The sequence below is a fragment of the Emticicia sp. W12TSBA100-4 genome, assembly GCF_040253585.1.
Lineage (GTDB): Bacteria > Bacteroidota > Bacteroidia > Cytophagales > Spirosomataceae > Emticicia.
Window position 1 is genome coordinate 57,672 of sequence record NZ_JBELAU010000002.1, and the last position, 57,671, is coordinate 115,342.

Annotated in this window: 61 protein-coding genes and 1 tRNA gene (2 of these 62 cut by a window edge); 41 read left to right on the forward strand and 21 right to left on the reverse strand. The window is 37.9% G+C overall.

Annotated elements, in window-relative coordinates:
- The 5 genes from ABR854_RS02410 to ABR854_RS02430 form a co-directional block, all read left to right on the forward strand.
- Positions 1-377, forward strand: the 3' portion of a protein-coding gene (locus ABR854_RS02410; protein ID WP_350263752.1) for a SusC/RagA family TonB-linked outer membrane protein. 2,818 nt of this gene lie to the left of the window's left edge; only the last 377 of its 3,195 coding nucleotides appear in the window; its start codon lies beyond the left edge, outside the window; the stop codon is at positions 375-377.
- A 35-nt stretch (positions 378-412) separates the two neighbouring features.
- Positions 413-2,206, forward strand: coding sequence for a RagB/SusD family nutrient uptake outer membrane protein (locus ABR854_RS02415; protein ID WP_350263753.1), 1,794 nt, complete (start codon positions 413-415; stop codon positions 2,204-2,206).
- Positions 2,207-2,368: 162 nt separating this feature from the next.
- A complete protein-coding gene (gene pelA / locus ABR854_RS02420; protein WP_350263754.1) occupies positions 2,369-3,445 on the forward strand; it encodes a pectate lyase in 1,077 nt (358 codons plus the stop codon).
- Positions 3,446-3,496: 51 nt separating this feature from the next.
- A complete protein-coding gene (locus ABR854_RS02425) occupies positions 3,497-4,567 on the forward strand; it encodes a pectinesterase family protein (protein WP_350263755.1) in 1,071 nt (356 codons plus the stop codon).
- A gap of 18 nt (positions 4,568-4,585) precedes the next feature.
- The gene (locus ABR854_RS02430) at positions 4,586-6,946 is read left to right on the forward strand and encodes a glycosyl hydrolase family 28 protein (RefSeq protein WP_350263756.1); all 2,361 of its coding nucleotides are present in this window, start codon (positions 4,586-4,588) and stop codon (positions 6,944-6,946) included.
- Positions 6,947-7,091: 145 nt separating this feature from the next.
- Here the strand turns inward: ABR854_RS02430 and lolA1 are convergent, their stop codons facing one another.
- Positions 7,092-7,739: an outer membrane lipoprotein periplasmic chaperone LolA1 gene (gene lolA1 / locus ABR854_RS02435; RefSeq protein WP_350263757.1), complete on the reverse strand. Its 648-nt coding sequence runs from the start codon at positions 7,737-7,739 to the stop codon at positions 7,092-7,094.
- 119 nt (positions 7,740-7,858) lie between these two features.
- Complete coding sequence (locus ABR854_RS02440) at positions 7,859-10,408, reverse strand: FtsK/SpoIIIE family DNA translocase (RefSeq protein ID WP_350263758.1); 2,550 nt, start codon at positions 10,406-10,408, stop codon at positions 7,859-7,861.
- Positions 10,409-10,653: 245 nt separating this feature from the next.
- On the opposite strand from ABR854_RS02440, the gene ABR854_RS02445 reads away from it, so the two are divergent.
- The 7 genes from ABR854_RS02445 to ABR854_RS02475 all read left to right on the forward strand — a co-directional run bounded on the left by ABR854_RS02445 (position 10,654) and on the right by ABR854_RS02475 (position 16,746).
- Complete coding sequence (locus ABR854_RS02445; protein ID WP_350263759.1) at positions 10,654-11,805, forward strand: parallel beta-helix domain-containing protein; 1,152 nt, start codon at positions 10,654-10,656, stop codon at positions 11,803-11,805.
- A 96-nt stretch (positions 11,806-11,901) separates the two neighbouring features.
- Complete coding sequence (locus tag ABR854_RS02450; RefSeq protein ID WP_350263760.1) at positions 11,902-12,972, forward strand: SO2930 family diheme c-type cytochrome; 1,071 nt, start codon at positions 11,902-11,904, stop codon at positions 12,970-12,972.
- 114 nt (positions 12,973-13,086) lie between these two features.
- A complete protein-coding gene (locus tag ABR854_RS02455; protein ID WP_350263761.1) occupies positions 13,087-13,932 on the forward strand; it encodes an NHL repeat-containing protein in 846 nt (281 codons plus the stop codon).
- A 28-nt stretch (positions 13,933-13,960) separates the two neighbouring features.
- Positions 13,961-14,314: a hypothetical protein gene (locus tag ABR854_RS02460; protein WP_350263762.1), complete on the forward strand. Its 354-nt coding sequence runs from the start codon at positions 13,961-13,963 to the stop codon at positions 14,312-14,314.
- Positions 14,311-15,381 (forward strand): sensor histidine kinase, encoded by a 1,071-nt coding sequence (locus ABR854_RS02465; RefSeq protein WP_350263763.1) that lies wholly within the window; start codon positions 14,311-14,313, stop codon positions 15,379-15,381. Before ABR854_RS02460 ends, ABR854_RS02465 begins: the two co-directional genes overlap by 4 nt.
- Positions 15,378-16,133, forward strand: a complete 756-nt coding sequence (locus ABR854_RS02470; protein ID WP_350263764.1) for a LytR/AlgR family response regulator transcription factor — start codon at positions 15,378-15,380, stop codon at positions 16,131-16,133. The genes ABR854_RS02465 and ABR854_RS02470 overlap by 4 nt, the downstream gene beginning before the upstream one ends.
- Before the next feature lie 13 nt (positions 16,134-16,146).
- The gene (locus ABR854_RS02475) at positions 16,147-16,746 is read left to right on the forward strand and encodes a dioxygenase family protein (protein ID WP_350263765.1); all 600 of its coding nucleotides are present in this window, start codon (positions 16,147-16,149) and stop codon (positions 16,744-16,746) included.
- A 4-nt stretch (positions 16,747-16,750) separates the two neighbouring features.
- Here ABR854_RS02475 and ABR854_RS02480 read toward each other — a convergent pair whose 3' ends face one another.
- Positions 16,751-17,029 (reverse strand): Rdx family protein, encoded by a 279-nt coding sequence (locus tag ABR854_RS02480; protein ID WP_350263766.1) that lies wholly within the window; start codon positions 17,027-17,029, stop codon positions 16,751-16,753.
- Between the two features lie 178 nt (positions 17,030-17,207).
- Between ABR854_RS02480 and ABR854_RS02485 the strand changes: the two genes are divergently transcribed.
- Together ABR854_RS02485 and ABR854_RS02490 are read left to right on the forward strand one after the other, a co-directional pair.
- The gene (locus ABR854_RS02485; RefSeq protein ID WP_350263767.1) at positions 17,208-19,232 is read left to right on the forward strand and encodes a glycoside hydrolase family 127 protein; all 2,025 of its coding nucleotides are present in this window, start codon (positions 17,208-17,210) and stop codon (positions 19,230-19,232) included.
- A gap of 122 nt (positions 19,233-19,354) precedes the next feature.
- Positions 19,355-19,933: a methyltransferase family protein gene (locus ABR854_RS02490; protein WP_350263768.1), complete on the forward strand. Its 579-nt coding sequence runs from the start codon at positions 19,355-19,357 to the stop codon at positions 19,931-19,933.
- Between the two features lie 45 nt (positions 19,934-19,978).
- Here ABR854_RS02490 and ABR854_RS02495 read toward each other — a convergent pair whose 3' ends face one another.
- Positions 19,979-20,710 (reverse strand): hypothetical protein, encoded by a 732-nt coding sequence (locus tag ABR854_RS02495; protein ID WP_350263769.1) that lies wholly within the window; start codon positions 20,708-20,710, stop codon positions 19,979-19,981.
- Positions 20,711-20,878: 168 nt separating this feature from the next.
- Between ABR854_RS02495 and ABR854_RS02500 the strand changes: the two genes are divergently transcribed.
- Positions 20,879-21,481 (forward strand): 3-keto-disaccharide hydrolase, encoded by a 603-nt coding sequence (locus tag ABR854_RS02500; RefSeq protein ID WP_350263770.1) that lies wholly within the window; start codon positions 20,879-20,881, stop codon positions 21,479-21,481.
- A 96-nt stretch (positions 21,482-21,577) separates the two neighbouring features.
- Entirely contained in the window at positions 21,578-22,837 is a 1,260-nt protein-coding gene (locus ABR854_RS02505) for an MFS transporter (protein ID WP_350263771.1), read from the forward strand.
- 56 nt (positions 22,838-22,893) lie between these two features.
- Here ABR854_RS02505 and ABR854_RS02510 read toward each other — a convergent pair whose 3' ends face one another.
- The 3 genes from ABR854_RS02510 to ABR854_RS02520 all read right to left on the reverse strand — a co-directional run bounded on the left by ABR854_RS02510 (position 22,894) and on the right by ABR854_RS02520 (position 25,859).
- Positions 22,894-23,268 (reverse strand): co-chaperone GroES, encoded by a 375-nt coding sequence (locus tag ABR854_RS02510; protein ID WP_350263772.1) that lies wholly within the window; start codon positions 23,266-23,268, stop codon positions 22,894-22,896.
- A 156-nt stretch (positions 23,269-23,424) separates the two neighbouring features.
- Positions 23,425-25,533, reverse strand: a complete 2,109-nt coding sequence (gene feoB, locus ABR854_RS02515) for a ferrous iron transport protein B (RefSeq protein WP_350263773.1) — start codon at positions 25,531-25,533, stop codon at positions 23,425-23,427.
- Positions 25,534-25,631: 98 nt separating this feature from the next.
- Positions 25,632-25,859, reverse strand: coding sequence for a FeoA family protein (locus ABR854_RS02520; RefSeq protein ID WP_350263774.1), 228 nt, complete (start codon positions 25,857-25,859; stop codon positions 25,632-25,634).
- Between the two features lie 217 nt (positions 25,860-26,076).
- Here ABR854_RS02520 and ABR854_RS02525 point away from each other — a divergent pair, with 217 nt between their 5' ends.
- The 5 genes from ABR854_RS02525 (at position 26,077) to ABR854_RS02545 (ending at position 28,724) form a co-directional block, all read left to right on the forward strand.
- Entirely contained in the window at positions 26,077-26,739 is a 663-nt protein-coding gene (locus ABR854_RS02525) for a heme exporter protein CcmB (protein ID WP_350263775.1), read from the forward strand.
- Between the two features lie 82 nt (positions 26,740-26,821).
- Entirely contained in the window at positions 26,822-27,481 is a 660-nt protein-coding gene (gene ccsA / locus ABR854_RS02530) for a cytochrome c biogenesis protein CcsA (RefSeq protein ID WP_350263776.1), read from the forward strand.
- A gap of 31 nt (positions 27,482-27,512) precedes the next feature.
- Positions 27,513-27,716 carry a CcmD family protein gene (locus ABR854_RS02535; RefSeq protein WP_350263777.1) on the forward strand — a complete coding sequence of 68 codons (204 nt, stop codon included), beginning with the start codon at positions 27,513-27,515 and terminating at the stop codon, positions 27,714-27,716.
- 97 nt (positions 27,717-27,813) lie between these two features.
- Positions 27,814-28,263: a cytochrome c maturation protein CcmE domain-containing protein gene (locus ABR854_RS02540; protein ID WP_350263778.1), complete on the forward strand. Its 450-nt coding sequence runs from the start codon at positions 27,814-27,816 to the stop codon at positions 28,261-28,263.
- 59 nt (positions 28,264-28,322) lie between these two features.
- The gene (locus ABR854_RS02545; protein WP_350263779.1) at positions 28,323-28,724 is read left to right on the forward strand and encodes a thiol-disulfide oxidoreductase DCC family protein; all 402 of its coding nucleotides are present in this window, start codon (positions 28,323-28,325) and stop codon (positions 28,722-28,724) included.
- Between the two features lie 45 nt (positions 28,725-28,769).
- Here ABR854_RS02545 and ABR854_RS02550 read toward each other — a convergent pair whose 3' ends face one another.
- Positions 28,770-29,048 (reverse strand): type II toxin-antitoxin system RelE family toxin, encoded by a 279-nt coding sequence (locus ABR854_RS02550; protein ID WP_350263780.1) that lies wholly within the window; start codon positions 29,046-29,048, stop codon positions 28,770-28,772.
- The gene (locus ABR854_RS02555; protein ID WP_350263781.1) at positions 29,045-29,257 is read right to left on the reverse strand and encodes a hypothetical protein; all 213 of its coding nucleotides are present in this window, start codon (positions 29,255-29,257) and stop codon (positions 29,045-29,047) included. The genes ABR854_RS02550 and ABR854_RS02555 overlap by 4 nt, the downstream gene beginning before the upstream one ends.
- 143 nt (positions 29,258-29,400) lie before the next feature.
- Between ABR854_RS02555 and ABR854_RS02560 the strand changes: the two genes are divergently transcribed.
- Both ABR854_RS02560 and ABR854_RS02565 read left to right on the forward strand, forming a co-directional pair.
- A complete protein-coding gene (locus ABR854_RS02560; RefSeq protein ID WP_350263782.1) occupies positions 29,401-29,847 on the forward strand; it encodes a LexA family protein in 447 nt (148 codons plus the stop codon).
- Positions 29,847-31,106: a Y-family DNA polymerase gene (locus tag ABR854_RS02565; protein ID WP_350263783.1), complete on the forward strand. Its 1,260-nt coding sequence runs from the start codon at positions 29,847-29,849 to the stop codon at positions 31,104-31,106. Before ABR854_RS02560 ends, ABR854_RS02565 begins: the two co-directional genes overlap by 1 nt.
- 4 nt (positions 31,107-31,110) lie before the next feature.
- Here the strand turns inward: ABR854_RS02565 and ABR854_RS02570 are convergent, their stop codons facing one another.
- Complete coding sequence (locus tag ABR854_RS02570) at positions 31,111-33,408, reverse strand: ATP-dependent helicase (protein WP_350263784.1); 2,298 nt, start codon at positions 33,406-33,408, stop codon at positions 31,111-31,113.
- 244 nt (positions 33,409-33,652) lie between these two features.
- Between ABR854_RS02570 and ABR854_RS02575 the strand changes: the two genes are divergently transcribed.
- The 4 genes from ABR854_RS02575 to ABR854_RS02590 all read left to right on the forward strand — a co-directional run bounded on the left by ABR854_RS02575 (position 33,653) and on the right by ABR854_RS02590 (position 37,635).
- A complete protein-coding gene (locus tag ABR854_RS02575) occupies positions 33,653-35,989 on the forward strand; it encodes a glycoside hydrolase family 20 protein (protein ID WP_350263785.1) in 2,337 nt (778 codons plus the stop codon).
- Positions 35,990-36,065: 76 nt separating this feature from the next.
- A tRNA-Arg gene (locus ABR854_RS02580) sits at positions 36,066-36,137 on the forward strand.
- An 80-nt stretch (positions 36,138-36,217) separates the two neighbouring features.
- Complete coding sequence (locus ABR854_RS02585) at positions 36,218-36,766, forward strand: DNA-3-methyladenine glycosylase I (protein WP_350263786.1); 549 nt, start codon at positions 36,218-36,220, stop codon at positions 36,764-36,766.
- A gap of 71 nt (positions 36,767-36,837) precedes the next feature.
- Positions 36,838-37,635 carry a glycerophosphodiester phosphodiesterase gene (locus ABR854_RS02590; RefSeq protein ID WP_350263787.1) on the forward strand — a complete coding sequence of 266 codons (798 nt, stop codon included), beginning with the start codon at positions 36,838-36,840 and terminating at the stop codon, positions 37,633-37,635.
- A gap of 1 nt (position 37,636) precedes the next feature.
- Here ABR854_RS02590 and ABR854_RS02595 read toward each other — a convergent pair whose 3' ends face one another.
- Positions 37,637-38,275 (reverse strand): DUF4230 domain-containing protein, encoded by a 639-nt coding sequence (locus ABR854_RS02595; RefSeq protein WP_350263788.1) that lies wholly within the window; start codon positions 38,273-38,275, stop codon positions 37,637-37,639.
- Between the two features lie 130 nt (positions 38,276-38,405).
- Here ABR854_RS02595 and miaA (ABR854_RS02600) point away from each other — a divergent pair, with 130 nt between their 5' ends.
- Positions 38,406-39,326: a tRNA (adenosine(37)-N6)-dimethylallyltransferase MiaA gene (miaA, locus tag ABR854_RS02600; protein ID WP_350263789.1), complete on the forward strand. Its 921-nt coding sequence runs from the start codon at positions 38,406-38,408 to the stop codon at positions 39,324-39,326.
- 68 nt (positions 39,327-39,394) lie between these two features.
- The gene (locus ABR854_RS02605) at positions 39,395-40,102 is read left to right on the forward strand and encodes a hypothetical protein (protein ID WP_350263790.1); all 708 of its coding nucleotides are present in this window, start codon (positions 39,395-39,397) and stop codon (positions 40,100-40,102) included.
- Between the two features lie 61 nt (positions 40,103-40,163).
- On the opposite strand, the gene ABR854_RS02610 is transcribed toward ABR854_RS02605, so the two are convergent.
- Genes ABR854_RS02610 through ABR854_RS02620 form a run of 3 tightly spaced genes read right to left on the reverse strand, consistent with a single transcriptional unit; the run spans position 40,164 to position 42,656 of the window.
- Positions 40,164-40,772: a DJ-1/PfpI family protein gene (locus ABR854_RS02610; RefSeq protein ID WP_350263791.1), complete on the reverse strand. Its 609-nt coding sequence runs from the start codon at positions 40,770-40,772 to the stop codon at positions 40,164-40,166.
- Positions 40,773-40,810: 38 nt separating this feature from the next.
- Positions 40,811-41,809 (reverse strand): tRNA (adenosine(37)-N6)-dimethylallyltransferase MiaA, encoded by a 999-nt coding sequence (gene miaA, locus ABR854_RS02615; RefSeq protein ID WP_350263792.1) that lies wholly within the window; start codon positions 41,807-41,809, stop codon positions 40,811-40,813.
- Positions 41,790-42,656: a PDDEXK family nuclease gene (locus ABR854_RS02620; protein WP_350263793.1), complete on the reverse strand. Its 867-nt coding sequence runs from the start codon at positions 42,654-42,656 to the stop codon at positions 41,790-41,792. Before ABR854_RS02620 ends, miaA (ABR854_RS02615) begins: the two co-directional genes overlap by 20 nt.
- A gap of 163 nt (positions 42,657-42,819) precedes the next feature.
- On the opposite strand from ABR854_RS02620, the gene ABR854_RS02625 reads away from it, so the two are divergent.
- The 8 genes from ABR854_RS02625 (at position 42,820) to ABR854_RS02660 (ending at position 48,778) form a co-directional block, all read left to right on the forward strand.
- On the forward strand, positions 42,820-43,482 hold the full coding sequence (locus ABR854_RS02625; protein ID WP_350263794.1) for a hypothetical protein: 663 nt from the start codon (positions 42,820-42,822) through the stop codon (positions 43,480-43,482).
- A gap of 244 nt (positions 43,483-43,726) precedes the next feature.
- Complete coding sequence (locus ABR854_RS02630) at positions 43,727-44,530, forward strand: mechanosensitive ion channel family protein (RefSeq protein WP_350263795.1); 804 nt, start codon at positions 43,727-43,729, stop codon at positions 44,528-44,530.
- A 138-nt stretch (positions 44,531-44,668) separates the two neighbouring features.
- Complete coding sequence (locus ABR854_RS02635; RefSeq protein WP_188764685.1) at positions 44,669-45,076, forward strand: MaoC family dehydratase; 408 nt, start codon at positions 44,669-44,671, stop codon at positions 45,074-45,076.
- Positions 45,077-45,270: 194 nt separating this feature from the next.
- Complete coding sequence (locus ABR854_RS02640; RefSeq protein ID WP_350263796.1) at positions 45,271-46,029, forward strand: hypothetical protein; 759 nt, start codon at positions 45,271-45,273, stop codon at positions 46,027-46,029.
- A 219-nt stretch (positions 46,030-46,248) separates the two neighbouring features.
- Positions 46,249-47,625, forward strand: a complete 1,377-nt coding sequence (locus ABR854_RS02645; protein ID WP_350263797.1) for a glycoside hydrolase family 30 protein — start codon at positions 46,249-46,251, stop codon at positions 47,623-47,625.
- A 47-nt stretch (positions 47,626-47,672) separates the two neighbouring features.
- The gene (locus tag ABR854_RS02650) at positions 47,673-47,846 is read left to right on the forward strand and encodes a hypothetical protein (RefSeq protein WP_350263798.1); all 174 of its coding nucleotides are present in this window, start codon (positions 47,673-47,675) and stop codon (positions 47,844-47,846) included.
- 4 nt (positions 47,847-47,850) lie between these two features.
- Entirely contained in the window at positions 47,851-48,084 is a 234-nt protein-coding gene (locus ABR854_RS02655) for a hypothetical protein (protein ID WP_350263799.1), read from the forward strand.
- A 25-nt stretch (positions 48,085-48,109) separates the two neighbouring features.
- Complete coding sequence (locus ABR854_RS02660; protein ID WP_350263800.1) at positions 48,110-48,778, forward strand: carbohydrate-binding family 9-like protein; 669 nt, start codon at positions 48,110-48,112, stop codon at positions 48,776-48,778.
- Between the two features lie 151 nt (positions 48,779-48,929).
- On the opposite strand, the gene ABR854_RS02665 is transcribed toward ABR854_RS02660, so the two are convergent.
- Positions 48,930-49,397 carry a CYTH domain-containing protein gene (locus ABR854_RS02665; RefSeq protein ID WP_350263801.1) on the reverse strand — a complete coding sequence of 156 codons (468 nt, stop codon included), beginning with the start codon at positions 49,395-49,397 and terminating at the stop codon, positions 48,930-48,932.
- A gap of 267 nt (positions 49,398-49,664) precedes the next feature.
- Between ABR854_RS02665 and ABR854_RS02670 the strand changes: the two genes are divergently transcribed.
- The 3 genes from ABR854_RS02670 to ABR854_RS02680 all read left to right on the forward strand — a co-directional run bounded on the left by ABR854_RS02670 (position 49,665) and on the right by ABR854_RS02680 (position 52,354).
- Positions 49,665-50,354 (forward strand): response regulator transcription factor, encoded by a 690-nt coding sequence (locus ABR854_RS02670; protein WP_350263802.1) that lies wholly within the window; start codon positions 49,665-49,667, stop codon positions 50,352-50,354.
- A gap of 66 nt (positions 50,355-50,420) precedes the next feature.
- Positions 50,421-51,488 (forward strand): sensor histidine kinase, encoded by a 1,068-nt coding sequence (locus tag ABR854_RS02675; RefSeq protein WP_350263803.1) that lies wholly within the window; start codon positions 50,421-50,423, stop codon positions 51,486-51,488.
- Between the two features lie 77 nt (positions 51,489-51,565).
- Positions 51,566-52,354, forward strand: coding sequence for an RluA family pseudouridine synthase (locus tag ABR854_RS02680; protein ID WP_350263804.1), 789 nt, complete (start codon positions 51,566-51,568; stop codon positions 52,352-52,354).
- A 132-nt stretch (positions 52,355-52,486) separates the two neighbouring features.
- Here ABR854_RS02680 and ABR854_RS02685 read toward each other — a convergent pair whose 3' ends face one another.
- The 5 genes from ABR854_RS02685 to ABR854_RS02705 form a co-directional block, all read right to left on the reverse strand.
- Positions 52,487-52,834: an ArsC family reductase gene (locus tag ABR854_RS02685; RefSeq protein ID WP_350263805.1), complete on the reverse strand. Its 348-nt coding sequence runs from the start codon at positions 52,832-52,834 to the stop codon at positions 52,487-52,489.
- Between the two features lie 38 nt (positions 52,835-52,872).
- Entirely contained in the window at positions 52,873-53,424 is a 552-nt protein-coding gene (locus ABR854_RS02690) for a DUF4136 domain-containing protein (protein ID WP_350263806.1), read from the reverse strand.
- A gap of 126 nt (positions 53,425-53,550) precedes the next feature.
- Positions 53,551-54,120 carry a DUF4136 domain-containing protein gene (locus ABR854_RS02695; protein ID WP_350263807.1) on the reverse strand — a complete coding sequence of 190 codons (570 nt, stop codon included), beginning with the start codon at positions 54,118-54,120 and terminating at the stop codon, positions 53,551-53,553.
- Between the two features lie 232 nt (positions 54,121-54,352).
- Positions 54,353-55,378, reverse strand: a complete 1,026-nt coding sequence (aroB, locus tag ABR854_RS02700; RefSeq protein WP_350263808.1) for a 3-dehydroquinate synthase — start codon at positions 55,376-55,378, stop codon at positions 54,353-54,355.
- An 89-nt stretch (positions 55,379-55,467) separates the two neighbouring features.
- Positions 55,468-56,208, reverse strand: a complete 741-nt coding sequence (locus ABR854_RS02705; RefSeq protein WP_350263809.1) for a glycosyltransferase family 2 protein — start codon at positions 56,206-56,208, stop codon at positions 55,468-55,470.
- Between the two features lie 177 nt (positions 56,209-56,385).
- Between ABR854_RS02705 and ABR854_RS02710 the strand changes: the two genes are divergently transcribed.
- A complete protein-coding gene (locus ABR854_RS02710; protein ID WP_350263810.1) occupies positions 56,386-57,453 on the forward strand; it encodes a TerC/Alx family metal homeostasis membrane protein in 1,068 nt (355 codons plus the stop codon).
- Positions 57,454-57,514: 61 nt separating this feature from the next.
- On the opposite strand, the gene ABR854_RS02715 is transcribed toward ABR854_RS02710, so the two are convergent.
- Positions 57,515-57,671, reverse strand: partial view of an AAA domain-containing protein gene (locus ABR854_RS02715; RefSeq protein ID WP_350263811.1) — the end only. Its footprint extends 3,827 nt past the window's final position; only the last 157 of its 3,984 coding nucleotides appear in the window; the start codon falls outside the window, past its right edge — the gene reads right to left on this strand; its stop codon occupies positions 57,515-57,517.

The window sequence follows — 57,671 nt, forward strand, 5'->3', positions numbered from 1 at the left end:
GGACAAACATCAATGATAAAGGTACAGTCGTTACTGACCCAACTGAATTGGCAGCCATCAATGCCAACGCAACCATCTGGTCGCCTGTGCGTGTGCAACGCTACTGGTTACACTCATGGGCGGTTGAAGATGGTTCGTTTTTGAGAATCAATAATATTACTTTGGGCTATTCTTTGCCAAATACATTATTGAAAAAAATCAAGGTTTCAAAATTGAGAGCTTTCGCAACGGTTAATAACTTAGCGACATTTACTAAGTATTCGGGCTATGACCCTGAAGTAAATACTCGTCGCTCTGACCCACTTACGCAAGGTGTTGATTTTGCGGGTTATCCTCGTGCAAAAACTTGGGTAGCAGGTATTAATTTAACATTCTAAAAGCCTCAAGAAGTATTTTAAAATAGATTTAAGAAATGAAAAATATATTCAAAAAAATAACCATTCTGAGTTTATCGTTATCCCTCACAGGCGTGGCAATAAGCGGTTGTAAAGACTTCTTAGAAGTGCAGCCAAAATCTCAGATTAGCATTTCAGATGCTTTCTCAAACGTTCCCAACGCCACCAATGCTGTAATCGGTGTTTATGACGAACTCATGGGCGATAATGGCTATGGAATTCGTATCAATATGTATTATCCGTATGATTCTGATGAAATCATTGTTTCGGGAAACATCGACAATGGTCGTCGTGGCATTGGTCGTTATCAATTATTATTGACAAATGCTGAGCTCCGTAACCCATTTTTGCAACTTTACCGTGGTATCGAAAAAGCCAATCTTTGCATTGAGCAGATTCCACTCATGGCTGCTTATACCAACGGAAGCGATGCTGATAAAAAAGAATTACGTCGTTTGCACGGCGAAGCCTTGACGCTCAGAGCTCAATTCATGTTTGAGTTAATCAGAAACTGGGGCGATGTGCCTGCTCCGTTCACGCCTGCTTACAAACAAACTGATTTGTTTATTCCGCAAGCAAACCGTGACGAAACTTATGCAAAAATCATCGAAGACCTAAAAATTGCAACCGACCTCGTGCCGTGGAGAACCGAAGCTGGCGTAAGAAACGAGCGTATTACAAAAGGTGCAGTGAAGGCTTTGCGTGCAAAATTGGCGATGTTTAGAGGTGGTTATGCACTCAGAAGTAATGGAAAAATGGAGCGTAACGCTGACTATTTAACTTACATAAAAATAGCTCGTGACGAGTGTGCCGACTTAATGGCCAAAAGAGGTGAACACACCCTCAACCCAAGCTATGAAGATATTTGGAGAAAACTCACTTCATTTCAGTACGACCCACAAGGCGAAATTATTTTTGAAGTAGGTGCAGGTGGCTCAAATTCAAACTCTGATAGCCGTATGGGAAATTACAATGGCCCATCAGTAAATGCAGCTTCTCGTTACGGAACTGGAGGTGGTGGTTTACTGGCTTTGCCAAACTACTTCTATGCCTTCGACTCAACCGATACTCGTCGTGATGTAACCGTAACCAACTATGCGATTGCAGCAACCAACATCAAATCTCCAAGAAGATTAGGCGAATTGACCGACGGAAAATTCAGAAAAGACTGGCGTGTGCCTTTGTTACCAGGAACAGCTCTAAACCCAGGTTATAACTGGCCAATGATTCGTTTTTCGGATGTATTATTGATGTTTGCTGAGGCTGAAAACGAACTCAACGGCAGCCCATCAGCCGCAGCAATTGCAGCTTTTGAAGAAGTTCGTAAAAGAGCGTTCACCAATAAAAACAACCCTGCGATTGGTAAAACTCCAACCACAAAAGCAGAGTTTTTTAATGCTATCGTCAATGAGCGTTATTTAGAGTTTGGTAGTGAGGGTATCCGTAAGTTTGACTTGATTCGTTGGAATCTCTTAGCAACAAAAATTGCCGAAACTCGTGCAAAAATCGCAGATATGAAGGCAAGAAGAGGTGCTTTTGCAAATGTCCCGCAATATCTTTTCTGGAGAAATAATGGAGAAGAAATACAATTCTTAAATTCATTTTATAAAGCAAATACAACAACAACAGCTCCAACAGGCTGGACAAGACTCGACTGGACTCAACACTTAACTGGAAACTTGATTGATGGTTTGCCACTCGACCAAGGTATTGCAAGATTCTTTGTAACTGGTAAAAGTGAGCTTTTCCCATTCGACCAAGCAACGGTTGATGCGTACCAAGGAAAATTGAAGCAAAACGCTGGGTATTAAATTTAATGAAGAATTAAGAATGTAGAATTAGAAAACTTATTCTACATTCTTTTTCATTCATCGCTTTTAGAAAAAACACCGAATTTATTCGGATACTTTGACATAGCAATCCTTTGATTATTATAGTAGCCGAATTTATTCGGTTTAATCTAAAAATCACCAATGCCTTTAAAATTCTTCACTCTAATCGCCTTTTTGGCAAGTTTGGCTTTTGGTTGTCAAGCAAAAAAAGTAACTCCAACGGTTACGCCAACAAATACACCCTCGGTTGTAATTACAAAAGATTCGGTAGCCGAGCGAATGTTGCTTTACCAACGCAACAACGGTGGCTGGCCACAACCTGGTGGTAATGCCATTGATTATTCAAAAACACTTTCTGAAACATTAAAAGCCACACTAAAATCAGAAAAAAACAAACTCGATGCCTGCATCGACGACCGAGCTACTACTACCGAAATTAAAACGTTGTTTTCGACTTATAAGAAAACCAACAACCCCGAATACTTAAAAGCTGCCGAAAATGGCGTAAAATATTTACTGACGGCACAAAATCCTGCGGGTGGTTGGGGACAATTTTTTCCAGATACGAGCAGTTATCGCAAGCACATTACCTACAACGATAACGCCATGATTGATGTGATGTGGGTAATGAAATACGCTTCGGAAGGCACAAACGATTTTGAAACGATTGATAAAACGCTCGTTTCACAGGCCAAAATGGCAGTTGAAAAAGGTGTAAATTGTATCTTGAAAACACAATTTGTACAAAATGGCAAACTCACCGCTTGGTGTGCCCAACACGACCGAGTAACGCTCAAACCTGCCAAAGCTCGTGCATTTGAGTTGCCATCAATCAGTGGAAACGAAAGCGTAGGAATTTGTACTTTTCTGATGAGCATCAACAATCCTTCGGCTGAAATCAAGAAGGCAGTCAATGCAGCAGCAGATTGGATGGAATCAGTGAAAATTGTAGGTATTAAAGTAGAAAATATAACTGACCCAAATCAGCCATCGGGTAAAGACAGAGTTGTGGTTTCAGACCCAAATTCTACACTTTGGGCGAGATTCTACGACCTCGAAACCAATAAACCCTTTTTTGTTGGTAGAGATAGCATCGCAAAACCAACTTTAGCCGAAATCGAAAACGAACGTCGTGTTGGCTATGCCTACTATGGTACTTGGCCAGCTAAATTTCTTTCAACCGATTATCCTGCGTGGGTATCAAAATGGGGAAAGTAACACAAGTTTCCAACTTGTGTATGACAGAAAATATTTTTATAAAGAAAATTTATGACACATAGTATCTCGACACAAGTTAGAAACTTGTGCTACAAACGAAGCCTCTTTTACTTCTTTTTATTGATAAGTAATGCTCTTTTCGCACAAAAAATAACAGTTGCACAAAATGGTTCTGGGAAATACAAAACCATTCAAGAAGCTATCAATAGTTTAGATACAAATTCAACTAAACAAAGGATTATTTTCATAAAAAATGGCGTTTATCGTGAGAAACTCATGATTACAAAATCTTTTTTGAAGCTACAAGGAGAATCAGAAGATGGCGTAATTATCATCACAACACTCCCAAGAGATGTGTGGCGTTGTGAAAATAAAGATGATTTTGGTGCAGCTACCATCAACGTAAAAGCCCATGATTTGGTTTTCGAGAAACTTTCGGTAATCAATGATTATGGTTTCAATGCGAAGAAAGATACAACCATCGTTTGCACCAACGAAGCAGGCAATAGCCAAAGCACCTTACCGAGAGAAGAAGGTGAAAAGGCTGGTAAAAAAATCGTCAGAAAAGATGGGCATCAGTTTGCGTTTCGTTCGTTTCCAGAAGCAACTCGACTTAGTTTCATTAATTGTACTTTCAGAGCGGGTGGTGGCGATACAGTTAGTCCGTGGGACGTAGAAGGAGGCTTGTATTATTTCAAGAATTGTACGATGGAAGGCCACGTTGACCTCTACTGCCCCAGAGGTTGGGCTTATGCCGAAAACTGTAAATTTGTTTGCCACAACATGAATGCCGCCATTTGGCACGATGGGTCAAATTACGAATCTTCAAAAACTGTGTTGAAAAACTGTACTTTTGAAGGCGATAAAGGCTACAAGCTGGGGCGTTTTCATCGAGAAGCACAATTTTATCTAATTAATTGTAGGTTTGATGAAAAGATGGCCGATGCCGAAATTTACCAATCATCAACCACACAACTCAAATGGGGAAAACGTGTTTATTATTATAACTGCCACCGCAAAGGAAACGACTTTGCTTGGTATGCTAACAACCTAAAAATAGACCCAAAAGCAATTACGATTGATTGGACTTTTGATGGAAAATGGAATCCTGTAAATAAATAATATATCTGATTTTTTCGCATGAAAAATAAAACCCTATACCGCTTATTGCTATTCACTGCCTTGTTTTGGGCAAACTCGGCTTTTAGTCCAACCGAAGAAAAACCACGTATTTTCTTGATTGGCGACTCCACTTGTGCCAATAAAAACCCTTATGATGCTCCCGAAACGGGTTGGGGACAAGTACTTCCCGAATTATTTACGAATGCCGTAGAGATTCAGAACCACGCAGTAAATGGCCGCAGTACCAAAAGTTTCCGTAATCAAGGACTTTGGAAAAAAGTACATGACCAACTGCACAAAGGCGACTACGTTTTCATCCAATTTGGGCATAACGACCAAAAAGAATCGGACACAACTCGCTACGCAGCCGCCCAAACCGATTACCGCAAAAACCTGATTCGCTACATCGAAGAAACGCAAGCCAAAGGAGCAACGCCAGTGATTCTTACGCCTGTGATGCGTAGAAAATTTGATGAGTCAGGAAAGTTCGTTGACCAGCACGGCGAATATCCAGTTGTGGTGCGTGAAATAGCCAAACAATACAACATTGCGTTGATTGATATGCATGCTGCGAGCCAAAAAGTGATTGAACAACATGGCGTTGAAGGTTCAAAGAAAATTTTCATGAATATCGCTGCTGGTATTTATCCAAAATTCCCGAAAGGCCTTGAAGACAATACACATTTTACTTATTATGGGGCAAAATTAATGGCTGGATTGGTAGCCGAAGGCCTTGTGGCAAATGGGCATCCATTAAGAAACTTCTTGAAAAAGACAGAATTTAATGATAAATACGCCTACGAATTACCGCTTACTTATCGTCCAGTTTTCAGAAAAGATACATTCAATATTGCCAGCTATGGAGCAAAAGCAGATGGTTTGACAGTGAATACAAAAGCTATCAACCAAGCAATTGAGCTTTGTAATGCCGCAGGTGGCGGAACAGTCTTTGTACCAAAAGGGCTTTGGGTTACTGGCCCAATTGTATTGAAAAACAATGTAAATCTTCACCTCGAAAAAGGAGCTTTGCTTCAATTCAGTAAAAATTATGATGATTATCCAATCGTGCTGACTACTTGGGAAGGGCAAGATTCTTACCGTTGTCAAGCACCTATTTGGGGCGTTGATTTAGAGAACATTGCCATTACGGGCGAAGGAGTACTTGATGGTGGTGGTGATGTTTGGCGTGCCATCAAACGAGAAAAACAAACGGCTGGGCAATGGGCAAATTTGCTAAAATCAGGTGGTGTGACAGACGAAAAACAAAATAACTGGTATCCATCAGAAAAATCGTTGAAAGGAAACATGATTCCAAATGCAGGTAGAATATTGAACGGCGTAAAACCTACGCCTGAAGAGTTGGCCTCGTACAAAGATTTTCTTCGTCCGAATATGTTGAGTCTGACACGCTGCAAAAATATCATTATTGAAGGCGTAACTTTCCAAAATTCACCTGCTTGGACCATGCACCCCCTACTCTGCGAACACATTTCGGTAAAGAACGTAACCGTAAAGAATTATTGGTATGCTCAAAACAGCGATGCCATTGATTTAGAATCGTGCAGAAATGGTATTTTGGAAGGCTGTACTTTCGATACGGGCGATGATGGAATTACAATAAAATCGGGCCGTGATGAGCAAGGACGCAAACGTGGTGTTCCGACCGAAAACTTTATCATCAAAGATTGTATTGTTTATCATGCACATGGTGGTTTTGTGATTGGCTCGGAAATGTCGGGCGGTGTACGAAATATGTTCATTTCAGACTGTACTTTCATGGGTTCGGATGTGGGTTTGCGTTTCAAAACTGCCCGTGGCCGTGGTGGTGTGGTTGAAAATATTTATGTGAATAACATCAACATGACCGAGATCCCAGGTGAAGCCATTCTTTTTGATATGTATTATGCCGCAAAAGACCCCGTGCGTGCCGATGGCAAAGAAAACGAATTACCAACCATCAAAGCTGAGCCCTTGAACGAAGGCACGCCACAATTCAAGGATTTCTATATCAAAAATATCGTGTGTAAAGGTGCTGAAACTGCTATTTTGATAAGAGGTTTACCAGAAATGGCCATCAAAAATATCAATATCGAAAATGCTATGATTGAAGCCAACAAAGGCTTAGTCTGCGTCGAAGCTGAAAATATTTCTCTGAAAAACGTTACGCTTTTGACCAACGACAAAACAGTTATGCAAGTGCAAAACAGCAAAAACGTTGTGTTGAATAATATTCAATACGGTGCGGATAAAGATGTATTACTGAAAGTAATGGGTGATAAATCAGATGGTATTAAATTACTAAACACCGACACGAAAAAAGTAAAAAAAGATGTTGAGTTGGGGGTTGGTGTAAAAAGTAAGGTTGTGAGCAAGAAATAAATTAATTACTACTTTCTTTATAATTAACAATGGCTGCCCAAAAGCAGCCATTTCGTTTTTATAACATATGAAATATTTTTTGAGCTCTTGATTTAAAAATCAGACTTCCAAATCAATATTACTCTCAAATATTACACGTAAATTATTATCGTAAATCAACAACTTCTACACCTGGGTATTTCTTTTTATCGAATGTAAAGATTTTATCGTCAGCAGGGGCGTTTGGCATAAATTTATCAACACGAAAAACTGTGCGTTTGCCATTTTTGTCCCATACTTTCCAAGATTTTACTGACTTATCTTTTTTATCAACCTTGATTTGTACCTTCGCTACTTTGCTTCCTTTGTCTTCTGGCGAAAGCTCAATTACTTCATACAGTTGGCTACCCTCTTTAACCTCTTCTACAAATACATATTTATAACCTTTTTTGTAAATGCTATAAATTTTTGTCGGCGAAAGTGCGTCCATTTCAGCAGGATTAAACTCCGAAACTTGGCATTCGTTGGTTTCTTTTGTATAACTGTAAAGTTCTTTACCGTTCGTAAAAACTTCTTGACCTAACATTTTTAAGCGAAACTTTGCACCTTTTACGGTTACATCACCTTTGTATGATTCGGTCAATTTTGCGTTTGTTCCTTCAACTCCGTAAGTGAAAGCCGCACTAAACGACTTCATTGTTTGGTATTTTTTGCTCATTTCATCCAAAATAGCAGTTGCTTTTTTGTCTTTCTGAGCCATTACCAAATTACTAACAATCAATAAACTCGCAGTTAAAACAAGTATTTTTTTCATCTTTATAATGGTTAATTTTCTTCTAATGATAGTATTAGATGTATTTTTTAGGAAATGGATTAAAGTATTACGTACTTCTTAAAACAATTTAGACGCAAAATTAATTCAATTGGTTGTTTTTAACGCAATTTTCTTAAAATTTCCTCCAAATGCTCCATATCTTTTACCAAAACTTCACGAGCCTTGCTGCCTTCAAATGGCCCAACGATTCCTGCCCCTTCGAGTTGGTCAATAATACGACCAGCACGGTTATAGCCGAGTTTCATTTTTCGTTGAATAAGCGATGTACTTCCTTGTTGGTGTGCAACCAATAATCGAGCGGCATCATCAAACATTGGGTCAAGTTCAGAAGCATCAAATTCTGTGGCTTCTCCTTCGTCATCGCCATAAAATTCTGGTAATAAATAAGCAGACTCGTAAGCTCTCTGAGAACCAATAAATTCACAAATATCTTCGACCTCTGGAGTATCGACAAACGGACATTGTAAACGTATCATATCAGACCCCATTGAAAGTAACATATCTCCGTTTCCTACCAATTGCTCAGAGCCGCCAGTGTCCAAAATTGTACGAGAGTCGATTTTTGAAGTAACTTTAAACGACAAACGAGCAGGGAAATTGGCCTTTATCAAACCCGTAATTACATTGACCGAAGGGCGTTGAGTAGCCACAATCAAGTGAATACCAATCGCACGAGCCAACTGAGCTAAACGAGCAATTGGCTGTTCAACTTCTTTGCCAGCGGTCATCATCAAATCGGCCAACTCGTCAATTACCAGCACTATATATGGTAAATAACGGTGTCCTTTTTCTGGATTTAATCTTCGTTGAATAAACTTGGCGTTGTATTCTTTCAAATTTCGTACACCTGCATCTTTCAGCAAATTATAGCGATTATCCATTTCAATACAAAGCGAGTTGAGGGTGTAAACAACCTTTTTCGTGTCGGTAATGATGGCCTCTTCTGCATTTGGAAGCATCGCCAAGAAGTGTCGCTCGATTTTGTTATAAAGTGTAAGCTCTACTTTTTTAGGGTCAACCAACACAAATTTGATTTGAGCAGGATGTTTTTTATAAAGTAACGAAGCCAAAATAACATTCAAACCAACTGACTTACCTTGACCAGTCGCACCCGCCATGAGTAAGTGAGGCATTTTGGCTAAGTCTGTCACGAAAATTTCGTTTGAAATCGTTTTTCCGAGAATAATCGGCAAATCGAAGTTCGATTTTTGGAACTTATCGCTCGCAATGACCGATTTCATCGTCACCATTTCACGGTTCTTGTTCGGAACTTCAATACCAATCGTTCCTTTTCCTGGCATCGGAGCAATGATACGAATGCCCAAAGCCGCCAAATTTAAGGCAATATCATCTTCCAAATTCTTGATTTTCGAAATACGAATACCTGCTTCGGGGACGATTTCGTAGAGCGTAACAGTTGGTCCAATCGTAGCCTTGATGCTCGCAATTCCGATTTGGAAGTTTCGCATCGTTTCTACAATATTGTTTTTATTAGCTTCGAGTTCTTCTTCGGTTACTTTCGTGCCAGTATTACCATATTCGCTCAGAAGCGTAATTGGCGGATATTGATAATTACCCAAATCAAGCGTTGGGTCGAAAAGTCCAAAGTCTTTCAACACTTTTTCGTTTACATCATCTGTGTCTAAATCGTCTTCAAAAACATCTTCTTCTTCCTGATTTGTTTCAATGATGAGCGTTGGACTGCCCTTAAATGGCTCATTCGGTAAAGTATTTTTGGGTTTTTCTTCAACTTCGAGCGAAAGATTCTTTTCTTCAAAAGGTTTTGGTACGTCAATATCTTCTCGGCTGATTTTCAAGAAATCAATTTTTGCTTCTTCTTTCTGTACAACTGGCTGAGGAACAGGCGTATGTCTGAAAGAGTTATCTTTAGGGTTTTCTTCTTCAAAAACTTCATCATCTTCAACCTGTACAGCCTTGCGGATGCGTTCGGTGGCTACATCTTCACGAGGGTCACGTTTGAAATATTTGGCAAAAAACCAATCGTCAATTTCGGTATAGCCGTGAAAGAAAATCAACCAACCCGCCAAAAGTAAAATAATGATAAAAATACCACCCCAGCCCATTGCTTGCTGGAAGAATTGATTGACAGCATAGCCCAAACCACCGCAGATTGTACCACCTGAGGCATCAAAAACTGTAATAAAATACCCTAAAAATATACTTGTCCAGACTATATAAAAAATACTCGAAAACGTAAAACGATTGAAACTGTATGGTAATAAATCTTTTTTTGTTACTAACCAATAACCCGCCCAAGTTGTGACAGGAATCCAGCCAAATGCCGAAAGCCCGAACCACTCAAAGATGAAAAAATGAGAGAGTTTTGCTCCCAGTAAACCAATAAGATTAGCGGCTTTTTTGTCGCCTTGCTTGATGGAAGTCCAGAAAGTACGTTGAACCACATCTTGGTCGGCATCGCCAGTAAAGAGATAAGAGACAAACGAAAGCAGTAAAATCAAAGAAAAAAGCAGCAAAAAAATGCCCAAAGCAAGTTGATAACTTTCTTTACTAACATTAAAATTAAGCGAAGCTTGTGTACCACCGCTTTTACTACTCGAAGGATTTCGGGGAGCATTGGGGTTTTTGGGTGGCTGTTTTTTGCGAAAAGTATTGTTATTGTCGGGCATCGTTATATGTAGAAAAGCAATGTATTTTAGAGACAAATATAAGAAATTTGCACAAAATATAGCTTAAAAAAGCGGAATTTTGTATTTTTTGAGGATAATCTAATAACTAAGAACATCTTTACCGAAGAATAATTCAACAAAAAGTTTTTGAAACACAAAAAACAACAATTTGACATTTATCAAATACTTATCTCAAGAAAATAATGCTATTTTGAAACTCAAAACTCTTCAACCTCTTTAACAATATGAAAAAAACGCTTTCTCTTTGTAGTTTTATCTTAGTTTCTACGGCAGTTTTTGCCCAAAAAGATATTCAGAAAAAGGTACAAACGCAGCTCATCATGGCCGAAAATGGCTCTACTATTATGCTTGATGAAGGCTCGTTTACGTTTACGGCAAGCCTTTCGCTCGAAGGCAAAAAGAATATCATCATTAAAGGAAAAGGCAAAGACAAAACGATTTTATCTTTCAAAGGCCAAACCGATGGTGCAGAAGGAATCAGAGTTTCAAATGCCGAAAATATTACGATTGAAGACCTAACGGTGCAGGATAGCAAAGGCGATGCCGTGAAAACGATGAACGTAACGGGCATCACTTTCCGTAATGTAAAAACCGAATGGCTCGGCGAACCTAAAGCCACTAACGGTGCGTATGGACTTTACCCAGTGCAGTGCGAAAAAGTACTGATTGAAGGTTGTGAAGCCATTGGTGCATCTGATGCAGGTATTTATGTAGGGCAATCGAAAGATATAATCGTCAGAAAATCAAGGGCTTATCATAATGTGGCGGGAATTGAAATCGAAAACTCGCTGAATGCCGAAGTATATGAAAACGAGGCTACCGAAAACACAGGCGGAATTTTGGTATTCGATTTGCCCGATTTAATTCTGAAAAAAGGAGGCAATACGAAGGTTTATAAAAACAATATTCACCATAATAACTTCCCAAATTTTGCTCCAAAAGGCAATATTGTTGCGAAAGTTCCCGACGGAACAGGCATGTTGATTTTGGCGGCAAACCATGTGGATATATTTGATAATCAGATAATTAATAACAAATCGATGGGTGTGGGAGTGATAAGTTATTTCACAACCGAAAACCCAATCAAAGACAAAGAATATTATCCGTATTCGGAAGCAGTTTCGATTCGTGATAATAATTTTGAGCGTGAAAAAGTAAAAGCAACTGGCAGAGGAAGGTTTGGTCAAATTTACCGATTCAAGTTGCGTTTCGGCAAAAACGTACCGCATATTCTGTGGGATGGAATCGTAGATGATAAAAACCCAAACCCTGTAATTTGCATCAAAAATAATAAAAACGAATCATTTGCCAACATGGATGTTGAGCATAATTTCAAGAATATTTCACGTGATACGAGTAAAGTTATTTGTAAGTAGAACAATTTTCTAAATTGTTCCTCGTGAAATATTGCTTTTGCAACAATTTATAAATTAAGCTCGCCAATTGTGCTATAAAAAAATATCTTAAAAAAATTGAAACGATTACTATTATTAATAAGCTCAATCAGCATTTTTGTGTTATCAGCTTTTTATCAAAAGTCTGATAGTGAGGCGAGTATGCCCAAAGAAAAACTATCTGATTATCAGTTCTTTGAGGGTAATGGTTCGGAACAAAAACCTGCAAAGGGCGTATTGCCTTATTCCTTAAATACGCCTTTGTTTACTGATTATGCCGAAAAACTTCGCTTTGTAAAACTACCTGAAAATCAAACGGTTACATATAATGCAACTGAAGTTTTGGAGTTTCCTGTTGGCTCAACCATCATCAAAACTTTTTATTATCCGAATGATTTTCGCAAGCCAGAATTGGGCAGAAAACTCATCGAAACCCGTTTGCTAATTCACGAAGAAGATGGCTGGAAAGCTTTGGACTACGTTTGGAATGATGAACAAACAGAAGCATTTTTGGAAGTGGCAGGCGATACAAAAGAGGTGAGTTATATTGATGCCAACGGCAAAAAGAAAAAGCATGAGTATGCAATTCCGAACATCAATCAATGTAAAGGTTGCCATAATAGAAACGAAAAAATGTCGCCAATTGGGCCTTCGGCTCGACAACTAAATGGAGAATATTCTGCTTGGAATATGCCGAAATCAAATGTGGGCGGCGTTCCGCAGAATCAATTACTTAACTGGCAAAAAATGGGAGTTTTAACAAACTTACCAGCCATCGAAACTGTGCCAAAAGCCGCAGTTTGGAATAAACCAGAAACTGGAAGCCTTGATGAGCGAGCCAGAATTTGGTTGGATATTAACTGTGCTCACTGCCACCGAAAAGGAGGTCCAGCTCAAACTTCGGGTTTGAATTTGAGTATCCACGAAACCGACCCGATTGCTTACGGAATCCTGAAAACCCCCGTAGCGGCAGGGCGTGGCTCGGGCAATAAAAAATATGATATTGTACCAGGAAAACCCGACGAATCAATCATTGTTTATCGTATGGAATCAACCGACCCAGGAATCATGATGCCCGAAGTTGGACGAAAAACTACTCATAAAGAAGGTGTAGAACTCATCAAAGAATGGATTAAGGCAATGAAGTAGGTTTGTTTAAAAATAGCCTTTTCATCGTTTCGCCTCACTTATTTCGCTTCTTATCAAAATCAACTATTGTAGCTTTTTCATAATCATTAGGTTTGTACATCAAATTTAATTATTATGAAAAAGCTATTTATTTTATTGACTATCAGCTTATTACTGAATCTACCTGTAACTGCACACCCTGGTACTGGCATCGTGAAAAACTCAAAAGGAGAAATATTTTACTCTGATTTAGCACGAGTTTGGAAAGTATCCCCCAATGGAAAAACCAAAACGATTGTTGTGCCAGATGTGCATACGCACGAGTTGCACGTAGATAAGTATGATAATCTCTATGGCGAGCATTTATGGTACGAAGGCGAAGCAAGCGATAAATGGAAGCATTTTGTGTGGAAATATGATGCCAATGGAAAATATACAAAAGAGATACCCAATTCAGATGGTTTCCTGAACAATTATAGCTTTAATCGTGATTCGGCTGGGAATATGTATTGGATAGAACGAGGGAAAACTGAAAGTTTATTCATGAAAAAAGCTAAAAATAATGTGGTTGAAGTCATGCAAACTATCAAAACTACTGATGTTCGGTGGCAATTTTGCCGAAAAGATGGCATATTTTATTACATTGATGATAATGATTTGTTTCAGATAAAAAACAAAAAAGTAGAGTTATTAATAGAAAATATTGACCATAAAAAGATATCGGCAATACGACCTAATCATAGTGTTTATGGTATTTGGGACGATAAAATAGGAAATTTGTATGTTGCTCTGCTTGAAAAACGAGAAATTCGTAAAGTTACACCCAATAGAAAAGTGACTACGATTTATAAAAGTCCAGTCTCTTGGAGTCCAACTGGTGGGCTTATTGATGAGAATGGTAATCTATGGGTTTTAGAAAATAATGCAGCAAATCAAGTTCGAGTCGTATTAATCAACAGTAAAACTTTACTAAATAAATAAGATTTTATACATTTAATACTCAAAAATTATGAAAAATCAGCGATTCACGATTCTTTTAGGTTTGTTTAATTTGGTCTTGATATTATTTATTGCAGCCAGCCCACACCAACAAGATTTTGATAAAATCAGAGTGAAAGAATTTGAAGTAATTGACTCGAAAGGAGTAGTTAGGGCAGCAATCAAAACAGAATCCGATGGAGAAGTAATGCTCCGTTTGAGAGATAAAACAGGTACGATTAGAGTAAAATTAGGTGCAACTGGGCAAGGTTCGAGCCTTGTATTGCTCAATGATGCTACGGAGGTAGGCGTACACGCAGTGGTAAAAAATAAAGAAACTAAGTTTATGGTAGTGAGTAAGGACGGCAAAAAACGAGAATTATGAAACTCGAAAAACTAAAATATTGGCTGATTCCAGCTTTTTGGATAGTCGTTACTTGCTTAATGATTGGACAAGATTTGCTGGTTTATAGCTTAGATGCAAAACCCATTAATTGGTCGCACATTTTGATAATGAAAACCAAATGGCTTTTGTATATTCCACTTACTTTTATTGTGTTTTGGTTGAGTAAAAAAATACCATTAGAGCAACCAAATCTTTTCAAAAAACTATTTTATCATTTATGTATATCTCTGATAGTAAGCATATTAGCTGTTTTTATAAACTCCATCATTGTTGCATTTCTGACAAACTTTTTGCTTAGACAAAATGTTGGATTTTTGTTTTTTATGAAAAGAGTTTTTGCATTATCCTTTTTCAATGAATACATCAATTACTGGTTAATTTTGGCTACAAACAAGGCTATCAGTTTTTACCAAGATTATCAAAAATCAATCATCGAAAAAGCAAGACTCGAAAAACAACTTTCGGAAACCAAATTGAGTGCCTTGAAGATTCAGTTACAGCCACATTTTTTGTTTAATACGCACCATAATATCATTGGTTTGATGCAAAAAGGCGATACCGAAAAAGCCACAAAAATGCTCATCAAACTAAGCGATTTACTACGGCTAAGCCTAAAAGAAAACAACGAAGATTTGGTGAAACTAAAAAATGAAATTCATCTTTTGGACCTATATTTAGATATTTTGAAAATACGTTTTGAAGATAGATTATCTTGTAAAATATTGATAGGTAACAACTTACAAGAAGTATTTGTACCACCAATGCTTTTACAGCCAATCGTAGAAAACGCCATCAAATACGGCGTAGAGCCATTTGCCAAACAAGGAGAGATTGAGATTTCGGCAAAAAATACCGAAACCCGACTCATGCTTTCGGTGAAAGATAACGGCATCGAAACTTTCTCAGATTTTAAGTTTGGAATTGGGTTAATGAATACCCAAGAACGTTTGAAAAATCTTTTTGGAGAAGAAACAAGTATCAATATTTTGAGCAACGCCCCCGAGAGAGGTGTGTGCGTAACGATAACCTTACCGCTACTGAAATGACCTATAAAGTTTTGATAGCCGACGATGAATTGATTGCGAGAGAAATCTTGCAAAACCAACTTAAACGCTACTCAGAAATTGAGCTGCTGGAAACTTGTAGTGATGGAAAAACAGCCTTGAAAGCTATCGAAAAATACGAGCCTGATATAGTTTTTTTGGATATTCAGATGCCCGAAATGAATGGTATTGACTTGGCTAAATCACTGAAAGTGAGCAGGTTACCGTTGATTGTATTCGTAACGGCATTCGATAATTATGCGATTCAAGCATTCGAGACAAACGCCATTGATTATCTGCTAAAACCTTTCGATGATGAGCGTTTCGACCGAATGTTTCAGAAGGTGCTAAAGCAATTGGAATTGACCAATAAACAAGAAATTTCGGCAGTTTTTGAGAAATACGGACAGTTTTTTCAGCAAATAGCACAACCAACTTATGCCGAAATAGTGACCGTAAAAGATGGCGGTAGAATCCAATTAATAAAAATTGCCGACTTGATTTATGTAGAAGCCGAAGGCAATTATATCTCACTTCACACCGAAAAAACAAAGCATTTACTCTACGAAACGCTCACGCATTTTGAGACAAAACTAAATCCCAAAAATTTTGTCAGAATTCACCGTTCGACCATCGTAAACCTGCATTTTATCAAAGAAATTCAATCGCATTTCAATGGTGATTATTCGGTGATTCTGAAAAATGAAAAAGTGCTTCGGATGAGCCGTAATTATAAAGAAAATCTAATAAGTTAATTATCAGACGATTATGAAAAAGCTACTTCTAATTCTTTTTATTCCAGTTTATGTTTTTTCTCAAAAAAATGTAGGTGATGCTTGCGAAGACTGTGAACTAATTTATGCAGGAATGCCTAAAAAATTGTCGTGGCAGGCTTCGATTTGCAGTGAAAATGAAGCGGGCGAAAAACTCGAAATAAATGGCAAGATTTACAAAAAAAATGGTAAAACACCCGCTTCTGGCGTGATTTTGTACGTTTATCATACAGATATCAAGGGTTATTATTCACCTGCTCCTAATCAGAAATTAGCACGTAAGCACGGGCATCTTCGTGCTTGGATAAAAACCGATGTCAATGGGCAATATAAATTCTACACGATTCGTCCAGCAGCCTATCCAAATCAAAAATTTCCCGCTCATATTCACCCCATTATCAAAGAACCCAATAAAAATGAATATTGGATTGATGATTTTCATTTTGAAGGAGACCCACTACTGACTGCCAGTGAAAGAGCCAATTTTCAAAATCGTGGAGGGTCTGGAATTATGAAAATCAGCAAAAACGAAAAAGGTATTTGGGTGGGTAAAAGAGATATAATTTTAGGGGAAAATATCCCAAATTATGACTAAAACCTCATTTCCTATCGCTATGCCCCAACGATTTCTCAGGAGCAATCAAATCTCTTACCAACTGCTTCAATTCTTTTATTTCGGGAAAATGCCCTTCACGTTTGCGGTCGAAAATTATTTCTTCGTTGAGCAAAACCTTGAAACTTCCCGCAATTTCGCTTGGGCGTAGGCTAACTTCACCCAATTCGGCTTCGAAAGTTGTCAATAATTCTTGTGCCAACCATGCCGAACGTAATAACCAATGACATTTCGGACAGTATTCGAGTGTAATTTTTGGTTTCATATTCAATTTGATTTTGTAACCACGGAGGCACGGATTTCACAGAGGGTCACGGCACTTCTCAGTGTAAATCTATGTAATCTGTGCCTCCGTGGTTAATCTAAATTTCAAAAGCATTATATTTTTGACAAAATAAGAAAATATATTTCTTATTTTTAGCAAAAAAATCAACCCTATCAATATGAAACGTTTTCTCTCTCTTGTCTTTTGTCTCATATCTCTTGTCTCATTTTCACAAGTTCAAAAAGACTATCCTTATCGTGGAGTGCCGTTTACTCAGGTAAAATTGAGTGATAATTTTTGGTTGCCAAAACTCGAAATCAACCGAACCGTCACGATTCCGTGGTCATTCCAGAAATCTAAAGAAACGGGACGTATCAAAAACTTCGAGCAGGCGGTTGCTCACACAGGTAAACTTTGCACGACTTATCCTTTTGATGATTCGGATATTTACAAAATCATCGAAGGTGCAGCCTACTCGCTTCATGTAAAATATGACGCTAAACTTGATACTTACATTGACTCGCTCATCACGCTTATCGGCAAAGCCCAAGAACCTGATGGCTATCTTTATACAACCCGTACAATGGGCGACACAACTCATCCGTGGATTGGAAAAGTTCGCTACGAAAAAGAACATGAATTGAGCCACGAACTCTATAATATGGGGCATTTCTACGAAGCAGCAACTGCACACTATTTGGCTACTAAAAAACGAAATATGTTGGATATTGCCATCAAAAATGCTGACCATCTTCTAACAGTTTTTGGGCCAGGCAAAAAAGCTGTTGCTCCTGGGCATCAAGTAATTGAGATTGGTTTGGGAAAACTTTACCGAGTGACAGGTAATCAGAAATACCTTGATTTATCGAAGTTTTTTATTGATTGTCGAGGCCAGCGAAAATACGAAAAGAAAACGGGCGAAAAAGATGCAACTGTCTGGCAGACAGGAGCTTACTGGCAAGATAATATTCCTGTAACGCAGCAAACTGAGGCACTCGGACACTCAGTGCGTGCGGGATATTTGTACGCAGGAATGGCCGATGTGGCTTCAATGACCAATAATTTGGAATATCTGACGGCTCTCAATAAAATTTGGGACAATGCTTTCTCGAAAAAAACTTATATCACAGGTGGCCTCGGACAAGCAGGAAATTGGGAAGGTTTCGGTCCTGATTATGAACTATCGAATCATTCGGCGTATTGCGAAACTTGTGCCGCAATTTCGAGCGTTTATTGGAATCATAGAATGTTTATGATGTACGGCGACTCGAAATATATTGACATCTTAGAGCGTACACTTTATAACGGACTCATCAGCGGTATCGGACTTGATGGAAAAACCTTTAATTACGAAAATCCGATGGAATATAATATGCAAAAAGGCAAATTAAGTGGCGAAAACAAACGTTCTCCGTGGTTTGGATGTTCGTGTTGCCCGACCAATATTTGTCGTTTTATGCCTTCCATTCCAAGCTATGTATATGCTCAAAAAGATAATCAGGTATATGTAAATTTATTCATGTCGAACACAACTACATTAGAGGTTTTACCAAAAGAAAACGTCACGATTTCACAAACTACTGAATATCCGTGGCATGGAATGGTCGTAATTTCGGTTGACCCTGCCAATAAAAACGGTTTAAAATTTCCACTTCATGTCAGAATCCCTGGTTGGGCGAGAGATGAGGCTTTTCCGACTGATTTATACCGTTACAAAGATAAAACATCTGACAAACCTTCAATCAATGTAAACGGTCAGATTTTAGAATATACTATCGAAAATGGCTATGCAATCATTGACCGATCTTGGAAAAAAGGGGATAAAATAATGATGACCTTACCAATGAAAGTAAAACAGGTAGTGGCTAATGAAAAAGTAAAAGATAATATAGGTAAAATTGCGATTGAGCGTGGTCCGATTGTTTATTGTGCCGAATTTGTTGATAATAACGGACTTACATCTAACTTGGTAGTGCCTGAAAATCAGAACTTTGCAACAGAATTTCAGACAAATTTATTGAATGGAGTAATGACTCTCAGAGGTACAGCAAATGCCTTGAGTATTGAAAATACTTCATCAGTTTCTACTAAAACTCAGCCCTTAGTTTTGATTCCATATTACGCTCGTTCGAATCGTGGGCAAGGTGAAATGAGAATTTGGTTTCCAACCAGAATTAAGAATTTAGAGATTATGACTGAGTAGGAAAGAATAAACTAAAACTCGAATGACGCTAAACAAGCACTCATTCGAGTTTTATCAATCACATATAACCCACACTATGAGAGCTTTTACATTTCTAATCTCTAAAAATAAACCATAAAATTATGTTTTTACTGGCTTTTGCTTGGCTACTTTACGGGGCAATTCACAGCTTCATGGCAAGTAATTATTTCAAGAATCTGGCAGCAAAGATGTTGGGTAAATACTTCCGCTTTTATCGCCTCATTTACAATATTTTGGCGGTTGTTTTGCTTGTTCCAGTTTTTGGAATACAGTTTTCTACCGAAAAAGAAGTACTTTGGCAAGTATCTATCTATCAGCCTATTATCGGAAAATTTATTAGTGTTTGGGGTGCAATTCTTATCGCTACAGCTTTACAAGGCTATGATTTGCGAGAGTTTAGCGGACTTGATTTCAATAAAAACCAAGAAAAAAACGAATTCAAAAACGATGGACTTCTAAAATATATGCGTCATCCGATTTATTTTGGGGTTTTACTCTTGGTTTGGGGAATGTTCATTGCCGATGCCTCTACAAGAAGTTTGACTGGTGCGGTTGCCGTAACGATTTATTTATTTGTAGGGATTTATTTTGAGGAGAAAAAACTGATTGAAGTATTTGGTGAAAAATATAAAAGGTATCAACAGGACGTGCCAATGTTGATACCTTTTCTACGGTTTTAGTAGAAGCGTTGTATGCAACGTCTCTATCTCTCAAAACAACCTTTTTTAATTATTTTTCTCAAACTTAGGTGCTTTGCTATCAAACTTAAAATAATTGCCAACTACCGAAGCGGTATTCCCGAAGCCGCAATCGTAGGCATCGTTTAAATAAATAATGTTTGCTCCACCTTCAAAAAACGTTATTTTTAGTAAACATTTACCAAATTCATTATTTTCATAAATAGCTTCGTTTCTAACGAGTTTTAGAGTTGTTTTTTCTATAATCGCTTGATTATAACTCGGTGGGCCTTTCACAGCTTGGATTTCCAAGATAATTTTATCATTCGCAACCTGCTGCACATACATATTTCCATTACCACCATCTTTGCCAAAACTATATGCATACGAGCCAGTAGCAGATTTTAATTCCGGTTTTTCAATTTCACTTGAAGCAGTTTTTTTGATACCGAATTTCATTTCTTTCCCATTCGGACTTGACCACGAACCGCTGATTTCATCACCTTTTTTAGTGCCATAATACATTCCTGTAATTTCGGTTTTTTCACCAAACTCATGTAATGAAAAACTATCGTTTTCCAGTGAACCAATTACTTTTATTGGTTGTCCCACTCGCTTGTACATCAATGTTCCATAAACTAAATTAGCATCGAATGTTAAAGAAAGACTAATTGGAAACTTATTGACTAAACCTTCATAAGTATGTCGAGATAGCTTTGTTTGAGCGAAACTAAAACCTTCTACCAATAAAAAAACGATCAATAAAAAGATTCTCTTCATGCTATTTCTTATAAATTTGGGTAAAATTTTTCTTGAATATAACGTCTATTCATTTCATAAATTGAGTAAACAACAATATTCGGTTAAATCATAGCCAAAGATAAAGATTTTCGCTTTTCTTTGTAGAAAAATATTCTTCCATAACCAAACTATCAACACTAACACGACATGAAACTTAAATTAAGTCTCTCGTTATTCATTGTATTATCTCTCTCGGTAGCGGCTTTCGCTCAGAAAAAACAAACACTCTTTAATGGCAAAGACCTAACAGGTTGGAAAATTTACGGCACTGAAAAATGGTACGTAGAAGACGGTCTCTTGGTTTGCGAAAGCGGCCCCGACAAAGAATACGGCTACTTAGGAACAGAACAAAAATTTAAAGACTTTGAACTTACGCTCGAATTTAAACAAGAAGCCAACGGCAATAGTGGCGTATTTTTTCATTCATCAATCGAAGGTACAAAAATATCGGGCTGGCAAGCAGAAGTTGCTCCTCCAGGGAGTTCAACAGGCGGAATTTATGAGTCTTACGGACGTGGCTGGTTGATTAAACCAGAACCAGAAAAAGACAAAGCCTTAAAAATGGGCGAATGGAACAAAATGACCGTGAAAGTTGTAGGCAATGTTGTGACTACATTCTTGAATGGCACGCAAATGATTACTCTTGATGATGCAAAAATCGGTGGAAAAGATGGTTGTATTGCTCTCCAAATCCATAGCGGTGGTGGAATCAAAGTAAAATGGCGTAAAATCAAAATTAAGCAGTTATAATTATTCAAATCCATGCTCGATAGCGGGCAGAATTTTGCAGCAAAATAGATGTAAATTATTGATTATCAGCTATATACTAATAAAAACCTAAACCTTATGAATCAAGAAAAAACTACTATTCAGCATCTTTTTAGCTTGCCCGTAATTGTAGCAGCACTGGGCTATTTTGTTGATATCTATGACCTTCAACTCTTCGGTATAGTGCGGGTTCAAAGCCTTGAAAGTCTTGGACTAACGACCAAAGAAGAGGTTTCATCAATCGGAACAACCATCATTAATTTTCAGATGATTGGCTTACTTCTCGGTGGAATTTTTTGGGGAGTTTTAGGAGATAAAAAAGGCCGTCTTTCGGTACTTTTTGGGTCGATTATTACTTATTCACTGGCAAATATTTGCTGTGGTATGATTCCACACATTGAGTTTATGGATAAAATAGAAGCCTATAAGTGGTTGCGTTTTATTGCTGGAATAGGTCTGGCTGGAGAATTGGGAGCTGGTATTACGCTTGTTTCTGAGGTGCTTCCTAAGCAACTTCGAGCCATCGGTACATCATTGGTGGCAGGAATCGGGCTACTGGGTGCGGTAGTTGCTACTTTCACTGTAAAACTTTCAGGCGATTGGACAATTGCTTATTTCATAGGCGGAGGCTTAGGTATAGCATTGTTATTGCTTCGAGTTGGTGTAATCGAGTCGGGTATTTTTAAAGATGTTGTAGGCAAAAAACATGTTGAAAGAGGAAATTTCTTTGCGTTCTTCACCAACTGGGAGCGTTTTTCAACATATATGAAATGTATCGGAATCGGAATCCCACTTTGGTTTTGTATCGGAATTTTGGTTTATCTAAGCAATGAATTTGGCGAAGCCCTCGGAATCACGGAAAAAATCGACCCAGGTCTATCCATTATGTGGGCATACGTTGGTATTTCAGTAGGCGATTTTCTGAGCGGTTTCTTTAGTCATGCTCTGCGTTCTCGTAGAAAAGCCATTGGTCTTATGATGGGCTTGGCTTTAATCTGTATGCTTATTCTATTGTTTTCGGGCATGATTAAAAGTGCATCATTGTTTTATGCACTATGCTGTTTCTTAGGTTTTGGCAATGGTTTTTGGGCAATGTTTGTAACGGTTGCTGCCGAACAATTTGGAACAAACCTACGAGCAACAGCCGCCACGACTATTCCAAATATGGTTAGAGGCTCGGTAGTTTTAATGACCATCTCTTACAAATTTTTAAAGCCTACTCAGGGTATAATTATGGCAGGAGCAATCGTTGGTTTTATTTGTTTTGCCATCGGGTTTTATTCTGTACTCAAGATTTCTGAAACGCACGGCAAAGATTTAGATTTTTTGGAAGAATAAAATTTCTACAAGTATAGGAAAGCAAAAGAGCGATGAATGTTCATCGCTCTTTTGCTTTATAAATCTTCAAATCTCTCCAACATCAAAATGGCTGCTTGCGGGAGAATTACATATTTTTCGCCTTCATATTGCACTTCGATGGCGTGGCGTTGGAGATAAATTGCCAAATCACCTTCTTGGGCTTGTAGAGGCATATACTTTACTTTTTCCTCCGTTTCCTTCCACGGTTCATCTTCGGTTGGGTTTGGTAAAGGATACCCTGGCCCTACTTTTATAATGTATCCACTTTGAATTTCTTCTTTTTCTGTGACGGTTGGAGGTAAATACAGCCCCGAATTTGTTTTATCTGATGGATTTTTAGGCTTCACCAAAATCTTATCGCCTACTACAATTAATCTTTTCAATTTGTTATCTGATGTTACGCCAAGCATAAATTCAATTTTGAATGATAGAATGAATGAATGTTGAATGAATAAAAAACTACTTGTACTGAATAAATCTATCTATGCAGCAAAAATAACATTTTATGGGCTATAAAATTCTCAAATCTCTTGTCTATTGTCTCAAATCTCTCGTCTAAATCTAACTCAACTCAAAATCTGATAAACCACGAATGCAGATACATACGCTAAAACTGACATATAAACCAACTGAATGATTGGCCATTTCCAACCTTTGGTTTCACGATAAACTACTGCCAACGTACTCATACACATCATGGCAAAAACATAGAATATCAATAACGAAAACGAGGTTGCCACCGAAAAAGTTGGCTGTCCAGTTTCTGCATTTACTTCATTTCTGAGGCGTTCTTTAATGGTTGTTTCGTTTTCGGCATCAGCTCCGATACTATAAATCGTTGAGACAGTTCCGACAAAAACCTCACGTGCCGCAAACGATGTAATGAGTGCAATACCGATTTTCCAGTCATAGCCCAATGGCTTGATAGCTGGCTCAATGAATTTTCCAAAATGCCCTGCATACGAATTTTCGAGACGCACCGAAGCTATTTTTGAATCAAGTTGTGCCTGTTCGAGGTTTGGATTTTGGGCAATAACCTCCTTTTCTGCTCTTTCAATTTTATCACTTGGCCCGTAAGATGCCAATACCCACAAAACTATCGAAATGGCTACAATTACTTTTCCTGCTTCAAAAACAAAGGTTTTTACTTTTTCTAAAATCGTAAAACCTACTTGTTTCCAGCGTGGTTTTTTATAAGTTGGAAGCTCCATGATAAAGTAACTTCTTTCATTCGATTTTAGCATGAACTTCATCAGCCAACCAGCCAAAAGTGCCGAGAAAAAACCCAACAAATAAAGACCCATCAAGGCCACACCTTGCATGTTGAAGAAGCCCAATGCCTTAGTATTTGGCACAACGAGAGCAATCAGAATCGTGTAAATAGGCAAACGTGCCGAGCAGCTCATCAATGGCGTAACCATTATCGTAATCAAACGGTCTTTCCAAGAGCCAATCGTGCGAGCCGACATAATGGCTGGCACCGCACAAGCCATACTTGAAATAAGCGGTACGACTGATTTTCCACTCATACCAAATCTACGAATGAGTTTGTCCATCAAAACTACCACACGAGCCATATAGCCCGATTCTTCAAGAATTGAAATGAAGGCAAACAAAAACGCAATCTGTGGAATAAAAATCAGCACACCACCTATGCCCGCCACCAAACCATCGGTAAGTAAGCTAACCAATTGATTATCAGGTAGATTTGATTTCAGAAAATCGTTTACCATTGCTACTCCTTGGTCAATCAAGTCCATCGGAGCTTCGGCAATTGTGAAAACCGACTGAAAAATCAAGAATAAAATGCCCAAGAAAATCACATATCCCCAGATTTTATGCAGCAAAATGTGGTCGATTTTTTCAGAAATTGTTTCTTTTTTTGTGCCTTCTTCAATAACTACTTCTGCAAGCGTACCGCTAATATCACGGTAGCGTTCAATGGTTTCGCTTGATTGAAATTTATCGGCATTGAAATTGTGTTTCTTTACAATTTCCTCTAAATCCTTTTGTTGATTTTCGCCCAAAAACATTAATTTTTGAGCTTGTGCAGCGTATTGAAGAGCTAAATATTTATTTTCAACTCCAAATTTTGATTTGACCTCAGCAAAAACTGCCTCTGTTTTTTTATCAAAACTCGGTGGATTAATATGTGTCTTTTTGTGTTGAAGCTGATTAAAAATAGTGTGTTTCAAACCCTCAATTCCGATACCTTCACGAGCGTTGAGTTCGACAACTGGAATACCAAGAATCTTTGAAAGTTTGCCTGAGTTGATAGAAATCCCCGATTCTTCGGCCACATCGAGCATATTCAGTGCTAAAATTGCAGGTACACCCAAATCACTGATTTGCTCAAAAAGTAACATGTTTCGCTTCAAATTTGAGGCATCGGCCACTACAACAGCTAAATCAGGATAATCAGGATTTTTCGGATTGGCCAGCACTTCAAGCACTACCTGTTCATCAAGTGAATTTGGGTAAATGCTATATGTTCCAGGAAGGTCAAGAATCTCAACGTCCATACTTCCGCTCAGACGGCAAAATCCTACTTTTTTATCTACCGTTACCCCTGGGAAATTACCAATTTTTTGACGCAACCCAGTGAGTTGATTAAAAAGCGATGATTTTCCCGAATTCGGATTGCCAAGAAGTGCAACAACTTGTTTATTTTTCACAAAATTACTGGTCAAAAGAAAGTCCAAAGATGATGGACTATGATTTTTAATTAAATATATTGTCTAAAAACATAGCATAATTTGCTATTTTCAGTTGGCTATTTCAAAACAATCGTTGCCGCTTCTCTTTTTCGCAGCGAAAGATGATAGCCAGCCACCGTAATCCCCACAGGACAACCCAACGGAGCAATAAAGTCGAGACTTACTTCAGTATCGGGCAAACAACCCATTTCGAGTAACTTCAACGACATTGCATCATCTTTGAAATGATTGATGATTCCCTTCTCTCCTATTTTTAAATCGGCAACAGTTTTTTCGGCTTGCACTTTATAGTTTATTTAGACTGATTTCAAATAAACGTAAAATTACCTTTTTTGGTTCTAAAATAAAAATGATTTTCGTCAGTTGTTATATCAATCCAAAAACAGAAAAATTATAGAAAAAGAATAAAAATCATAAAAAAGCTATTTGTTTGAGTAGTATCTTTGCAGTCACCGAACAATTTCGGAAATCGGACTGCCGATGCAGTTGTTCTACAAAACTATGCAGGAACTCAAAGCACTTATCGAAAAAGAAATCAGACTCGAATGGCGACAACGCTATGCCCTCAACGGTATGATTCTCTATATCGTAAGCACGGTTTTTGTCTGCTACATTAGTTTTGCTCTGAAAATCAAGGGGATGGAACCCATCACTTGGAACACACTTCTTTGGATAATTTTACTTTTTACAGCCGTCAATTCAATCACAAAAAGTTTTACACAAGAGCGAGCTGGCCGACAACTTTATTATTACACACTGGCGAGTCCGCAAGGAATTATTCTCTCAAAAATCATTTATAATATTGTATTGCTTCTAACATTGTCATTGATAGGCTTGTTTATTTATATCGTTTTTTTGGGAAATCCTGTGCAGAATCTGGTGATGTATCTGACGGCCATCATACTCGGAGCAATTGGTTTTTCTTCAACATTAACGATGGTAGCTGGCATTGCCTCAAAAGCAGAAAATACTTCTACTTTGATGGCAGTTTTGAGTTTTCCAATCATTTTACCAATGCTTTCGATGCTCATCAGGCTCTCAAAAAATGCAATGGATGGCTTAGAGTGGAACACCAGTTACGACGAAATTTTGATTTTATTGGCAATTGATGCCATTGTGATAGCAATTAGTTATTTACTCTTTCCTTTTTTGTGGAGGAGTTAATAATAATGTGAGAATGAATGAATTAGTGAATGATTGAATATTCCTAACTTAAAAAAATTCCCATTGGGGAGCAGTAGTTTATATGAAAAAAACTTGGTGGAAAATTTTGTGTGTAGTGATACTTTTCTACACAATTATTCAGGGACTTGGTGGCATTGTGCCACGTCAGCCGATATTAAATGAAACTATTCGTAATGTTTATTTCCATGTGCCATTGTGGTTCGGAATGATGACATTAATGACTGCTTCTATGTGGTTTGCGATTAAATATTTACGCAACGGAAATATCCAAGACGATGAATATTCAGTCGAATTTGCCAATGTGGCTATCTTTTTTGGCATTTTGGGCTTTATGACTGGCTCACTTTGGGGACAATATACTTGGGGAGATTGGCTTCCGAAAGACCCAAAAATCATTGCCGTTGAGGTTGGACTTTTGATATACTCTTCTTACTTCATTCTAAGAAGTTCGTTTGAAGACGAACAACGAAAAGCCAGATTATCAGCTATTTACAATATTTTCGCATTCGCAACATTCATTCCATTGGTTTGGATTTTACCAAGACTGACCGATTCACTTCACCCAGGAAATGGCGGAAATCCAGCCTTCGGTAAATACGATATGGATAATTCGATGCGAATGGTTTTTTATCCTGCCATAATAGGTTGGACACTCTTGGGCGTTTGGATTACGAGTTTACGCATTCGCCTACGTGCTATCGAACGATTGGGTTCAAACTAAATCTTTGTTTTACCGTTAAATTTCAACAATAATGAAAAAATTCATATCATTTTTAGTAGTGCTTCTTACATCATTCAGTGTGTTTGCACAAGAAGAAGTACAAATGGCAGACCAAATGCGTGCTGATGGCAAAATTTGGGTAGTTGTGGGCGTAATTGCCATCGTATTTGTCGGAATTATTGCTTACTTAGTTTTGTTAGATAGAAAGATAAGTAAGATTGAGAAAGGTCTGTAAGTCGACAGTCAGCAGTCGATAGAAAGACAAGAAATTGCAACATTATTTTCAACAAAAACTATTGTCTGTGGTCGGTTGACCGTGGACTTTCAACAATATGAAAAAATCACATATCATAGCACTCGGAATCATTGCGGTGGCAATCGCAATCATCATTTCAACTGTTGGTGATGCCAGTACTTACGTAGGTTTCAGCGAGGCCGAACAAGTAGCTAAAGAAGGTAGCACCAAATCAATGCACGTGGTTGGATCTTTGAAAAAAGATGCTTCGGGAAATTTTGCAGGAATGGTTTACGAACCATCAGTTGACCCCAATCATTTTGAATTTGTGATGGTTGACTCATTAAACTATGAATCAAAAGTAGTTTATAACCAACCAAAACCAACAGATTTAGATAAATCAGAGAAATTGGTAGTTGTTGGTAAAATGGACTTAGAAAATAAGTGTTTCAAGGCAGACCAAATTTTATTGAAATGCCCATCGAAATACAATAACCAAAAGGGTTTAGAAGCCGAAGAACCAGCAAAAGCGGTTTCGATGAAGTAAAAATATGTAGGGGCTTATCGCATAAGCCTTTTTCGAGAATTTGCTTTTAATATTCAAAAATGACTATTCTATTCGATGGTGTTTGTAATTTTTGTAATGCTTCTATCAATTTCATTATTGACAGAGATAGTAAAGGCATCTTCAAATTTGCGGCCTTACAATCAGAAATTGGTCAAGAATTACTCAAGGAATTTGGCTTAAAAACCAGCGATTCGGAAAGTCGCACTTTTGATAGCATTGTGGCCATTGAAGGTGATAAAGTTTATCAGAAATCAGATGCGGCTCTCGAAATAGCTCGTAGAATGGATGGAATTTGGAAGATTTTTTATGTTTTCAAAATCATTCCAACTTTTCTCCGAAATCCTATTTATGATTTAGTAGCTCGCAATCGTTATCGCATTTTTGGTAGAACTGATGCTTGCCGCATTCCGACACCTGAATTGAAAGCAAGGTTTTTATAAGATATTTCAACAAAAAAATCCAGCGAGGCTCGCTGGATTTTTTTGTTATTCATAAACTTCTTTGCGGTGAGCAATTTTAGCAACGGTTATGGTAATAATATTGTCTTGAATCGCATAAACTATTCTGTAATCCCCAACTCTGATTCTGTAAAGTGGTTTAAGTTTTAAGTTGGGTACTTTAAAATTAGTAAGCCTTTTATAGCCATGTGGCCTTGGATTATCTTCAAGATTTCCTATTTTATCAAATATTTCATCTTGTACATCGGTTGGCAACTTTCTAATTTCTCTTTCAGCACTTGCCGTGAATACTATTTGGTATTTCATTTACTTACACGTTGTGCTAAAATTTCCTTCTTTAGTTCTGCAAAAGGTTTAGTTGGCTCATCTTGCCTCTCAAATACAGTTACGGTATCTATCAAATCTTCAAACAAATCTTGCATTTGTTTGTCTCTCAAATCAAACTGAACAGCTACCTTTTTACCTTTTGAGTCAGTCAAAAAGCTTATATTTTTCTTTAGTGTTGCGACTGTCATGATAATCTAATAAATTTTACTACAATTTATAAATCTTGATTTTTATACACAATAAAAACTTCAACTTTCCACAAATTACTTAAGATATTTACCCTAACTAACCACAAAATCAATATCTTAGCAATATTATTTTCATCAACGCTATGTCAGTCATCCAGATACAAGATTCGACCATTGATATTACGCCTCTTTCTGCCGAGACAGCATTGAGGTTGCCTTTTGTTGATATCGGAATCAGTGCGGGGTTTCCTTCGCCTGCTCTTGATTTTACTGAATTATCTATCGACCTCAACAAATATCTTATCAAAAACAAGCCTTCTACTTTCTGCGGGTTTGTAAAAGGTCATTCGATGAAAAACGTTGGAATTTTCGATGGTGATATTCTGATAATTGATAAAAGTTTAGAACCCATCAATAATAAAATTGCAGTCTGTTTTATTGATGGAGAATTTACGCTCAAGCGAATCAGAATTGAAAAAAAACAATGCTGGCTACTTGCCGAAAACGAAGATTATAAACCTATAAAAGTTACCGAAGAAAACGATTTTATTATCTGGGGAATCATTACTTTTTCTATCAAATCTTTCTGATGTTTGCCTTAGTCGATTGCAATAATTTTTACGCATCATGCCAACGAGTTTTTCAGCCAAACCTCGTCGGCAAGCCTATTGTTGTGTATTCTAACAACGATGGTTGCGTAATTTCTCGGAGCAATGAAGCAAAAGCATTAGGTGTTCCGATGGGAGCAGCGGCCTATCAGTGGGAAAAGTTTTTCGAGCAAAATGGCATTGTGGTTTTCTCGGCAAATTTTACTCTTTATGGCGATATGAGCCAACGAGTAATGACCATTTTGAATGATTTTAGTCCAGAAATGGAAGTTTATAGCATCGACGAGGCTTTTATCAAATTTGAAGGCTTTGAACGATTCAATCTCCAACACATAGGTGAATCAATGCACCACCGAGTAACAAAAGGCACAGGCATACCTATAAGTGTGGGCATTGCTCCAACCAAATCACTGGCAAAAATAGCCAACCGAATAGCTAAAAAATTTCCTGAACACACCAATAACGTTTATCTGATTGATGATGAAGAAAAACGGATAAAAGCCCTAAGATGGCTAAAAATAGAAGATGTATGGGGAATTGGCCGTAAACACACCAAGCGTTTGCAAGCCATTGGCGTAAAAACAGCTCTCGATTTTACGATGCTTGATGATAGATGGGTACAGGAAAACATGGCGATTGTAGGCCTACGCCTAAAACGTGATTTAGAAGGAAAACCTACGCTCGATTTAGAAGAAGCTCAACAAAAAAAGAATATCGCCATTACTCGTTCATTTGAGGGCAATCATGCCGAACGAGATTTTTTGGAAGAACGTATTTCAACTTTTGCAGTTACTTGTGCCGAAAAGCTACGTTTACAAAAATCTTGCTGCAATTCGGTCATAGTATTTATTCAAACCAATCGCCATCGCATTGATTTACCGCAATACAACCGAAATATTGTGTTTAATTTACCATTTCCGACCAATTCGAGTATCGAAATTTCAAATTTTGCTTTGCAGGCTCTGTCAATTATTTTTCGGGAAGGTTACGAATATAAAAGAGCGGGTGTAATTGTGCAAGACTTTACCGATGAAGACACAACGCAAATCAATCTCTTTGAAAACAGCGATGAACGTCACAAAAAATTGATGCAATCTATTGATAAAGTTAATGCAATGTTTGGCCAGCAAAAAATAAGACTCGGGTCGCAAGACCCTAAAAAAGTTTGGAAAATGAAGCAAGAAAAACTTTCACCCAACTATACCACAAAGCTATCTGATATCATTGTGATTCGGGTATAAACGCCTACTCTTCCACAATTCTCAACTTCGCAAAGCTCAACAATAAGGTTTTTTCTCCTTGTGTATCAAATTTAATGGTTGCCTTACGGTCGTTGCCGTTTATGTCCATTTTAGTAACCAAACCATAGCCAAACTTCGGATGTTCTACCTTGTCTCCTGCTTTTAGGTTTGACGTATCGCTCGCCACAAAATCACCAGTTGGTGTGTGGTTTACTGGAGCAGCTTTCTGTACAGGTCTTAAATTAGAAATTAGGGTTTCTTTTTTCGTAAATCCTGACGGAACTGGCGAACTCGTAGCTGGGCGGTCATTTCTCACATCGCTGTTTCCGTAAGAAATCACTCTACTTCTTGAAATTTGCAAGTATTTTGGGTCGATTTCTTCTAAAAAACGACTTGGTTCGCAGTAGTTCAAACGACCATAGTTATAACGACTCTCGGCATAGCTCAAAGTCAATTTCTTTTCGGCACGGGTGATGGCCACGTAAAACAAACGACGTTCTTCTTCCAAATCGCTGCGTTTCGAGAGCATCATTTGCGATGGAAAAAGGTTTTCTTCCAAACCAACAATATAGACATACTTAAACTCCAAACCTTTTGCTCCGTGAATCGTCATGAGGGTCACACGGTCGTGGTCGCCATCTTCATCTTCTTGGTCGGCGGTGGTCATGAGCGTAACTGTCTGCAAAAACGCACTCAAGGTTACTTCCTCGTTTTCTGGATTATCAACAAATTGCTTAATTGAGTTGAGTAATTCTTGAATATTTTCGTAGCGAGCCAAACCTTCAACGGTTTTATCATCGTACAATTCCTTCAAAAGTCCCGAAGTTTTGGCAATGTATGAAGCCACCGTGTGGGCATCTTTGCCTTCTTCAATCAATAGACCATAACTTTTAATGAGTGTCGCAAAATCATCAATCGTCTGAGCGGCACGCCCAGCAATGTATTGATTGATATTGCTCACCACTTCCCAAACCGACTTGCCATTTTCGGCGGCCGTCACCACGATTTTGGCAACTGTTGTATCGCCAATGCCACGTTTTGGTAAATTAATGATGCGTTTGAAAGCTTCTTCATCATTCTGATTTATCGTGAAACGAAGATACGCCAACAAATCTTTGATTTCTTTTCGTTGGTAGAAAGATAAACCTCCGATGATTCGGTACTTGATATTGAGTTTTCTTAGTGCTTCCTCAAAAGCCCTCGACTGGGCATTTGTGCGGTAAAGAATCGCAAAATCGGTATTTTTTAAACTATGATTGTTTTTCTCTTCAAAAATATTGGTGGCAATCAAACGCCCTTCTTCGTTATCAGAAGCGGCTTTTATGACTTCGATTTTACTTCCTTCTTCGTTTTCTGAGAAAACATTTTTCTCCAATTGTTCTTTATTTCGAGCAATGACCGAATTGGCCGCATTGACAATCGTTTGGGTCGAACGGTAGTTTTGTTCGAGTTTCACGACTTTCAAATCGGGGTAATCGGCCTTAAAATTCAAGATATTTTGAATATTTGCCCCACGGAAGGCATAGATACTTTGGGCATCATCGCCCACGATACAGATATTCTGATGCACCGACGAAAGTTTACGAGTAATCAGATACTGCGAAACGTTGGTATCTTGAAACTCATCGACCATGACGTGCTTAAACTTATGTTGATATTTATTCAGCACATCGAGGTGGTCACGGAAAAGTACGTTCGTATTATAAAGCAAATCATCAAAATCCATGGCGTTTGCTTGGAAACAACGCAACACGTACATCTTATAAAGTCGGCCGATTTCGGGCATTCGGGCGGCTTTATCGTCTTCCATATACACGGGATTATTGGCGTAAGCCTCCCACGAAACCAAGGCATTTTTGGCACTCGAAATTCGATTGAGTACGTAGTTTGGCTTGTAAGTTTTATCGTCCAGACCCAATTCTTTAATGATTGTTCGCATCAAAGATTTTGAATCGTCGGTATCGTAAATCGTAAAATCAGAGGTATAACCCAGTCTTTTCCCTTCAAAACGCAAGATTTTGGCAAAAACTGAGTGAAAAGTTCCCATCCAAAGATTTTTGGCATCGTTTCCGATAACGGCCTCGATACGCTGACGCATTTCGCCCGCCGCTTTGTTGGTAAACGTCAACGACAAAATATTGAAAGGGTCAACTCCTTGCTCAATCAGCCACGCAATGCGGTATGTAAGCACACGGGTTTTGCCCGAGCCTGCACCCGCAATAATCATCAATGGGCCTTCGGGGTGTGTTACTGCTTCTCTTTGTGGTGGGTTGAGTTTCTCTAAATAATTATCTTTTGCCATTCGTTTCTCTTTTTGGACTGCAAAGATAACTATAAAGCATCGCTAAAAAAAACCTACACCATCACAAAACCTGCAAGGTCTTTTCAGACCTTACAGGTTTGAATTTCACTTATGAAACAGCTTTTATTGCTAAAATATTTTATTATTATGTTAATTAATAAAAAAATAAATTTTTGTTTGCAATTATACCACGAAAAGCCGAATTTCGTTTTCCTAAAAATTCAATAAACCCCTCCAAAGCACCATGAAGAATTTTTTTGGCGTAATTGGCCTCATTGCTTTATCGTTTTATAGTATTGCACAGAACAAATACGCAATCATTCCGAAACCTACACAACTCGTACAAACGGCTGGCTCATTCGTAGTCAATGCCCAAACCAAGATTCTGATTCCGAGAAATAACCCAGATTTACGTCCGTTGGCCGAGATGCTCGCCGAACGTTTTCTGATTACTTCTGGTATGACACTCAACATCGAAGAATTTGACCTTACGGGCTTTGCTCCTGCCAATACAAAAGCCATTATCTTTATGCCACTTAGTCCAAAATCGGGCGACAAAACGTTGGGCGAAGAAGATTACACACTAAAAGTAGAAACTAATAGTGTGGTGATGTCGGCCTCAACGGCAAAGGGCGAATTTTATGCTTTACAAAGTCTTTTGCAATTACTTCCTACCGAAATTTATAGCAGTTCGGCGGCCAATGGTGTAAAATGGAGTATTCCGAATTGTTCGATTTATGACCGCCCACAGTTTGGGTATCGTGGTTTGATGCTTGATGTGAGCCGTCATTTCTTCCCTGTTTCGTTTATCAAAAAATATATTGATTTGCTGGCTTTGCACAAAATGAATACGTTTCATTGGCACCTAACCGACGACCAAGGTTGGAGAATTGAAATAAAAAAATATCCAAAATTAACCGAAATTGGCTCAAAACGCAAAGAATCAATGAAAGGACATTTCACCGACCAGCGTTTTGACGGCAAACCTTACGGTGGATTTTATACCCAAGAACAAATATCGGAAGTAGTAAAATACGCCCAAAAGAAATTCGTAAACGTGATTCCCGAAATCGAAATGCCCGGTCATGCAATGGCGGCTTTGGCAAGTTATCCAGAATTAGGTTGCTCAAAAGGCCCTTATGAAGTAGGTGTAAAATGGGGCGTTTATGATGATGTTTTCTGCCCGACCGAACAAACTTTTTCTTTCTTAGAAGATGTTCTGAACGAAGTAATTGGCTTATTCCCAAGTAATTATGTACATATCGGCGGCGATGAATGCCCGAAAGTTTCGTGGAAAAACAGTCCATTTTGTCAGGAATTAATGAAAAAAGAAGGCTTGAAAGACGAACACGAATTGCAAAGTTATTTTATCAAAAGAATAGACAAATTTTTGACCTCGAAAGGCAAAAAAATGATTGGTTGGGACGAAATTTTAGAAGGGGGAATTTCGCCAAACGCCACAATCATGTCGTGGAGAGGTATTGAAGGCGGAATTGAAGCCGTGAAACAAAACCACGATGCCATCATGACCCCTGGAAGCCACTGCTATTTAGATGCGTATCAGTCGGACCCATCATCGGAACCAGTGGCAATCGGTGGATTTTTACCACTCGAAAAAGTATATTCGTACAACCCAATTCCTGCGGGAATTACGGCCGAGCAAGCCAAACATATTTTGGGCGTACAAGGCAACGTTTGGACTGAATACATTGTCACCACAAGCCATGCCGAATATATGGTGTTTCCGAGAGCATCGGCTTTGGCCGAAGTGGGTTGGACAGCCAATACTGCCAAAGATTACAAAGATTTTACGACTCGCCTAAAAACACACTTTGAGCGTCTTAGATTTTTGGCAGTTAATTATTCAAATGCGTACTATGATGTTTCAGCAAGTTCATCAGTAAACGCTAAAAGTCAAGTGGCTGTACAGCTCAAAACCGCTGATAATGGGGCAGTTCTCAGATACACCATTGATGGCACAGAGCCAACGGCGAGTTCATTGATTTATCAGCCAACGGGTGTAATCGTGACTAAAGATGCAACGGTTAGAGCAGCAGCTTTTACAGCTAACGGACAGAAATTGGGCAAGGATATGAGCAAATATTATTACATCAATAAATCAACTGGACGGAAATATACGTTGGCGAGCCAGCCAACCAAATATCTTGGCGGTGAAACTTACGGTCTAACCAATGGCGTAAAAGGAGAAGCTGGAAATTTGGACACTTGGGTAGGTTTTGAAGGCAAAAACCTTGATGTAACGATTGATTTAGGCCAAGTAATGAACCTACAAACGGTTTCGTTTGCTTTCTTGCGAGCAAAATCTTCATGGATTATGCTGCCTCGTGAAGTGGAAGTTCTGGTTTCGGAAGATGGTAAGAAATTTACAAGTGCCAAGAAAATGCCATTGGGTAATTTAGAAGGTGAAGAAAAAGTGGTGCAACAATTAAGCGTAGGAATTTATGGTAAAAAAGGGCGTTATGTAAAAGTTGTTGCTCAAAATTACGGCAAACTTCCAGACAATCACCCTGGTAAAGGCAGTCCCGCTTGGTTATTTGTTGATGAAATTGGAGTTGATTGATGTATTAAAACAAATTCTTTTTATTTTTGTTGAAATATTAAAGGAGTGAAACTGATTTCACCCCTTTAATGTGAATGGCTCTGTAGTTCAACGGATAGAATAGAAGTTTCCTAAACTTTAGATAGGGGTTCGATTCCCCTCGGAGCTACTAACGGACATAATTCCTTGTATTTCAAGCAATTATGTCCGTTTTTATTTAAAACTATATCACTCTCCTGCTTAATCAAAATGTCATATTGCACAGCTATCAAATCAATGTCGGGCGAAAGACAAGCCTTACATAAAGCCTACCACGACCACCAATACGGTTTTCCGATTCATGATGATAACGAGCTATTCTGCCGACTCATCTTTGAAATCAATCAAGCTGGATTGAGTTGGGAAACTATTCTCAGAAAAGAAGCCTCTTTCAGAGCAGCGTACGATAATTTCGATATTCAGAAAGTAGCAGCCTACACCGAAGCTGACCGTGAACGGCTTTTGGCAGATTCGGGCATTATCCGCAATCGACTAAAAGTCAATGCCGCCGTCGAAAATGCCAAAACAATTTTGAATTTACAAAAAGAACACGGTTCGTTTGGAAACTGGCTGGCATCACATCACCCAAAAACAAAAACCGAATGGATAAAGGTTTTCAAGAAAACATTTAAGTTTACAGGTGGCGAAATTGTGAATGAGTTTTTGATGAGTATTGGATATTTACCTAATGCCCACGATGAAAGTTGTGAAATTTATACCAAAGTCTTAAAAAGTAATCCGATGTGGTTGAAGAGCTAAGATTATCTTTTCGTTAAGGACCTCCCTCATTCATCAAGCATTTTGTACTTTTATCGAAAAAACTTCACGACATGAAAAAAAGTATTCTTTTACTATCCTCTATCATTGCCTTAAACGCTTGTACGGTTTCTAAACCCACAGCTCCAAAAATCAAATTTGCTGATAATCCAGTTGTGGCTCACCGTGGAGCTTGGAAAGTCCAAAAACTTCCCGAAAATTCAATAGCATCGCTCAAAGAAGCCATCAGATTGGGCTGTACGGGTTCAGAATTTGATGTTAGAATGACAATCGACGATTCGCTGATTATCAACCACGACCCGCATTTTAATAAACTCGAAATCGAGAAAACTACTTATGCAGAATTGGCAAAAATGCCACTTTCAAACGGTGAAAAATTACCGACTTTAAGAGAATATATTCTGGCTGGTAAAGAAAACAATACCACTACAAGATTAGTTTGCGAAATCAAACCTTCTGCAAGTAAAGAAAGAGGAAAATTGATTGCTGACAAGGTTTTGAAACTCGTGAAAGACCTAAAAGCCGAAGCCATAACGGTTTACATCAGCTTTGATTACGATATTTTGAAGCGAATCGAAGAGATAAAACCCAATGCAAGCACCCAGCATTTGAACGGAGATAAATCGCCTGACCAGATTTTAGCCGATAAAATTGATGGCATTGATTACCATTTTTCGGTGTTCAAAAAGAACCCTGATTGGGCAGCCGCAGCACTCAAAAATAAACTTATCTTAAATGCTTGGACGGTAAACGATGAAACCGAAATGAAGAATTTGCTGAATCAAAAATTTGAATTTATTACTACCAACGAGCCAGAATTATTGTTCAAAATTCTCAAAGAATCGAAATGATTTATTCTTTAACTTCTTGAAAATCAGTGAATTCGGCGAGCGTTTTTTGTTCAAAAATGGGTAACTGCTTAAACTCAACTTCCCAGTTCATCGAAGCGGCCAACTGATTCATCATTAGCCCTACTTGTCGGTTTGCAACTTTAGGCAAATCGCTGGTTAGGGCTTTTTCTTGCATCACTTTTTTGGCTTCATTCAAGATATTGGTATAATCTTCGTGGTTGAATTTATTGAGCCAACCTTGGTCAATATCATAAAATTTATAATCAGTATCAATCGACAAAATTTCTGCTTCGGGAAACTGCTCAACTATTAACTTTCGGGTGGTTTCATCTCGCTTTACTTTCATTTTTCCAAAATCAAAACCTACCGAAACTTTCGCTCTCGAAACCACCAATGCTTTTTTATTCACTTTAAAAAAGCCCATAAACTCTTTTTTGCTGCTGTGGTCGTAGATTTCAGTGAAATAACCTTCGGCCATTACGACTTTGAAAACTTTTTCGATACGTTCGAGCAGAAGCGTTGATTCCTGGCGAAGTTCTTCTTTATTATCACGCAGTTTTTTTCCGTACATCCAATTGAAAATCTGCCATGCGGCAATTCCTCCGATAGCAATGGCGACAAGAAAAAGCAAAAATTCCATATTTTTCAATGATGAATTAGTGAATGAGCGAAGCGGAACGCCGCCCGTTCGGAATAAATTTAAAACAATTTGCTAAGAATATCTTAATTTTGAGAATTTATTGATTAACAAAAAAATATTTTTAGAAATTTTGACTTCAAGCAATTCAAAAAGTAACCTAATAATAATCGTCGGGCCTACGGCCGTCGGCAAAACCGATTTGTGTGTAAAACTCGCCAAGGCATTCGATACCGAAATTCTCTCGTGCGATTCTCGACAATTTTATCAAGAATTGAGTATCGGAACAGCCAAACCTACGCCCGAAGAAATGGATGGTGTAGTACATCATTTCATTAATTCGCATAGTATCAATGAATATTATAGTGCTGGGGATTTCGAGCGAGATGCTATCAAATTACTCGAAAATGATATTTTTAAGCGAAAAAAAATGGCTATTATGACGGGGGGGTCGGGGCTTTTTGTGAAAGCCATCACCGACGGACTCGACGAAATGCCCGAAGCTCCGTTGGCTTTGCGAGAAGAATTGATGCAAAGATTGGAAAAAGGCGAATTGGAAACAATGGCCGAAGAACTCCGACAACTCGACCCCGAATATTGTGAAACCGCCGATTTGCAAAACTCTCAAAGAGTGGTGAGAGCTTTAGAAGTTTGTCTGAGTACTGGCCGACCGTTTTCTTCATTCCATAAAAAAAGCAGTATCGAACGAAGTTTTAATACCATCAAAATTGGTATCGAACGCCCACGTGAGCAACTATACGAACGCATCAATCTCCGCATGGATTTGATGCTGAAAAATGGTTTGATGGAAGAAGTAAAGGCTCTAATACCTTATAAACACCACAATGCCCTACAAACTGTTGGATATAAGGAAGTTTTTGAATATCTTGATGGAAATTATAACTACCAGACAATGGTGGACCTTTTAAAAAGAAATTCGAGAAGATATGCCAAACGCCAAATGACCTGGTTTAAGAATCAGGATTCGTTTGAGTGGTTTTATGGCACTGATTTTGAAGAAGTTAAGGCATACATTGTCTCGAAGTTGTTATGAGATTAGTTATTTTTATATCTATTTGCTGGTTTTCTTTACAAAATACAGTCGGTCAAAGCTTTGAAGAAATGAAGCATTTGTCTGATGATAATACCGTGTATAAACAATACCGCCAATTTTATTACAAATATTATTTTCTGAAAGAGAAAGATACTTTACTCGTAAAACTCTACACCAAACCCGAACACATTGCTCCTTTTGACCTGAGTTGGAAACTCGAACGTAAATCAAAGCTAACTTTCGAGCAAGATTATACAGCCATTCATTACTTGGCTATGACTGTAAAAGCGGGCGATTATTTCGGGAAAGCCTCGCTCCTACAGTATGACTATCTGAGTAAAGAACGTCGAGGGATGAAACACGAACAAACTGGATTAGTAGAAGTATGTAGCGATATTTCGATAACACCACCAACAGAAGGACATTTTTTGATAACAGAGTTAAATCCACACCCCGAAATTCGTGAGCCACTCGTCAAAGATAACACTTGGTACAGCACCTACACTACCAGCGATGTGGGTGGTAGTGATAAATGGAAAACTTGGCAAGGTGCAGTTGAAGTCAGCAGTAGCTACCGCATACGAGATATTCAGACTATCAAAACTAATATTGGTTTCTTGAAATGCTTCATTATTGATGCCAACGCCCAAAGTTCGGTAGGTGAAACTCGTCTCGTGGCCTACTACAACGAAGAGTATGGCTTCGTAAAACTCAACTTTACGAATATAGATGGGAGTTACTTAGTGATGGATATCAATTCGGTGAAAAAATTTTAGGTATTTGATAACGTCGGCAAGCAGTTCCACTGTGGGTCTAAAACCTTGCCGACGTTGGTTTTTACACCCAATAATCATACTGAATATAAGTAGCCGTATCAACCGCAGCAGCTTCACCATGAAGTTTTGAAACTACATACAACGACATATCAATTCCTGCCGAAACTCCTGCCGACAAAATAATTCGACCATTGTCAACCCAACGTTTTTCAGGGAAAAGTTGGGTATTTGGAGCAGCTTCTCGCATTTGTTCTACGGCCTTAAAGTGGGTTGTGGCCGAAAGCCCTTCGAGCAAACCAGCTTTTGCCAAAATCAATGAACCTGTGCAAACGGATAGCAATAATTCTACTTTATCATTCATTTCTCGCACCCAATCAAGCAGTTTTTGGTTATTCATTTCTCGACGAGTACCGAAAGGCGTTCCGTCGGGTCTGAATCCACCACCACCTGGAATCAATAAAATATCAGGTGTTGGACAGTTTTCAAAAGTATAAGTAGCCTCTACGATTAGGTTATTTCGGGCGGCAATTTTCGGTTTTTCGGCCACCGTGAAGACTTCAAAAAGTCCAGCTCCGCCATTTTGTTTTCCTGTTACACCAAAAATCTCAAAAGGGCCTGTGAAGTCAAGCACTTCTACATCATCGAAAATAAAAATGGCTACTGTACGCATGATTTTGAATGAATAATTGATAATGAATAATGTTTCTATTAATGATTGAGAGTTTCGAGCAACTGGCTGATCATTTCTTCCACAGACTGCATTCCATCTAACCAATTGATTTTGATGCCTTTGCGTTCCATACTTCTGAAAAATGTCATTTGACGTTTGGCAAATTGGTGAATCGCTATTTCGAGGCGTTTTGCCATTTCATCGTAAGATAAATCGCCAACTAAATACTCGGTAATAAACTTATATTCAAGGCCGTAGAAAATTAATTTTTCGGCCGAAATTCCGCTTTCGAGCAAAGCTTTTACTTCTTTAATCATGCCATTTTGTAGGCGGTCATGCAAGCGTTTCGTGATTCTTTCTCGGCGAATTTCTACTGGAATTTCTATGCCAAAAATTAATGGTGAATGATGAATGATGAATGGTGAATGGGCTGCGTTTTGCTGAGACATAAGTAATATTTCACTTTTTGTTCCAAAACCTCGCATCTTAAACTCTCCAACCTCTATAGCACGAATCAATCTTTTCCGTGTCGAAATATCAGCATTTTGATTTACTTGGGCATAATTTTCTTGAAAAATATTTTCTAATTCTTCGTCAGTTCTCAACGACAACTCATCCCTAAACTTCTGACTGACAGGCACTTGTGTATCTTCATAGTTTCGCAAGACTGCTTCAATATACATACCTGTTCCGCCACACAGAATAGGAGTTTTATTTCGAGCAATAATATCTTGATAAGCCTTCTGAAAATCTCGTTGAAAAAACGCCACATTATAACTATCGCCTGCCTCAATATTATCAATCAGATGTACACCTTCAATGCCTGCTGGCCAATCTTTATTTTGCTTGAAAACGGGTAAATATTCTTCATAATCTTTACCAGTCCCGATATTCATTCCTCGATAAACTTGTCGGCTATCAGCACTGATGATTTCGCCATTAAGTTTTGATGCAACGTTGACCGCCAATTTCGTTTTTCCCGAAGCCGTTGGCCCTAAAATCACGATTAAGGGCTGATTATTCTGTTTCTGCATCATCTTTCAATTTCATCAAAAACTTCCAATTTCCTGAGTTATAAATCTTTGTTTTTGTATTTTCATTAGCCAATTTCCTTATAAAAGTCTCATAATCAAGCTCAAAACTCAGTGGAGGCGTTAATTCTATTCTCTCAAAACCTATTTTTTCATAATTTGTTCCGTCCGACCAATCGGCATCGGCATAAGTCATAATATCGTCTGGAGCGTGTTCGTCAATAAACACTTTCAAGAGTTTGTTCAGTCCGCCAACCACCGTAAAACCTTTATAATTAGCAAATCGAATCAGTTCGTAAGAGCGATATTCTTGTCCTTCTCTGATAAACTTTTTGGCATTGCTAAATGAGGCTACTGCTACCAAAAATGCCTCTTTATGAGCGTTTTCAAACAAAACTTTTTCGTTCTGAATAACTCTAAAATAACGACTGGGCAAAAACAATCCGTATTTCAATTTGGCACTGACTTTGCTCTGTAAATGGTTGTTTATCAGAAATTTATCCAAAGTTGGCTTATCTATTCGCTGGACTTGGGTGAGTCGAGCGGGAATGGTTTCGCTCTTCCCAAATATCGACATCAATCTCGATTCAACGATGCTTCGTTTGGTTTGCCAAACGTCTTCCCAAAGATGAATAACTCTAATTTCTTTTTGGGCAAGTAGTTGGCCAATTTTCTGAAAAAAAATTGCATCATCGACCACATTTTTTAACGACACACAATGCAAGACTAAACTTCTTTCAGGAAAAAATAAATAGCTAAAAGGTGTATATGGAAAGCCAACAGGGTTTTCTTCAATCACTAAATCGGTGTTTTGAGCGATAAAACTCTTTATATCAACTATGAATTTTTGCAAAGGCAAATTGTTTTTAATGGTAATTATTCAATAATTTTGCGATAAAATACGTTATATAAAGCGTATTGAAACAATTGGCAACCAAAAAACTATAATTTATTGAGATTCAAACCTTTATATTCGTTTTCTTGTTTAAATTAATGGCTTAAATCTATTATAATTTATGAAACTGCTTCGTTTTATTACACTCAATTCTTGGATTATTTTACTGCCATTGGCAAGTAATGCTCAAGTATCTCGTGCGTATATGCTCGATGAAGCTGATAGTTATTTTAAATCAGGACGTTATTGGGATGCCTTCTTTAAATACCGTGAATGTGCAAATTTACCAGAATTTGAAGCGGCAAGCCAAATTACGGAACAAATAAAAAATAGTTCGCACGCATTGTATCTTACCAAAAAATTTAAAGATTATTTTGCTCTGCAAAGATACGCACCTGCCAAAGAAAATTTATTGGAATTAGTAAATTTGAATCCTAACGACCCAAATCGTGGGCAAATCGCTCACATTACGTTGGCACAAGGGACAGAATTGCAGCGTTTGGCGATGCGTCAGCGTACACCAGCCGCTACGGCCGATATGCTCAAAAAAGCAATGGCATATTATTATCAAGCTGCCAAAGAGGGTTTAATGGAAGAGTCTGTGTTGGCTATTAAACAATGTGAAGCTTCGATTAAAGAAACAAAAGTGCCGATGGAAGAAACAACATCGCCAATACCAACGATGGTTGATAGCAAACAGCCAAATGTTGTTTCGCCGTCAGTTGCTTCGCCAAGAAAACCAGTTGAGGTAACAATAAATCCTGCTCCAAAAGGAAATCAATAATTAGTTATTTGCTAAAAAAGCAGAACGAGGCTGTCAATCCAAAATTGGCAGCCTCGTTCTGTTTACAGACAAGTAAATAATAATCAACCAATTACAAAGAAAGCTGGCAAAACCAGAAGCTACCCCAAAATAGTAAATGTTTTTCAACAGTTTTAATTTAGTGCAGAAAAAACTCCAATGTATTTGTTACTTCTTCAATAAAGTTTGGTCTTAACCATATCTCAAAACAATTTTTGCTCATCTTATGGAAAAATACACTGACCAATTTATCTCAATGGCCCTGCAATATGCCCCTAAAATTTTGCTGGCCGTTGTCACGCTCATCGTGGGCTTAAAAGTTATTACATGGATTACAGGCCTGTTACAAAAAGTACTTAGAAATCGCCACGTTGATGAAAGTATCATCCCTTTTTTAGGTTCTATTCTTAATGTTTTACTGAAAGTTGTTTTATTGATTACCGTTGCAGGAATGTTCGGTATTGAAACTACATCTTTTGTAGCCTTGATTGGTGGAGCAGGCTTAGCAGTTGGTTTGGCTCTTCAAGGTAGTCTTGGTCATTTTGCGAGTGGAGTTTTGGTCTTAATTTTTAAGCCATATAAAGTCGGCGATTTAGTGACTGTGGCTGGATTTACGGGTGAAGTAGAAGAAATTCAAGTTTTCACGACTATTTTAAAAACCCTTGATAATAAAAGAATTATTATTCCGAACGGCTCAATTACCTCTGGGCCGATAACAAATATTTCGGGACAAGGCGAAATCAGAGTTGATATGCAATTCAATGTTTCTGGTTCGGAAAGCATTGATAAAGTGCGAAAAGTAGTAAACGAAGTGGCCAATAGTTGCCCATTGATCTTAAAAGATAAACCAACCGATGTTTTGGTCAATTGCTTAGAAACAGGTATCATCAAATTCGATGTGCGTCCGTGGTGCAAAAGTGCCAGCTACTGGGATGTATATTATTTCATGCAAGAAAATATCAAACGACAATTTGACGCTCAGGGTGTACAAGCTCCAATACCAGCGATGAACATAAATTTGGCTAAATAGAAAAAACGATACAAAATTACTGAATACACATACCTTATTAGTAGATAACACCAGTATCACAATAAAAAATGCTGCTCCTTTTGGGGTGGCTTTTTTTATTACTATTTTTGGCGATTATTTAAGAAAACAAGACTCAATATGCTTTTAGAAATAGGCGATACTTACCGTCAAAGCTTTAGCTTTTCACAAGAAGATGTGATAAAATTTGCCGAAGTAACAGGCGATAAAAATCCTTTGCACCTCGATGCCGAATTTGCAGCTACAACTCGTTTCAAGCGTCCGATTATTCACGGACATTTAAGTAGTAGTGTATTTACTCGTATTTTGGGAATGGAATTTCCAGGTGAAGGTTCGGTATATATGAAACAAGAAACCGAGTATCTTTTTCCGATGTTTGTTGATACCGAATACGAAGTGATTTTTACGGTAATGAGCGTTGACCGTGAAAAACATGTAGCCGAAATTACGGGTGAAGTATATATCAAAGGTACTTCTCGCCGAACAATCAGAGGTTTGGCTACGCTTATGCACTTGACTAAAATATAATACACTGACAGAATCGGGTCGGGTTGTATACTTCCACACCCGATTCTATTGAATGTTTGAATCCAACAACAATAAAACCAGCTCTTCAGCCGTTATAAATCCAAAATACCTTAAAAAATTTACTCATAAAACTCCTTTTCGATACGATGATTGTACCTTGACTTGTCCTTTCCCCATAATTATTTTAAAAGACAATGAACAAGTACTTTAAAACCATGAATCGTATGCTTCTGGTGGGTTTATTTTTCCCACTCGTTAGCTTCTCTCAAACACACCGTGCTTACGCCGACGAACTTTTCCAAAAAGGTGATTACTACAAAGCATTTTTTTTATACCGTAATCTTTATGGCACAAATCTGAGCGAAAATCAGTTTGCTCAAAGATGTAATCAAGCCATTGCTCTCACCAAACAATTTCTCGATTTACGTGCTTCCAAACAATATTATGATGCAAAAACCAAACTTCGAGAGTTACTCGAAATAAACCCTGATGATTTTCATGCACCGATGTTGCCTCAAATGTCAATCGAAGAAGCAACTTATTGGCACAAATTGGCGTTGAAACAAAACTCAGCAAAAGAAGTAAATTTAATGCTTGAAAAAGCCGTGGCTCTATACGAACAAGGCAAAGCCGATGGTTGGAATCATAAAGAAATTGATGATGCCATCAAACAATGCGAAGCATCAAAAATGGACAGTGGCATTAGTGAAAGAGTTGCAAAGGTGAGTACAATTAATCCAAAAGTCGAAGTAGCCACAATGGCAACCGAACCAGCAATTACACCTGAGCAATCAACCCCAATCGCTGCTGGAGTGAAACCCGAAACTCCACCCGCACCAACGCCAATTGTACGAGCAGATACTATCGAAAAAAAGCCTGTACCGCAAATAAAAGTAGTAAAAAATCGCAGTAAGAAAATGCTTCCGAAAAGAGAAGTTGCTACAATAAAATAGAAGTTTATAGATTTTAAACAGTCCACAGGAATATAAACAACTGATTATCAATAGAATCGGCACTTTCAGACTGTCGATTAAATATTTACAACCGATTATATACAAGAAGAGAGGTATTATTCTGACGAATAGTACCTCTCTTCTTGTTTCTCAACATCCTGCATTTCAATAAACAATCATTTTATGTATCTTGCAAACCAATATTCAAACAAAACTACAATGAAAAAACTTTACGCACTTTTGCTGTCTGCATTGGTTTTGCAGACGAATGCCCAAAACGTAGAAATATGGCTCACAAAAACCGATAAATCTGTCTTATTTCAGAAACAAACGAATACCCTTAGTTTTGATAAAGTCAGTAATACTTTGCCCAGTATTTATGTAGATGATGCCAAGAAGTTCCAACAAATGGATGGCTTTGGCTATACACTCACAGGCGGAAGTACACAACTTTTAAGCCAGATGAATGCTACCGAAAGAGCGAAAATTCTGCAAGAGTTGTTTGCCACCGATGGCAATAATATAGGAATAAGTTATTTACGTATAAGCGTAGGAGCATCTGACCTTGATGGCCATGTTTTTTCTTACGTTGACCTTTCGACGGGCGAAACCGACCCAAAACTCAATAATTTCAGTTTGACAGAAGACAAAAAACATTTGATTCCAGTCTTGAAAGAGGTTTTAGCAATTAACCCTAAAATAAAGATTTTGGGATCGCCGTGGTCTCCACCAGCTTGGATGAAAACCAACAATAATTCTAAAGGCGGAAGTCTAAAACCCGAATTTTATGATGTTTACGCTCGTTATTTAGTAAAATATATTCAGGAAATGAAAAAAGAAGGTATCACGATTGATGCCCTCACGATTCAGAACGAGCCATTGCACCCTGGAAATAATCCAAGTTTATTGATGCCACAAGATGCACAAGCTACGTTTGTAAAGAACAATCTCGGCCCAGCATTCAAGCAAGCGAAAATCAATACAAAAATTATCATTTACGACCATAACGCCGACCGCCCCGATTATCCAATCAGTGTCTTGAATGATGCAGAAGCACGAAAATATATTGATGGCTCAGCTTTTCATTTATACGGCGGAAACGTAGAAAATATCAGAAGCGTTCACGAAGCTCATCCAGACAAAAACCTCTATTTTACTGAACAATGGATTGGAGCTCCAGGAAATTTTGCGGGTGATTTTTCGTGGCATATCAAAAATTTAGTCATTGGTGCTTCTCGAAATTGGTGCAAAACGGTTTTAGAGTGGAATCTGGCAGCCGACACAAAGCAAAATCCACATACGGATGGAGGTTGTACAGAATGTTTGGGAGCTATCACGATTGGGCAAGACATTACCCGAAATCCTGCTTATTATATTATTGCTCATGCTTCAAAGTTTGTTCGCCCCAACTCAGTGCGAATTGCTTCAAATATTACCATGTCGCTGCCTAATGTAGCCTTTAAAACTCCATCTGGCAAAACTATTCTGATAGTACAAAACGAAGGTAACAAACCCCAAGAATTCAATATTCGTTATCATAATAAACAAGTAACTACCACACTCGATGCTGGCTCGGTGGCTACTTATGTTTGGTAAAAGAATTATTTGATTTTAAATTGTTTTGGTTAAATTTGATTAGAAAAATGACAGAATTAGAACGGATTATTTTAGAATTAGATTTAAAAGGATACAAAGAATTGCTCGATTTCTATAATTGGCGGTGCGAAATTGAAGGTGAAAGTGAAGAAATCAGAGAAGCTATTGATATGCTTTTAGATTTGATTTTGGAGATTAAGTATAAATTAGAAAATGAATAATTATATGAGCATTAAAGCAAAACAAACAGAACTTTATCAAGAATTTAGAAAGTTTAAAGATTTGACCGAAGCTGAAAAGGTAGCATTCAAAGCAAAAATTGCCCAAGATGCAGCTCAACGTACTGATGCAGAAAAAGAAGAGTATCGACACGCCATAAAAGCAAACGTGTTAGATATTAAAGAGAAAATTATTGAAATCAAGGAAAAACTGAACAAAAAATCAGTAGCTTCGACCTAACATTATTCGCTATCCAATAACAATTATGCTAATATTTTTATACCTCTTTTTTGCTTCAATGAGTACAACCCCAACTATCAATTTACCTAAAAATGTCTGGACTAAACTTCCAGAAAATCACTTTAAAAATGCCACTGATGGCAAAACTTCGAGCCAAATAACCGAAGTGAAATTAAAAGCTGACGACCAATATTTAAGTATAGAATTCAACTGCTTACAAAATCCTTTTGTGGAACAAAATTCTTATACAAAACACAATAGCGAAATGTATAATCAAGAGGTTTTTGAGCTTTTCATTGCCGAAGGCTCAAGTACCCCTACTCGTTATTTAGAGTTAGAAATTAACCCAAACAATGCTCTTTTTGCTGGCTGGATTGAAAACCCAACCAAAGAAGCTCCTAAAAGCTGCGATTTTGTGAGCCACGAAGAAACAAAAATTGTTCATTCGGTAAGCAAAACGGCCGATAGTTGGTCAGGAAAAATGCAAATTCCGTGGGCATTATTAGGTGGAAAAACGAAAGATACTTATCGAGTAAATTTTTATAGAATTATCTCTCTCAAATCGCACACCAAACCAGATTGGTCTGGCACACCCGCTACGTGTGCGTACTTGTGCTGGAATCCGACCATGAGTGGAGCGATTCCACGTTTTCACCGACCAGAAGCTTTCGGGATTTTGAAGGTGGAAAAATAATATTCTCTGTAATAAAACCTATTCAAATAGGTTTCTAAAATAATCAAAGGTTGTGGATTTGCATTTTATACGACTTAAGTCGTATTGAAAAAAATAAAGTAACCTTTGATTATTTTAGCACCTTGTTTCAACAAGGTAAAACTCAAGAAATTTACCATTGCTTAAAAGGCAAAGTCGATAAGTTAGAATTATAGTATTTTTTTTCGCCAGTTACTTCTTCCATCGCCCAATCGGGTAAATCAAATATTTCATCTTCGCTTGAAAGCTCGATTTCTGCCACAATCAAACCTTCATTTTCACCCAAAAACACATCAATTTCCCACAATTTTTCGGCAAAAACTGTTTTATATCTATACTTTGTCAAATCAGAAACGGCAAACATATTGAGTAGCTGAATGGCTTCTTCTTTAGGAATTTCATATTCAAATTCGGCACGAGTTGCCCCCTCCGACTTGCCCTTAATCGTCATAAAACCCTTAGTATCAGTAGCTCTTACTCTAATCGTTTTATTGGGGTCTGTCAATAGATATCCCTGTCTATAAAACTCTGCTTTCGGCTTTTCGGTAGCAGCCCATTTTACATGATTTACCAAAAACTTTCTCTCAATTTCTAACCCCATTTTTTAATATATTTTCCTCAATTATTATACTACTAAACGTAAATTTGATTCGTAAATCGCCATTCGTAAATCGTCATTCTATTTCCCCACAAAGATATATATTCCGTTTTATATTCGTTGCAACTCTTGTTTTATTACTCCAAAACACTTAATTTTCATTCAAAACTACCCCCTTCAATAAGATTTAACATTGGCTTAATATACCTAACGTTTTTTTAACCTTACCTTTGTAGCAGTAAATTACACCGACAAATAAAATTACAGCTTATGAGTCTTGCTCACCGTGTTTTAGTAGTTGACGATGAAGCCGACATCGTAGAGTTACTGACCTACAACCTCGAAAAGGAAGGTTATAAAGTTGCCTCTGCACCCGATGGTAAAAAAGCCATCGAAATTGCCAAAGAATTTCTCCCAGATTTAGTAATTCTTGATATTATGATGCCACACTTTGATGGCATCGAAGTTGGGCGTATAATTCGCTCAATGCCCGAACTTAAAAGTACTTATATTCTCTATCTTACAGCTCGCTCAGAAGAATATTCGGAAGTAGCAGCCTTTGAAGTCGGAGCTGACGACTACCTCAACAAACCCATCAAGCCACGTGCTTTGATGAGCCGAATCAATGCGTTTTTCAGACGTGAAGCCCAAAAAACTGATTCGAGTGATTCTATCGAAATAGCAGGTTTGAACATCAATCGCTTGAATTATACAGTTACAAAATCTGACGGAAGCGTCATTGTTTTGCCTAAAAAAGAGTTTGAATTACTCTCTTTTCTTGCTCAACACCCCAATAAAGTATTTAGTAGAGACGAAATCTTGCAAAAAATTTGGGGAATTGATGTGTATGTTGTCGAACGTACGATTGATGTCCATATCAGAAAAGTAAGAGAAAAAGTAGGCGAAAACTACATAAAAACCCTCAAAGGCGTTGGATATATGTTTACTGATGAGGCATAATTTTTGATGATAAATCATTAATAATCAATTACATTTGCCCATAATTCAGTAAATTATCGACCAAAAATGTCATTTAGTCCCCGAGTTATTGCTCTTTTTCTGGCAGTACTTATTACCCTTGTTTCGGTAGCATTTCTAAGTTTCGTGCCTGATGTAACGGCCGCCATGCTCTTTGTTGTAGGTGTGGCGTGTTTCTTTGCTACTTTCTTTTTGGTATTCTACACAATTGATATTTTGGTTTTCAGAGAAGTAGAACAAATTTCAAAGACTATTCAGCAACTCAAGATTCGAGATTTTGATATTTCGAGAAAAAGTTTGCTGAAAAGTGTCAATCCAATCAAAAAACTCAATACCGAGATTTCGACTTATGTAGCAAAAAAGCAAACCGAAATCGAAGAATTGAAAAAAATGGAGCAGTTCAGACGAGAATTTTTAGCCGATGTTTCGCACGAACTCAAAACACCCATTTTTGCTGCCCAAGGTTTCATTCATACGCTCATTGATGGAGCAAAAGACGACCCCAAAACTCTCGACCGTTTCTTGAATCGTGCCGCCAAAAGTATCGACGGACTCGACGCTCTGGTCCGAGATTTAGTGACACTCTCGCAGGTAGAAAAAGGCGATTTGAAAATGCAATTTGAGCAAATCGATTTAAAGATTATCACGCAAGAAATATTTGAGCAGCTCGAACACAAGGCCGAAAGCCGAGGTGTAGCTCTAAAAATAAAGCCTAAAACGCTCGAAAAAGCACTCGTAAAAGCTGATAAACAGCGAATTACGCAGGTTTTAACTAACCTCATCGATAATGCGATTAAATACGGTAAAGAAAACGGTAAAATCATAGTAGAAATAGAAGAAGACAAAAAACACTTTCATGTATCCGTCGAAGATGATGGCCCAGGCATTCAGCCCGAACATATTTCTCGTATTTTTGAGCGTTTCTATCGAGTTGATAAAAGTCGCTCACGTGATACGGGCGGAACTGGCCTCGGTTTGGCTATCGTCAAGCACATTCTGAATGCCCACAATTCAAAAATTACAGTTACGAGTAAAATTGATAAAGGAACTACTTTTAAATTCAAACTCGCCAAAATCATCGAAAATACAACTGAAAATTCTATCGAAAAAGAATAATATTCCATAAAAACCTGCACCGCTGACAATACCTTATGGGTTTTAAGCGTAACTTTGCATAAAAAAGCAGTAAATAAATGGAATACGATTTCGATTTGAGTGTTTTCGACGAAAAGGAAACTCCCAAAATAAAAAATACAATTAAGAAAATCGACTTCAAAGACATCATCATCTTTGAAAACGAAGACTATATTTTGATAAATAAACCACCCTATTTATCAAGTCTTGACGAAAGAACACAAGATAAGCACCAAAGTATTTTGCGTTTGGCAAAAGAATATTCAGATGATGCCCAACTTTGCCATCGTCTTGATAAAGAGACATCGGGCGTATTGGCCATTGCCAAAAATCCAGCAGCTTACCGTAATCTTGCCATGCAATTTGAAGCTCGTGAAGTAGCCAAGCGTTATCACGCAATCTCGAATGGTGTGCATGATTTTGAGGGCGTTTCGGTTTATTTACCCATAGCCCAACTACGTGACGGCACAGGCGTAAGAATCGACCGAGAAAAAGGTAAAATTGCCGAAACTATCTTCAATACCTTAAAGGCTTATCGAAATTATACTTTGGTAGAATGTATGCCCATCACGGGGCGTATGCACCAAATTAGGGTTCACTTACAATGTCTAAAAGCCTCGATTGTATCTGACCCGATGTATGGCGGTGATGATATTTATCTTTCACAAATCAAGAGTAAGAAATTTAATTTAAAAAACGGAACGGAAGAAATTCCACTTATCAGAAGAGTTGCTCTGCACGCACATTCGCTTACATTTAGATTGATGAATGGCGAAGTCCTTACGACCGAAGCACCCTATCCGAAAGATTTTGGTGTAGTGGTGAAACAATTGGATAAGTTTGGATGATATAGTTTACAAAAAATCAAGCACCATCAATACAAAATTTTATATGTTTTTGATGTATCTTTCTTTATAAAGTTTTCGATATTAAAAATGCTCTACTATCTGAGTAGAGCATTTTTAATATCATTTGGTAAGTTACCCGAAAATCACCTCATATTCCTCAGCCTTAAAACCCATCGCCAAAATCTTGTCAGATTCTATAATTGGCCGTTTAATGGCCGATGTCTTTTCAAGCATTAAAGCTATAGCCGAAGCGTTATCTGTAATTTTTGCCTTTTCTTCGTCAGTCAATTTTTTGAAGGTAGTACCTGCACGATTCACCAATTTATCATAAGGTACTTGTGTAAGCCATTCTTCGAGCTTTTCAGACGTAATGCCTTTCTTTTTATAATCGTGAAACTCATAAGATACATTGTGGTCTTTGAGCCACATGAGAGCTTTTTTTACTGTATCGCAGTTGGGTATTCCGTAAACTGTAAGCATTGATATATCGCAATAATGAATAATAGCCGCTAAGTTATTCAATAACGGCTATTTTCCCTAAAACTCTGTGGCTTTTCGTCAGTTGCCAAAAGCGGATATTGGTCGAAAATATTTCTAACAATGCTCTTAAAATAGTTTTGTTTTGATGATGCCTTATTGAAAATTCCAGTGGCATATCCACGCCAAACAATCTCACTGGTTTCGGCTTCAATGATTGAAATCATCAATGTTCCGCTACCCAAAGCATACTTTACTGGTTGATATTTATAATTATCGTCTTCGGTAGAAACCCAATTGACCAGCGATGGCTGGTCATAACCTTTGTATTTCAAAGGGTCATAATAAATCGTGAAATTTACAAAAACATTGGGTTTTTGGGCATTAAACTCGTATCCCCTTGCCCGCATCTGATACTGAATTGCTTGCTGTACGTCTTCACAGATAACGTTGGTGTCTCGCTCACAATCAACAAAAGCATAGGTTTGATATTGCTTAAAGTGTGTTGAATACCGGTAATCGTTATCAACGAAAACTCGCATACAACTGCTGAAAAGCCCTATTATTGAGAGGAAAAATAAAGTTTTTTTCATTTTTGTGTTTTTAAGTCTTCAGTGGACAGTTACATTGAGTCAAAACTGTTTGCGTAAAACTGGACTGAGAATTGAAAACTGCTGAACGGAACGTCGCCCGCTATTGACTGATGATTATATACTCTCTTATAACTCCTCAATCTTTCGTGGTTTTTCTCCCGCTGCAAAAAGTGGATATTGATCGAAAATATTTCTGACCACACTACGGTAGTAGTTGATTGGCTTATTGACTTGTTTATTGAAAACACCAGAAGCGTATCCACGCCAAATCAGGCGGCTACTTTCAGCATCGAGTAACGATACTAAAATCATTCCACCACCAAAATGAAAATTCTGAGTTTTGTAAGTATCATCGCCATCGAAGTGATTGACCCAACGGTCGAGCGATGGTTGGAAATATCCTTTGTAGTCAACACGGTCACGAATAATGCTATAACTTACCAATAAACCTGGGTCTTCAGCTGCTACTTTATAACCACGGGCTTTCATCTGGCGACGAATGGCATCTTGAATTTCGGAACAAACAAACGAAGTATCAATCTCACAATTCAAGAAATTGTAGGTACGGTACTTTGTAAAATCGGTTTCATAGCTATAGTCGTTATCGACCATGAGCTTGATAGAATTACAGCTTGATAAAACTAAACTTGATACAGCTAAAACAATGAGTGCAGATAACAGATAAATTTTTCTCATAAGGCTTACAAATTGAATTGGTTTAAAAATACAAATGATTCGCAAAGCGTGATTTAAAATCACCAAAAAGTTTACTATCAACTATTTATAAATATTCTCAATGGAAGCAGCCAACCATTGTAGTATATTCAAAGCTAATCAATCAATTCTAAAAAATCAAGTTTTTTGTTGCTTTATCTCCGCCTCTCACTCAATCACAATTCATCTCTATTTATCCGCACCCACCTTATTTTCAGCCTTTGTAATATTCTAAGGCTTTTTTCATCTCATTTTTACTCACCACTATATCATATAAGCAGCTTCCTGCGGCATTTATCAACGAGAAGCGAACCTCTTTGCCTTTATTTTTCTTGTCTTGAAGCGTAAGTCCGATGATTGTATCAAAATCGGCAACATCAATATCTACTTTTCCATATATCGAAAATATAAATTCTTCGACTTGTTCGAGCGTTCTTTCGTCAATCAAACCTCGTGTATATGCTATATACGACTCACAGACCATTCCGGTTGCAATTGCTTCACCATGAAACAATCTTTTTTTTCCTTGAGGCAGAAAAAACGTCTCAATTGCGTGTCCGAGCGTATGTCCGAAATTCAGAATTTTGCGTAAACCTTTCTCGGTTGGGTCTTGTTCAACCACTTTTTTCTTAATTTCGACCGAATGAGCAATCAAATCGGGTAAATCTTGGTCAGCTAAATCTTTTCTTCTGATTTCTTGCCATTTTTCTCCGTCTTGAATCAAACAATGTTTCAAAATTTCGGCAAAACCAGAGCGTTTTTCTCTTTCCGAGAGTGTTTCCAAGAAAACAGGGTCAATCAAAACCGCATTGGGTAAAGTAAATACGCCCAAATGATTCTTAAACCCTTGAAAATCAATGCCCAACTTCCCTCCTACGCTGGCGTCAACCTGCGAAAGTAGCGTAGTCGGAATCTGAATAAAATCGATGCCCCGCTTATAAGTTGCGGCACAAAAACCACCCATATCGCCGATTACTCCTCCGCCCAAGTTAATCATCAAAGCATGACGGTCGAGTTGTGCTTCGGTCATGGCCGACCAAATCTGCTCGCAAGTTTGAAGGTTTTTGTTTTCTTCGCCATGTTTTACGGTAATGAGCGTATGCTTCGGCAAAGAATCTTTGATAACTGGATAACAAAAACGCTTGGTATTTGTATCGGTCAAGACAATGATTTTAGAATAACTTTTTGTTTCGAGAAAAGTTTTTAAACTTTCGGAAATTGGAGAAATAATAACTGACATGTTAACTTTCGTTGATTAAAATTCAAAGTTAATGAAAAAAAGGAAGTCTTCGCTTATAGCGAAGACTTCCTTAGAAAACTATATCGAAATTACTTCAATAAATCCCACTTAAAAATACCAAGATTATTCAAGAAATAGCGGAACGATACTCTAAGAACACCCAAACCGTATTTTGAACTACGCACAAAATTGATAGAAGATGCCTCATCAAAATACTTAGTTGGGCAGGTTACTTCGGCAATTTCGTAGCCTTTTGCGAAGATTTGAGCAATCATTTCATTATCAAAAATAAAATCATCGTCGCATTTTTTGAATGGCACAGCTTGCAAAACCTCGCGTGAGAATGCACGGTAGCCTGTATGATATTCTGAGAGTTTTTGGCTCATCAAAATATTTTGTGAGAGTGTCAAGAAACGATTGGCGATGTACTTATAAAGAGGCATTCCGCCCTTTAAAGCACCTTTACCTAAGATTCTCGAACCAAAAACTACTGGATATAAATCTTCGCCGATGATACTCACCATTGCTCTAATTAGCTTTGGAGTATATTGATAATCAGGGTGAACCATCACCACAATATCTGCCCCAATTTCGAGAGCTTTTGTATAGCAAGTTTTTTGGTTTCCACCATAGCCTTTATTTACATCGTGGCGGATAACGTGCTGAATACCAATACTTTTAGCTACTTCGGTCGTATTATCGGGGCTGTAATCATCAACCAAGATTACTTCGTCAACAATATCAAAAGGGATTTCTTTGTAAGTACGTTCAAGCGTTAGCGATGCACGATACGCTGGCATAACGATGACTACTTTTTTACCATTATACATGAATTATTCGAGTTTTCGGTGCAATTTTGCAAATCAATTCTGTTGAAACTTTGTTACAAAATACAGCATGTTTCTCTTGAATTGCAAATTGACATTTATGTTTAGTGTCTATTATTAAAGATTTAAGGCAAACAAAATGCCAAAATTAAACTGTATATTTATTAAAAACTTGATTTTATGACTTTTTCAAACGAAACAATATTTTTTATCTGTTTCTCAATTTTTGTCGGTTTAGTGATGGCCTTCGATTTAGGAGCTTTTAGTAAATCAACCAGCCACAAAGTAAGTTTCAAAGAAGCGGGACTTTGGAGTGCCGTTTGGGTGGCTTTGGCCATCGGATTTTTCTTTTTTTTACGTCAATACGGCTATCTGATTCATGATATTAGCGATGCTTCGCACCTCGAATCTGTAAGACTAAAATATTACGACAAACTAAAACTGCCAACCGATTTCAATGCTGCTCTACAAGCCTTTGAAAATAGCATGGCTATTGATTATTTAACAGGTTATTTAACTGAATACTCACTTTCGGTCGATAATATTTTTGTGTTCATCTTGATTTTCAGTTCGTTTGGTGTTCACGAAAAATTCTACAAAAAAGTATTGGTTTGGGGTATTCTTGGCTCAATTGTGTTGCGTTTTATCTTTATTTTTATCGGTGCGGCCTTGATTCAAGAATTCGAGTGGATTCTTTATGTTTTCGGCGGATTTTTGGTTTATACAGGTCTGAAAATTTTCTTTAGTAAAGAAGAAGAGGAAGAAAAAATCGAACCAGCTAAACACCCAGTGGTGAAAGTTGCTTCAAAGATTTTTAACGTTTATAAAAGAAACGTAACCGATAATTTCTTGATTTATCACAAAAGATATAAGAAATGGTATATCACACCACTTTTTTTGGTGATGCTCGTAATTGCGGGTACGGATGTGGTTTTTGCGGTTGATTCTATTCCTGCAATTTTCTCAATTACGAAAGACCCCTACATTGTATTTTTCTCGAATGTTTTTGCTATTATGGGACTTCGTTCGATGTTCTTCTTCTTATCAAGCATCATGGGGCTATTCCGCTATTTGCCTTTGGGTTTGGGCGTTTTATTGACATTTATTGGTGCAAAAATGCTTCTCCACCACCAAATGGAAGGACTTGGCTTTACGAATACGCATTCTCTGATTGTGATTGTGGGAATCTTGGCAACCAGTATTCTGGCTTCGATTTTGATTCCTGAAAAGAAAGAAGTGAAGGCCTAACAATAAGGAAGGCTTCGCTTTGAGGGGGACGCCCAGTCCGAAGCCTTCCTTTTATTTCTTTCTAAAAATTCCGACTCCAAAAACGCTCAAATTTCCAGCCTTTTGCTCGAAGATTCATGGGTAAATAAGCGTGAGATTCTTTCGGAGAAATGCCATCAAAATACAAATCATCATCAGTCAAAATCAAAGAATCACATTTTCCATTAGTAGCTTTTACG

Coding starts and splice junctions, on each gene's coding strand:
- ABR854_RS02665 (WP_350263801.1), bottom strand. CDS start 49,397: ATGGGGTTAGAAATTGAGAGAAAGTTTTTGGTAAATCATGTAAAATGG.
- ABR854_RS02695 (WP_350263807.1), bottom strand. CDS start 54,120: ATGAGAAAAATTTATCTGTTATCTGCACTCATTGTTTTAGCTGTATCA.
- ABR854_RS02535 (WP_350263777.1), top strand. CDS start 27,513: ATGAAAAAATTCATATCATTTTTAGTAGTGCTTCTTACATCATTCAGT.
- ABR854_RS02475 (WP_350263765.1), top strand. CDS start 16,147: ATGAAAAAGCTACTTCTAATTCTTTTTATTCCAGTTTATGTTTTTTCT.
- ABR854_RS02430 (WP_350263756.1), top strand. CDS start 4,586: ATGAAAAATAAAACCCTATACCGCTTATTGCTATTCACTGCCTTGTTT.
- ABR854_RS02645 (WP_350263797.1), top strand. CDS start 46,249: ATGAAAAAACTTTACGCACTTTTGCTGTCTGCATTGGTTTTGCAGACG.
- ABR854_RS02460 (WP_350263762.1), top strand. CDS start 13,961: ATGAAAAATCAGCGATTCACGATTCTTTTAGGTTTGTTTAATTTGGTC.
- ABR854_RS02505 (WP_350263771.1), top strand. CDS start 21,578: ATGAATCAAGAAAAAACTACTATTCAGCATCTTTTTAGCTTGCCCGTA.
- ABR854_RS02690 (WP_350263806.1), bottom strand. CDS start 53,424: ATGAAAAAAACTTTATTTTTCCTCTCAATAATAGGGCTTTTCAGCAGT.
- ABR854_RS02660 (WP_350263800.1), top strand. CDS start 48,110: ATGCTAATATTTTTATACCTCTTTTTTGCTTCAATGAGTACAACCCCA.
- ABR854_RS02550 (WP_350263780.1), bottom strand. CDS start 29,048: ATGAAATACCAAATAGTATTCACGGCAAGTGCTGAAAGAGAAATTAGA.
- ABR854_RS02650 (WP_350263798.1), top strand. CDS start 47,673: ATGACAGAATTAGAACGGATTATTTTAGAATTAGATTTAAAAGGATAC.
- ABR854_RS02605 (WP_350263790.1), top strand. CDS start 39,395: ATGAAGCATTTGTCTGATGATAATACCGTGTATAAACAATACCGCCAA.
- ABR854_RS02455 (WP_350263761.1), top strand. CDS start 13,087: ATGAAAAAGCTATTTATTTTATTGACTATCAGCTTATTACTGAATCTA.
- ABR854_RS02705 (WP_350263809.1), bottom strand. CDS start 56,208: ATGTATAATGGTAAAAAAGTAGTCATCGTTATGCCAGCGTATCGTGCA.
- ABR854_RS02500 (WP_350263770.1), top strand. CDS start 20,879: ATGAAACTTAAATTAAGTCTCTCGTTATTCATTGTATTATCTCTCTCG.
- ABR854_RS02440 (WP_350263758.1), bottom strand. CDS start 10,408: ATGCCCGACAATAACAATACTTTTCGCAAAAAACAGCCACCCAAAAAC.
- ABR854_RS02565 (WP_350263783.1), top strand. CDS start 29,847: ATGTTTGCCTTAGTCGATTGCAATAATTTTTACGCATCATGCCAACGA.
- ABR854_RS02465 (WP_350263763.1), top strand. CDS start 14,311: ATGAAACTCGAAAAACTAAAATATTGGCTGATTCCAGCTTTTTGGATA.
- ABR854_RS02485 (WP_350263767.1), top strand. CDS start 17,208: ATGAAACGTTTTCTCTCTCTTGTCTTTTGTCTCATATCTCTTGTCTCA.
- pelA (WP_350263754.1), top strand. CDS start 2,369: ATGCCTTTAAAATTCTTCACTCTAATCGCCTTTTTGGCAAGTTTGGCT.
- ABR854_RS02540 (WP_350263778.1), top strand. CDS start 27,814: ATGAAAAAATCACATATCATAGCACTCGGAATCATTGCGGTGGCAATC.
- ABR854_RS02675 (WP_350263803.1), top strand. CDS start 50,421: ATGTCATTTAGTCCCCGAGTTATTGCTCTTTTTCTGGCAGTACTTATT.
- ABR854_RS02680 (WP_350263804.1), top strand. CDS start 51,566: ATGGAATACGATTTCGATTTGAGTGTTTTCGACGAAAAGGAAACTCCC.
- ABR854_RS02585 (WP_350263786.1), top strand. CDS start 36,218: ATGTCATATTGCACAGCTATCAAATCAATGTCGGGCGAAAGACAAGCC.
- ABR854_RS02630 (WP_350263795.1), top strand. CDS start 43,727: ATGGAAAAATACACTGACCAATTTATCTCAATGGCCCTGCAATATGCC.
- ABR854_RS02610 (WP_350263791.1), bottom strand. CDS start 40,772: ATGCGTACAGTAGCCATTTTTATTTTCGATGATGTAGAAGTGCTTGAC.
- ABR854_RS02670 (WP_350263802.1), top strand. CDS start 49,665: ATGAGTCTTGCTCACCGTGTTTTAGTAGTTGACGATGAAGCCGACATC.
- ABR854_RS02525 (WP_350263775.1), top strand. CDS start 26,077: ATGCAGGAACTCAAAGCACTTATCGAAAAAGAAATCAGACTCGAATGG.
- ABR854_RS02575 (WP_350263785.1), top strand. CDS start 33,653: ATGAAGAATTTTTTTGGCGTAATTGGCCTCATTGCTTTATCGTTTTAT.
- ABR854_RS02425 (WP_350263755.1), top strand. CDS start 3,497: ATGACACATAGTATCTCGACACAAGTTAGAAACTTGTGCTACAAACGA.
- ABR854_RS02415 (WP_350263753.1), top strand. CDS start 413: ATGAAAAATATATTCAAAAAAATAACCATTCTGAGTTTATCGTTATCC.
- miaA (WP_350263792.1), bottom strand. CDS start 41,809: ATGATGCAGAAACAGAATAATCAGCCCTTAATCGTGATTTTAGGGCCA.
- ABR854_RS02685 (WP_350263805.1), bottom strand. CDS start 52,834: ATGCTTACAGTTTACGGAATACCCAACTGCGATACAGTAAAAAAAGCT.
- ABR854_RS02545 (WP_350263779.1), top strand. CDS start 28,323: ATGACTATTCTATTCGATGGTGTTTGTAATTTTTGTAATGCTTCTATC.
- ABR854_RS02555 (WP_350263781.1), bottom strand. CDS start 29,257: ATGACAGTCGCAACACTAAAGAAAAATATAAGCTTTTTGACTGACTCA.
- ABR854_RS02445 (WP_350263759.1), top strand. CDS start 10,654: ATGAAAAAAACGCTTTCTCTTTGTAGTTTTATCTTAGTTTCTACGGCA.
- ABR854_RS02490 (WP_350263768.1), top strand. CDS start 19,355: ATGTTTTTACTGGCTTTTGCTTGGCTACTTTACGGGGCAATTCACAGC.
- lolA1 (WP_350263757.1), bottom strand. CDS start 7,739: ATGAAAAAAATACTTGTTTTAACTGCGAGTTTATTGATTGTTAGTAAT.
- ABR854_RS02570 (WP_350263784.1), bottom strand. CDS start 33,408: ATGGCAAAAGATAATTATTTAGAGAAACTCAACCCACCACAAAGAGAA.
- ccsA (WP_350263776.1), top strand. CDS start 26,822: ATGAAAAAAACTTGGTGGAAAATTTTGTGTGTAGTGATACTTTTCTAC.
- ABR854_RS02560 (WP_350263782.1), top strand. CDS start 29,401: ATGTCAGTCATCCAGATACAAGATTCGACCATTGATATTACGCCTCTT.
- ABR854_RS02595 (WP_350263788.1), bottom strand. CDS start 38,275: ATGGAATTTTTGCTTTTTCTTGTCGCCATTGCTATCGGAGGAATTGCC.
- ABR854_RS02590 (WP_350263787.1), top strand. CDS start 36,838: ATGAAAAAAAGTATTCTTTTACTATCCTCTATCATTGCCTTAAACGCT.
- ABR854_RS02470 (WP_350263764.1), top strand. CDS start 15,378: ATGACCTATAAAGTTTTGATAGCCGACGATGAATTGATTGCGAGAGAA.
- ABR854_RS02625 (WP_350263794.1), top strand. CDS start 42,820: ATGAAACTGCTTCGTTTTATTACACTCAATTCTTGGATTATTTTACTG.
- ABR854_RS02710 (WP_350263810.1), top strand. CDS start 56,386: ATGACTTTTTCAAACGAAACAATATTTTTTATCTGTTTCTCAATTTTT.
- ABR854_RS02495 (WP_350263769.1), bottom strand. CDS start 20,710: ATGAAGAGAATCTTTTTATTGATCGTTTTTTTATTGGTAGAAGGTTTT.
- ABR854_RS02480 (WP_350263766.1), bottom strand. CDS start 17,029: ATGAAACCAAAAATTACACTCGAATACTGTCCGAAATGTCATTGGTTA.
- ABR854_RS02510 (WP_350263772.1), bottom strand. CDS start 23,268: ATGCTTGGCGTAACATCAGATAACAAATTGAAAAGATTAATTGTAGTA.
- ABR854_RS02655 (WP_350263799.1), top strand. CDS start 47,851: ATGAGCATTAAAGCAAAACAAACAGAACTTTATCAAGAATTTAGAAAG.
- ABR854_RS02640 (WP_350263796.1), top strand. CDS start 45,271: ATGAACAAGTACTTTAAAACCATGAATCGTATGCTTCTGGTGGGTTTA.
- aroB (WP_350263808.1), bottom strand. CDS start 55,378: ATGTCAGTTATTATTTCTCCAATTTCCGAAAGTTTAAAAACTTTTCTC.
- ABR854_RS02635 (WP_188764685.1), top strand. CDS start 44,669: ATGCTTTTAGAAATAGGCGATACTTACCGTCAAAGCTTTAGCTTTTCA.